The 57,671-nt window shown below is 45.4% G+C and carries 49 protein-coding genes, 1 pseudogene and 1 riboswitch (1 of these 51 cut by a window edge); of the genes and pseudogenes, 19 read left to right on the top strand and 31 right to left on the bottom strand.

Annotation, left to right across the window (positions count from 1 at the left end; genetic code table 11):
- Positions 1–47, bottom strand: the start of a protein-coding gene (locus QUA44_RS05760) for a calcium-binding protein (RefSeq protein WP_333252034.1). The gene continues 697 nt to the left of window position 1, outside the view; the window shows 47 of its 744 coding nt (coding positions 1–47); the start codon lies at positions 45–47; its stop codon lies off the left edge, out of view.
- Positions 48–87: 40 nt separating this feature from the next.
- Entirely contained in the window at positions 88–1,902 is a 1,815-nt protein-coding gene (gene atzF, locus QUA44_RS05755; RefSeq protein WP_333252033.1) for an allophanate hydrolase, read from the bottom strand.
- Positions 1,903–2,032: 130 nt separating this feature from the next.
- Here atzF and QUA44_RS05750 point away from each other — a divergent pair, with 130 nt between their 5' ends.
- From QUA44_RS05750 to QUA44_RS30640, 8 genes are all read left to right on the top strand, one after another.
- Positions 2,033–2,170, top strand: a complete 138-nt coding sequence (locus QUA44_RS05750) for a hypothetical protein (RefSeq protein WP_333252032.1) — start codon at positions 2,033–2,035, stop codon at positions 2,168–2,170.
- Between the two features lie 328 nt (positions 2,171–2,498).
- A riboswitch (guanidine-I (ykkC/yxkD leader) is annotated at positions 2,499–2,653 on the top strand.
- 144 nt (positions 2,654–2,797) lie between these two features.
- Positions 2,798–3,865: an ABC transporter substrate-binding protein gene (locus QUA44_RS05745; RefSeq protein ID WP_333252031.1), complete on the top strand. Its 1,068-nt coding sequence runs from the start codon at positions 2,798–2,800 to the stop codon at positions 3,863–3,865.
- Between the two features lie 108 nt (positions 3,866–3,973).
- Positions 3,974–4,825 carry an ABC transporter permease gene (locus QUA44_RS05740; protein WP_333252030.1) on the top strand — a complete coding sequence of 284 codons (852 nt, stop codon included), beginning with the start codon at positions 3,974–3,976 and terminating at the stop codon, positions 4,823–4,825.
- 59 nt (positions 4,826–4,884) lie between these two features.
- Positions 4,885–5,661, top strand: a complete 777-nt coding sequence (locus QUA44_RS05735; RefSeq protein WP_333252029.1) for an ABC transporter ATP-binding protein — start codon at positions 4,885–4,887, stop codon at positions 5,659–5,661.
- 293 nt (positions 5,662–5,954) lie between these two features.
- Entirely contained in the window at positions 5,955–6,686 is a 732-nt protein-coding gene (locus tag QUA44_RS05730; RefSeq protein WP_333252028.1) for an urea amidolyase associated protein UAAP1, read from the top strand.
- 78 nt (positions 6,687–6,764) lie between these two features.
- Positions 6,765–7,406 (top strand): urea amidolyase associated protein UAAP2, encoded by a 642-nt coding sequence (locus QUA44_RS05725; protein ID WP_333252027.1) that lies wholly within the window; start codon positions 6,765–6,767, stop codon positions 7,404–7,406.
- A gap of 144 nt (positions 7,407–7,550) precedes the next feature.
- Positions 7,551–11,168 carry an urea carboxylase gene (gene uca / locus QUA44_RS05720; RefSeq protein ID WP_333252026.1) on the top strand — a complete coding sequence of 1,206 codons (3,618 nt, stop codon included), beginning with the start codon at positions 7,551–7,553 and terminating at the stop codon, positions 11,166–11,168.
- 306 nt (positions 11,169–11,474) lie between these two features.
- Positions 11,475–11,636 carry a WG repeat-containing protein gene (locus QUA44_RS30640; protein WP_445243726.1) on the top strand — a complete coding sequence of 54 codons (162 nt, stop codon included), beginning with the start codon at positions 11,475–11,477 and terminating at the stop codon, positions 11,634–11,636.
- Positions 11,637–11,679: 43 nt separating this feature from the next.
- Here QUA44_RS30640 and QUA44_RS05715 read toward each other — a convergent pair whose 3' ends face one another.
- Positions 11,680–12,468, bottom strand: a complete 789-nt coding sequence (locus QUA44_RS05715; protein WP_333252025.1) for a class II glutamine amidotransferase — start codon at positions 12,466–12,468, stop codon at positions 11,680–11,682.
- Positions 12,469–12,821: 353 nt separating this feature from the next.
- Between QUA44_RS05715 and QUA44_RS05710 the strand changes: the two genes are divergently transcribed.
- A complete protein-coding gene (locus tag QUA44_RS05710; protein WP_333309558.1) occupies positions 12,822–12,998 on the top strand; it encodes a hypothetical protein in 177 nt (58 codons plus the stop codon).
- Between the two features lie 751 nt (positions 12,999–13,749).
- Positions 13,750–14,025, top strand: coding sequence for a hypothetical protein (locus QUA44_RS05705; protein WP_333309555.1), 276 nt, complete (start codon positions 13,750–13,752; stop codon positions 14,023–14,025).
- Between the two features lie 244 nt (positions 14,026–14,269).
- Here QUA44_RS05705 and QUA44_RS05700 read toward each other — a convergent pair whose 3' ends face one another.
- Both QUA44_RS05700 and QUA44_RS05695 read right to left on the bottom strand, forming a co-directional pair.
- A complete protein-coding gene (locus QUA44_RS05700; RefSeq protein WP_333252022.1) occupies positions 14,270–15,160 on the bottom strand; it encodes a thermonuclease family protein in 891 nt (296 codons plus the stop codon).
- Between the two features lie 68 nt (positions 15,161–15,228).
- The gene (locus tag QUA44_RS05695) at positions 15,229–15,834 is read right to left on the bottom strand and encodes an ACP phosphodiesterase (protein WP_333252021.1); all 606 of its coding nucleotides are present in this window, start codon (positions 15,832–15,834) and stop codon (positions 15,229–15,231) included.
- 43 nt (positions 15,835–15,877) lie between these two features.
- On the opposite strand from QUA44_RS05695, the gene QUA44_RS05690 reads away from it, so the two are divergent.
- The gene (locus tag QUA44_RS05690; RefSeq protein WP_333252020.1) at positions 15,878–16,165 is read left to right on the top strand and encodes a hypothetical protein; all 288 of its coding nucleotides are present in this window, start codon (positions 15,878–15,880) and stop codon (positions 16,163–16,165) included.
- Between the two features lie 134 nt (positions 16,166–16,299).
- Here the strand turns inward: QUA44_RS05690 and QUA44_RS05685 are convergent, their stop codons facing one another.
- From QUA44_RS05685 to QUA44_RS05665, 5 genes are all read right to left on the bottom strand, one after another.
- Entirely contained in the window at positions 16,300–17,160 is an 861-nt protein-coding gene (locus QUA44_RS05685; RefSeq protein ID WP_333252019.1) for a restriction endonuclease, read from the bottom strand.
- A gap of 119 nt (positions 17,161–17,279) precedes the next feature.
- On the bottom strand, positions 17,280–17,858 hold the full coding sequence (locus QUA44_RS05680) for a Uma2 family endonuclease (protein WP_333252018.1): 579 nt from the start codon (positions 17,856–17,858) through the stop codon (positions 17,280–17,282).
- Positions 17,859–17,992: 134 nt separating this feature from the next.
- Complete coding sequence (gene acs / locus QUA44_RS05675; RefSeq protein WP_333252017.1) at positions 17,993–19,963, bottom strand: acetate--CoA ligase; 1,971 nt, start codon at positions 19,961–19,963, stop codon at positions 17,993–17,995.
- Positions 19,964–20,084: 121 nt separating this feature from the next.
- Entirely contained in the window at positions 20,085–20,447 is a 363-nt protein-coding gene (locus tag QUA44_RS05670) for a DUF5615 family PIN-like protein (RefSeq protein WP_333252016.1), read from the bottom strand.
- Complete coding sequence (locus tag QUA44_RS05665) at positions 20,425–20,775, bottom strand: DUF433 domain-containing protein (protein ID WP_333252015.1); 351 nt, start codon at positions 20,773–20,775, stop codon at positions 20,425–20,427. The genes QUA44_RS05670 and QUA44_RS05665 overlap by 23 nt, the downstream gene beginning before the upstream one ends.
- 257 nt (positions 20,776–21,032) lie before the next feature.
- Between QUA44_RS05665 and QUA44_RS05660 the strand changes: the two genes are divergently transcribed.
- From QUA44_RS05660 to galT, 3 genes are all read left to right on the top strand, one after another.
- Complete coding sequence (locus tag QUA44_RS05660) at positions 21,033–22,109, top strand: hypothetical protein (RefSeq protein WP_333252014.1); 1,077 nt, start codon at positions 21,033–21,035, stop codon at positions 22,107–22,109.
- Positions 22,110–22,236: 127 nt separating this feature from the next.
- On the top strand, positions 22,237–22,896 hold the full coding sequence (locus QUA44_RS05655; protein ID WP_333252013.1) for a restriction endonuclease subunit R: 660 nt from the start codon (positions 22,237–22,239) through the stop codon (positions 22,894–22,896).
- A gap of 215 nt (positions 22,897–23,111) precedes the next feature.
- Positions 23,112–24,134, top strand: coding sequence for a galactose-1-phosphate uridylyltransferase (gene galT, locus QUA44_RS05650; RefSeq protein WP_333252012.1), 1,023 nt, complete (start codon positions 23,112–23,114; stop codon positions 24,132–24,134).
- A 246-nt stretch (positions 24,135–24,380) separates the two neighbouring features.
- Here the strand turns inward: galT and QUA44_RS05645 are convergent, their stop codons facing one another.
- The 4 genes from QUA44_RS05645 to QUA44_RS05630 form a co-directional block, all read right to left on the bottom strand.
- Positions 24,381–24,665, bottom strand: coding sequence for a hypothetical protein (locus QUA44_RS05645; RefSeq protein WP_333252011.1), 285 nt, complete (start codon positions 24,663–24,665; stop codon positions 24,381–24,383).
- Between the two features lie 156 nt (positions 24,666–24,821).
- Complete coding sequence (locus QUA44_RS05640) at positions 24,822–25,799, bottom strand: acetamidase/formamidase family protein (RefSeq protein WP_333252010.1); 978 nt, start codon at positions 25,797–25,799, stop codon at positions 24,822–24,824.
- A 561-nt stretch (positions 25,800–26,360) separates the two neighbouring features.
- Positions 26,361–27,566 (bottom strand): DUF4336 domain-containing protein, encoded by a 1,206-nt coding sequence (locus tag QUA44_RS05635; protein WP_333252009.1) that lies wholly within the window; start codon positions 27,564–27,566, stop codon positions 26,361–26,363.
- A gap of 476 nt (positions 27,567–28,042) precedes the next feature.
- Entirely contained in the window at positions 28,043–28,885 is an 843-nt protein-coding gene (locus tag QUA44_RS05630; protein ID WP_333252008.1) for a Uma2 family endonuclease, read from the bottom strand.
- Between the two features lie 243 nt (positions 28,886–29,128).
- Here QUA44_RS05630 and leuB point away from each other — a divergent pair, with 243 nt between their 5' ends.
- A complete protein-coding gene (gene leuB, locus QUA44_RS05625; protein ID WP_333252007.1) occupies positions 29,129–30,214 on the top strand; it encodes a 3-isopropylmalate dehydrogenase in 1,086 nt (361 codons plus the stop codon).
- Positions 30,215–30,744: 530 nt separating this feature from the next.
- Here the strand turns inward: leuB and QUA44_RS05620 are convergent.
- Positions 30,745–32,031, bottom strand: coding sequence for a Glu/Leu/Phe/Val dehydrogenase (locus QUA44_RS05620; RefSeq protein ID WP_333252006.1), 1,287 nt, complete (start codon positions 32,029–32,031; stop codon positions 30,745–30,747).
- 320 nt (positions 32,032–32,351) lie between these two features.
- Between QUA44_RS05620 and QUA44_RS05615 the strand changes: the two genes are divergently transcribed.
- Complete coding sequence (locus QUA44_RS05615) at positions 32,352–32,963, top strand: DUF4126 domain-containing protein (RefSeq protein ID WP_333252005.1); 612 nt, start codon at positions 32,352–32,354, stop codon at positions 32,961–32,963.
- 216 nt (positions 32,964–33,179) lie between these two features.
- Here the strand turns inward: QUA44_RS05615 and hemH are convergent, their stop codons facing one another.
- Positions 33,180–34,343 (bottom strand): ferrochelatase, encoded by a 1,164-nt coding sequence (hemH, locus tag QUA44_RS05610; RefSeq protein WP_333252004.1) that lies wholly within the window; start codon positions 34,341–34,343, stop codon positions 33,180–33,182.
- A 467-nt stretch (positions 34,344–34,810) separates the two neighbouring features.
- On the opposite strand from hemH, the pseudogene QUA44_RS05605 reads away from it, so the two are divergent.
- Positions 34,811–35,486, top strand: a pseudogene (locus QUA44_RS05605) (class I SAM-dependent methyltransferase).
- 153 nt (positions 35,487–35,639) lie between these two features.
- Here QUA44_RS05605 and QUA44_RS05600 read toward each other — a convergent pair.
- From QUA44_RS05600 to QUA44_RS05590, 3 genes are all read right to left on the bottom strand, one after another.
- The gene (locus tag QUA44_RS05600; protein ID WP_333252003.1) at positions 35,640–36,761 is read right to left on the bottom strand and encodes a hypothetical protein; all 1,122 of its coding nucleotides are present in this window, start codon (positions 36,759–36,761) and stop codon (positions 35,640–35,642) included.
- 367 nt (positions 36,762–37,128) lie between these two features.
- Entirely contained in the window at positions 37,129–37,845 is a 717-nt protein-coding gene (locus QUA44_RS05595) for a GDYXXLXY domain-containing protein (RefSeq protein ID WP_333252002.1), read from the bottom strand.
- 109 nt (positions 37,846–37,954) lie between these two features.
- Positions 37,955–39,355: a DUF2157 domain-containing protein gene (locus tag QUA44_RS05590; RefSeq protein ID WP_333252001.1), complete on the bottom strand. Its 1,401-nt coding sequence runs from the start codon at positions 39,353–39,355 to the stop codon at positions 37,955–37,957.
- Between the two features lie 191 nt (positions 39,356–39,546).
- Between QUA44_RS05590 and QUA44_RS05585 the strand changes: the two genes are divergently transcribed.
- Complete coding sequence (locus tag QUA44_RS05585; protein WP_333252000.1) at positions 39,547–40,140, top strand: Uma2 family endonuclease; 594 nt, start codon at positions 39,547–39,549, stop codon at positions 40,138–40,140.
- Between the two features lie 339 nt (positions 40,141–40,479).
- On the opposite strand, the gene QUA44_RS05580 is transcribed toward QUA44_RS05585, so the two are convergent.
- The 3 genes from QUA44_RS05580 to QUA44_RS05570 form a co-directional block, all read right to left on the bottom strand.
- A complete protein-coding gene (locus QUA44_RS05580) occupies positions 40,480–41,277 on the bottom strand; it encodes a tyrosine-type recombinase/integrase (protein WP_333251999.1) in 798 nt (265 codons plus the stop codon).
- Between the two features lie 320 nt (positions 41,278–41,597).
- Positions 41,598–42,308 carry a DUF547 domain-containing protein gene (locus QUA44_RS05575; RefSeq protein ID WP_333251998.1) on the bottom strand — a complete coding sequence of 237 codons (711 nt, stop codon included), beginning with the start codon at positions 42,306–42,308 and terminating at the stop codon, positions 41,598–41,600.
- Between the two features lie 236 nt (positions 42,309–42,544).
- Positions 42,545–42,697, bottom strand: coding sequence for a pentapeptide repeat-containing protein (locus tag QUA44_RS05570; RefSeq protein WP_445243695.1), 153 nt, complete (start codon positions 42,695–42,697; stop codon positions 42,545–42,547).
- A 255-nt stretch (positions 42,698–42,952) separates the two neighbouring features.
- Between QUA44_RS05570 and QUA44_RS05565 the strand changes: the two genes are divergently transcribed.
- Positions 42,953–44,431 carry a bifunctional orotidine-5'-phosphate decarboxylase/orotate phosphoribosyltransferase gene (locus QUA44_RS05565; protein WP_333251997.1) on the top strand — a complete coding sequence of 493 codons (1,479 nt, stop codon included), beginning with the start codon at positions 42,953–42,955 and terminating at the stop codon, positions 44,429–44,431.
- A 177-nt stretch (positions 44,432–44,608) separates the two neighbouring features.
- On the opposite strand, the gene nrdJ (QUA44_RS05560) is transcribed toward QUA44_RS05565, so the two are convergent.
- The 9 genes from nrdJ (QUA44_RS05560) to QUA44_RS05520 form a co-directional block, all read right to left on the bottom strand.
- Positions 44,609–45,673 (bottom strand): ribonucleoside-triphosphate reductase, adenosylcobalamin-dependent, encoded by a 1,065-nt coding sequence (nrdJ, locus tag QUA44_RS05560; RefSeq protein WP_333252054.1) that lies wholly within the window; start codon positions 45,671–45,673, stop codon positions 44,609–44,611.
- A 14-nt stretch (positions 45,674–45,687) separates the two neighbouring features.
- Entirely contained in the window at positions 45,688–46,722 is a 1,035-nt protein-coding gene (locus QUA44_RS05555; RefSeq protein ID WP_333251996.1) for an NUMOD3 domain-containing DNA-binding protein, read from the bottom strand.
- Positions 46,723–46,826: 104 nt separating this feature from the next.
- Complete coding sequence (gene nrdJ / locus QUA44_RS05550; protein WP_333251995.1) at positions 46,827–48,071, bottom strand: ribonucleoside-triphosphate reductase, adenosylcobalamin-dependent; 1,245 nt, start codon at positions 48,069–48,071, stop codon at positions 46,827–46,829.
- A 205-nt stretch (positions 48,072–48,276) separates the two neighbouring features.
- A complete protein-coding gene (locus QUA44_RS05545) occupies positions 48,277–48,564 on the bottom strand; it encodes a hypothetical protein (protein WP_265236994.1) in 288 nt (95 codons plus the stop codon).
- 174 nt (positions 48,565–48,738) lie between these two features.
- Positions 48,739–50,901 (bottom strand): DUF4394 domain-containing protein, encoded by a 2,163-nt coding sequence (locus tag QUA44_RS05540; RefSeq protein ID WP_333251994.1) that lies wholly within the window; start codon positions 50,899–50,901, stop codon positions 48,739–48,741.
- A 574-nt stretch (positions 50,902–51,475) separates the two neighbouring features.
- The gene (locus tag QUA44_RS05535; protein WP_333251993.1) at positions 51,476–53,167 is read right to left on the bottom strand and encodes a hypothetical protein; all 1,692 of its coding nucleotides are present in this window, start codon (positions 53,165–53,167) and stop codon (positions 51,476–51,478) included.
- Positions 53,168–53,318: 151 nt separating this feature from the next.
- Positions 53,319–54,269 (bottom strand): ABC transporter ATP-binding protein, encoded by a 951-nt coding sequence (locus QUA44_RS05530; protein WP_333251992.1) that lies wholly within the window; start codon positions 54,267–54,269, stop codon positions 53,319–53,321.
- A gap of 65 nt (positions 54,270–54,334) precedes the next feature.
- Positions 54,335–56,086, bottom strand: a complete 1,752-nt coding sequence (locus QUA44_RS05525; protein ID WP_333309552.1) for a hypothetical protein — start codon at positions 56,084–56,086, stop codon at positions 54,335–54,337.
- Between the two features lie 328 nt (positions 56,087–56,414).
- Positions 56,415–57,671 (bottom strand): leucine-rich repeat domain-containing protein (locus QUA44_RS05520; RefSeq protein WP_333309550.1); only part of this gene is annotated, 1,257 nt, incomplete at its 5' end.

The following is a 57,671-nucleotide window of genomic DNA, read 5'->3' as shown; positions in this document are numbered from 1 at the left end:
GTTGGGGTTGTGACGGGAATTGGTACAAGTGGCACTGCTGATGGCATGATTTTGAAGATGGGTAGAAATTTGCAATTCTAACTTAACTTAAAAGCGGAAGTTATAACCTCGCCAACCGCCGAGATGAGAAATATCGATCGCACCTGCGACAGCATAAGATTCGCACAAAAAGCCCTGCACCGTGGAGCCGTCCTCCAACACCAGCGTACCAATTCCCAGAGGCGGGGGAATTTGAGCGACAAATCCGCCGAAAGCCGCGATCGACAACTCCCAAACTTCCACCTCGATCGCACTACCGCCCTCTATCTGACGCACCAATCCCGGCTTGCCCAGAGCAGTACCCGTCAAAGCATAAAGCTTGTAAATCGGGCTGGTACGGCAGGCGCGAACCAAAACCCCTCCGAGTTCGATTAGTTGATAATTCAGTGGCTCACCGCTCAAATGAGCGCCAACCACGGCAAGTTTGACTCGTTCTTCTGACGAAGATTTTGGTGCGATTTCGAATTCCGGGACTGTTGGCAGCGCCTGGCCGGTTGCGCCCAAAGTTCCCCCCAAGCGATCGTGGAAAGCAGATCCCAGGCGGCAGAGCGATAAATCGTGCCACGCCTGAGCCATCAGTGTCAATCCTGCGGGCAATCCGCTGCTTTGAAACCCGCTGGGAACTGCGATCGCGCACAAATCGAGCAAATTTGCAAAGTTCGTGTAGCGTCCGAGATTGGTGTTGAGGGCGATCGGCTCGGCTGCAACTTCTGCGACAGTATAAATCGTACCTGTCGTCGGCACCGCCAAAACATCCATTGACTGCCACTGAATTTCTGCCAGCTGGCGGAGCTCGGCCAACCGGTACGACGCGCGGTAGGCTGATACTGCATCGTAGCGTTTGCCGCCGCTGATAATCTCGTACACGATCGGATCGAGATCCTCTGGGTGCGCGTCGAGGAAATCGCCGATCGCGGCCAACCTTTCTGCTACCCAAGGCCCGCCGTAGAGCAATTTGGCAGCCTCCGCAAAGGGTTTGAAGTCAATAGGTGCGATCGTGCAGCCCAAAGATTGCAAGCGCGCGATCGCTTCTCGGTAGCGCTGTTCGGCTTCTGCATTCCGGAAAAATTCAAGTTCGCCGTCTGCGGGAACTCCCACCCGTAAGCGGGATAAATCCGGCAAAACTTTCGTTTCAGGGTGGCGAGAAAACGCATCCTCAGCGTCAAAACCGCTGGCTACTTGCAGCACGGAGGCCGCATCCGCACAGGTGAGAGCGAACACAGAAACGCAATCGAGCGATCGCACTGCCGGCAACAGTCCGCGAGTGCTTACCAGCCCGCAACTTGGCTTCAGCCCGACAATGTTGGTAAAAGCAGCCGGAACCCGCCCCGATCCAGCGGTATCGGTACCCAGAGCAAAACTCACCAATCCGGCCGATACTGCTGCGGCGGAACCGGAACTCGATCCGCCTGGGATGTAGCGCCGATCGAACGGATTGCGGCAAACTCCATAGGGCGTGCGGGTTCCCACCAATCCCGTGGCAAATTGATCCATGTTTGTTTTGCCGATCGCGATCGCACCTGCGGCACACAAACGCTCTACAACTGCGGACGATCGCGCTGGAGTGCGAGCAAACGCAGGACATCCCGCCGTAGTCGGAACGCCCGCCCAATCGAGATTATCTTTGATCGCAAAAGGTATTCCGTAGAGTGGCAATTTTTGCGGGTCTTGGTTTTCCAAGGCTTTGGCGCGTTCGAGAGTTTCCGCCTGCGGTGCTAAATAAATCCATACTGCTGGATCTGCATAGCGTTCGATCCGATCGTACACGCTCGCGATCGCATCTGCAGGCGCGAGCGAGCCGGTGCGGTAGCGATCGAGCAGCGAATGAATGTCGAGACTGTTGCTGTAGTTAAATTTTTCCATAGTGCACCGTCAGTCGATTTTCGATTTTCGATTTTCGATTTTCGATTGAACAATTGGGTTTACAGGCTTTGCTGGGCGATCGATCGATTTTCGATTTTCGATTTTCGATTTTCGATTTTCGATTGAACAATTGGGTTTACAGGCTTTGCTGGGCGATCGATCGATTTTCGATTTTCGATTGAAGAAATTACTTCACAGGCTGTGTTTGGCGATCGTTATTACGAATAGGATGTTAGTTTACCGCATTGTCGATCGCCTCCGCATCTAGTCTAGGGCGATCGAAATATTTCTCAAAAAATCTTCAACCCTTGCCTTGCGGGTGCAAGTCTGTGTGCCCGTAAACTTCGCGATTTCCAACCGCCCGGTTTAATCTGCTAAAAACCTTAATTTGACAAATCAGAGAAAAACCATTTTTTGTAACATTTTACACATTTTATGTTCGAGTTTGCTGTTACCGTTTGAAACGTACCAATCTAGTAGGATTGCACCCTACAGTATGCTTACCTTTCAAAAAGCTAAGTGCATTGCTGTTACTGACAGTCTGGAATAACTCCTTGGGTTGCAAACAGGACTTATACAGGCAAAAACCGAAAAAATTTAACAGCTTCTAGGGTTCCGATTTGAATCAGTTTCTAACTCAGCTTAGAAAGTTCAAGTGCTGGTCCGAGAGAAGCAGACTGGTTGTCCCAATATTTTATTAATTTGAGGGAAACACTAGCCAGTTACACGGCGGGATAAAAGCCCGGGAGAAACGCGATCGGTCAGCAAGACTCGGTTCGTTAGCTCTCGGGCTTTATCCTTGTATATCAAGGGGGTTTGCGGAAGCTAAGGAAGCCAGCGAAGGTGCAAAAGCTCGATCGACATATTCACTTTTAACCAGCAACCAGAATATGCTATGAATATCCGATATTGCTCCCCAAAAATAATGCGATCGCCCTTGTGCTACTGCGCCCTATTTTTCATCACCTTGTTTTTCGCTGTCGGCTGTGTCAATCCGGCAATTTATATCAAAACCACGACTGAAAGCGAAGCAGCTTCTTCAGTAAGTGCTGATGCAGTTAGCCTCGGATTCAGCGCGTGGCCCGGCTGGTTTCCTTGGCAAATTGCCAAAGAACAAAAGATATTTGAAGCCAACAATGTTCCTGTAGACTTAAAATGGTTTGACGGCTACTTAGAATCGATCAGCACCCTCACAGCAGGACAGATAAATGCTAACAGCCAAACCCTCGGCGATACAGTAAACTCCATATCAGGTGGCGCCGACCAAGTAATTGTTTTAGTCAACGACAACTCGACGGGAAATGACAAAGTGATTGTCGCCGAAGGCATCAATTCTGTTGCCGATTTAAAAGGGAAAAAAGTTGCAGCCGAGGAAGGTACAGTCGATCACTTTTTATTGCTGTTGGGGCTGAGAAAAGCAGGTTTATCAGTGCAAGATATTCAATTTGTACCGCTGGAAACCGGCAAAGCTGCCGCAGCTTTCGTAGGAGGGCAAGTCGATGCGGTAGCAGTATTTGCGCCGTTTACCACGCAGGCATTAAAACGATCTAACAGCAAGGAACTGTTTAGTTCAAAAGATTTTCCGGGGGCGATTTCAGACCATTTGGTATTCACCCGAAAGTTTATCGGCGAACACCCCGATCGAGTGCAAGCCCTGGTCAATTCATGGTTTGCAACCTTGGAATACATGAAATCAAATAAAGAGAAATCTTACGAGATTCTAGCCAACCGCGCCGGAGTTAGCGTTGAGGAATACAAAGAATATGAAAACGGCACTAAGATATTTACGATCGAGGAAAACTTGAAAGCCTTTCAACCGGGAAACGACATGACATCATTGCAGTTTGCTGCGGCCGAAATGACTAAATTTCTCGTAGATGTAAATTTAGCAAAAACCCAACCCGATATCAGCACATTATTTGACGATCGCTTTATAAAAGCTTATGCCGAAGGTAAAAGCTAAAAGGAATAATTTACGATTGTGCAGACACAAAAAACCTAAAAAAACAATACTTTTTATAATCCCCAAAATCTACTCCCATTACTCGACAAACCGTTCCGCAATTAAATCATGCCACCAAATCCCGATCCGCGATCGATCCAATCCCACCTCAAGCAAAAAAACCTAAATCCCACCGTTTTCTGGCGGATTGCGGAAGAGATACCACAACCCCTCAATATTGGGTTAACGGTAACATCGATCGCACTGCCGCTGCTGCTGTGGTGGCTAGTAACAACCTTCGCCAACGTAGACCCCAAATTTTTGCCTTCCCCCGGCAAAGTTTTAGAGGCATTTGGGAGGCTTTGGAACACTCGCGAACTTTTGAAAGACACGGTAGCGAGTTTGTGGCGGGTGGGAGTGGGCTTTCTGTTCGCCTTGGTTTTTTCCATACCAATTGGCGTGCTGATGGGCAGTTTTGCCAGTATTCGCGCCTTGCTGGAACCAATGTTCGGCTTGATGCGATATATGCCCGCACCAGCATTTATTCCCCTATTAATTCTCTACTTGGGAATCGGCGAAGAACCCAAAATAATGCTGATATTTATCGGCGTCTTTTTCTTCAATTCGCTGATGGTGATGGATACAGTCAAGTTTGTTCCAAAAGACTTAATCGAATCTACTTATATGTTGGGCGGCAATCGCTGGGAAATCCTCACTCAAGTTATTTTCCCCCACGTTTTGCCGGGAATTCTTGATGCTAGCCGCATCAACCTAGCTGCGGCTTGGCAATTGGTAATCGTCTCGGAATTGATTGCGGCAACCGAAGGCTTAGGCCGCCGGATCAGTGTCGCAGGTCGATTTCTCCGAACCGATGAAATTTTTGTGGGGCTGATTGTCATTGGGGCGATCGGACTGACTTTTGACTTGCTTTTTCAATATCTGCTGCGGGTTTCTTGTAAATGGTCAAGTCAGAAACAGTAAGCAGATGTTAAAAGTCAGAATGGTGTCATTTTTTTACTTACAACACAGAGGATAAACTCATGTTTCTACAAATCAACAACCTACACAAAAACTTTGAAACGAAAAAGGGTAAATTAGTTGTCCTCAAGGACATCAATATGAGCATCAAGCAAGGCGAATTTATCTGCGCGGTAGGCGCATCCGGTTCGGGCAAATCTACTCTGTTGAGGCAGATTGCGGGATTGGACAAGCCGACAACAGGGGAAGTGAAAATTGATGGCAAAGAAGTTGTTGCGCCTGGGCCGGATCGAGGTATGGTATTTCAGCATTACACTCTTTATCCTTGGATGAACGTGCAGGAAAATGCCGAGTTTGGCCTCAAACTTCAAGGCGTTTCCAAGAAAAAGCGGCGCGAACAAGCGAGCTATTATTTGAGTGTGGTAGGATTGACGCAGTTTGCTTCATCGCTGCCGAAGGAATTGTCGGGCGGGATGAAACAGCGGGTGGCGATCGCCCGCGCCCTCGCTTCTGAACCTAAAGTGTTATTAATGGATGAACCTTTCGGCGCATTGGATATCCACACTAAAGAATCGATGCACGAATTCATGCTCGATTTGTGGCGCCGCACTCAGATTACAATCTTTATGATTACCCACGATGTCGAAGAAGCGGTTTTTCTTTCCAATCGGATTTATGCTTTGGGCGCCCGTCCCGGTACAGTGAGAAAGGAAATGTCGATTAATTTGCCCGATCGCACTCCCGGCATTAAACGCCACGCCAAATTCCACGATTATCGCGACGAACTCATGGATTTGATGCGGAAACACGGACAGGAAGCAGTTGCAATGGCTGCTTAAATAGAAATAGGTTTGTAGTTGCACTTTTTGCGGCTGTGCCAAGAGTTTAACTGCCAACCTAAGTAAGTGGAAACTTAACATCTTGCACCATTGTCAATTACCTATTTAGGAACGGGCAAGATGCCCGTTCCACAATAAAATTGAGTTTTGTGGAACGGGCATCTTGCCCGTTCTTGAGGATGGTGCAAAATATCAGTGGAAATAAATATTACTTTGGGAGAGGGTGGGTTTTGCCACTACAAAATACTATTATTTTGTTTCCCAGACCTACCCCAATACATCAAGAGGAACTTATGGTGCAACTATCATCCATCGACACAAACTCAGAAATTGATTCAAGCCTCGTATTAGTCGAAGAAACCGTACCGGGCGGCGCGTACTGGTCGGGAGTCATCAAGCGGGGAAACACCCTGCGAATCACCGATTTAGAAGGCTCTCGCGGCGTTTCCATGCTGTGCTACAACGCCGATAATGCGATCGAACGTTTCAACGCAGCAGACACCGCCAAAATTCAATTCAACGCCTTTCTCAAACAAGGCATGGTGATCCACACAGACATGGGACGCATCCTATTTTCCATCACCCAAGACACCTCCGGCTGTCACGATTTGCTAGGAGGATGCAGCAACGCCATTAGCAATGCCAAAAAATACGGCGAAGGAGACTGGAAAAACTCCCGCGACAACTTCCTAAAAGCCCTAAGTCGGTGGGGATTGGGCAAAAAAGATATCATGCCCAACCTCAACTTATTTACTCGCATTGCCGTCAAACCAGACGGCACGATGGAGTTTCGCGAAGGCTGCGAAAAACCGGGTAGTTTTATCGATTTGCGAGCCGAAATGAACGTATTGACCATTATCTCTAACTGCCCCCACATCCTGCATCCGGGTTCAACTTACGATCCAAAACCCATCCAAATTCAGATTGTGAAAACCCCCGCACCCGCACCAGACGACTTGTGCCGCACCGCCAACCCGGAAGCCGTGCGCGGCTTCATCAACACCGATGCTTTGTTCCTGCAATAAACCCGATTCCACAACTCAACTTTGTCCGCATCAATCTGCGGTAAAAAAGCTCTCCTATTACATCACATAAAGTGAACCATGACTGCAACTACTCAACAAATCCTCGCTCCAGAAACAGCAATTTATAACGAAGTCTTACCCGCCAGACATCCCTGGTCTCGTGTCATCAAAAAAGGACAGATTCTCCGCATTGTAGATTTAGGCGGCAATCAAGCAGTAGATTTTTTAGTTTACAATGCCGATGACCCTTCCGAACGCTACAGCGCCCCCGATACGATCGTCAATCAAGGCAACATCTTTGTCACTACAAACAGCCAGCTCATTTCCAACGAAGGGCGAGCCATGATGACCATAATTGCTGACTCCTGCGGGCGGCACGATACCTCCGGCGGTGCCTGTAGCTGCGAGAGCAATTCGGTGCGGTTTGGGCTAGATAAAAAATACCAGCACGCCTGTGTTGAAAATTTCCTTGCTGCAATTCTTCCCTACGGTTTGGGTAAGCGAGATTTAGTCAGCAATATCAATTTCTTTATGAATGTCCCGGTTAGCGAAGATGGCACGCTTGAAATTGTTGACGGCATCTCCGATCCGGGAAGTACAGTTGATTTGCGAGCCGAAATGAACGCGCTGGTTGCTATTTCTAACTGCCCGCAAATGAACAATCCTTGCAATGCTTACAATCCTACGCCGATTCAGTTGATTGTTTGGGATGCGGTATAGGTTGTAGCTGTATACCCGCCAGAAACCGCCAGGGGTTTAAACCCCTGGCTAATAGCTAAAGTCCTCTAAAGAGGACTGAATAATCGATTGCCCATTAGCAATTATCAATTAGCAATTACCAATTATCAATTACCAATTACCTAAATGTTTAACAAAGTTTTGATTGCAAATCGCGGTGAAATTGCCTGCCGAATTATCCGCACACTCGATCGCCTCGGAATTGCTTCGGTAGCAGTATATTCTGAAGCCGACGCCCGCGCCAAGCACGTTTTCGCCGCCAGCGAAGCCGTTTGTATCGGTGCAGCCGCCGCAGCCGAGAGTTATTTGCGGTTCGATCGCATTCTCGAAGTTGCGCGCCAAACAAAAGCTCAAGCTATCCATCCGGGTTACGGCTTTTTGAGCGAAAATGCTGAATTTGCCGAAGCTTGTGCAAACGAAAATATTGCATTTATCGGCCCGACTCCGAGTCAGTTGCGCTGCTTCGGATTGAAGCACACCGCGCGGGAAATAGCCGCTGCAAATCAAGTGCCGCTAACTCCCGGAAGCGAACTTTTAGGAAGTTTGGAGGATGCGGAAAAAGCGGCTGGGGCGATCGGCTATCCGGTGATGCTCAAAAGTACCGCAGGCGGCGGCGGCATCGGTTTGCAGGCTTGTTTTGGCGATCGAGATTTGGCAGAAGCATTTGAAAAAGTACAGCGTTTGAGTCAAAGCAATTTTAAACAAAGCGCAGTTTTTTTAGAGAAATACATTCAAACAGCTAGGCACATTGAAGTCCAAATCTTTGGAGATGGCAAAGGCAATGTCATAGCCTTGGGCGAGCGAGATTGTTCGGTGCAGAGGCGCAATCAAAAAGTAATAGAAGAAACCCCCGCCCCTGCTATTAGCGACGAACAGCGAAATCAGTTGTACAGTGCAGCCGTGCGGTTGGGAAAAGCGGTAAATTACCAGTCAGCCGGTACTGTTGAATTTGTATTTGATGTCGATGCGAAACAGTTTTATTTTTTGGAAGTCAACACGCGCTTGCAAGTCGAACACGGCGTTACTGAAGCTGTCAACAACATCGACCTCGTTGAGTGGATGGTAAAACAGGCTTCGGGAGATTTGTTTCCCCTGGAAGAGTACCGCTATCGGCCGCAGGGACACTCAATTGAGGTGCGAATTTATGCGGAAGATGCCGGCAAGAATTTTCAGCCGAGTTCCGGGTTGCTCAATCAAGTTGCGTTTCCCGAAAACGTCCGCTGCGACAGTTGGATAGAAACCGGCACGGAGGTTACTCCTTTTTACGATCCGCTGCTAGCCAAAGTAATCGTTTGCGGGGATAATCGAACGCAGGCGATCGCTCAACTCAAAGCTGCTTTAGATGCCAGTGAAATAGCGGGAATTGAAACTAATTTAGATTACCTCCGCCAGATTTTGGACGATTCCCGATTCAGCCGGGGCGAACTGAGCACGCGCTTTTTAAACTCTTTTGAATACGCACCTTTAACGATCGATGTATTGGATGGGGGAACCTACAGCAGCATCCAGGATTATCCGGGGCGGATTGGCTATTGGGATGTGGGCGTGCCGCCTTCTGGGCCGATGGATCATCTGGCATTTCGATCGGCAAATCGTTTAGTAGGAAATCCCGAATCGACAGCAGGATTGGAATTCACAGCTACAGGTCCAACTCTGCGCTTTAATGCCGATACAGTTATTAGTTTGACTGGTGCAATTATGAAGGGAACACTAAACGGTGAATCGGTGCCGTTTTGGACAGCAATTTCCGTAAAAGCTGGCAGCATTCTCAAGTTAAAAGCCATTCAAGGCGACGGCTACCGCACTTATTTAGCAGTCAAACACGGCTTTAATGTCCCCGATTATTTGGGCAGCAAATCAACTTTTGTACTGGGCAAATTTGGCGGACACGCGGGCCGCACGCTGCGTCCGGGAGATGTGCTTAAACTGCTTCAAACTGCCACTCTGGAAGCGGAAATATCTTTGCCTCCGGAACTAATTCCCACCTACAGCAATAATTGGGAAATCGGCGTTTTGTACGGGCCTCACGGCGCGCCGGATTTCTTTACTGAGTCAGACATCGAAATGTTTTTCTCTACAGAATGGCAGGTGCATTACAACTCGACGCGGACGGGCATTCGGCTGATCGGCCCGAAGCCCACCTGGGCGCGTCAAGACGGAGGAGAAGCGGGTTTGCACCCGTCTAACATTCACGATAATGCTTACGCGATCGGCACGATCGACTTTACGGGCGATATGCCTGTAATTCTCGGTCTTGACGGCCCGAGTTTGGGAGGTTTTGTGTGTCCTGCTACTATTGTGCAGTCGGAATTGTGGAAAATCGGGCAACTGAAACCGGGGGACAGCATTCGCTTTCACTGTTTGAGTTTTGCTGAAGCTTTGCAGCGGGAAATAGCACAAAATAGGCAACTTACTATTTTTTGCTTGCCTGTTTTTGGGGAAAATGCGGAGGAATTGCCCGCAGTTCCAGCTTCTCCTATTTTGCACGAAATTCCCGAATTTCCGGGACAGGTTGCTGTTACTTACCGTCAAGCTGGGGATAAATATATTCTAGTTGAATACGGCCCATTGGTGCTGGATTTAAACTTGCGTTTTCGGGCGCACGCCTTGATGGAACATTTGAAAGCAAATCCGTTACCGGGTGTTATCGAATTAGTGCCGGGAATGCGATCGCTCCAAATTCACTTTGAGGGCAGCCAGATTTCGCAACAGCAGCTAATGCAGGCGCTGATTGCGGCGGAGGCGGAACTTCCGGCGATCGAGGATTTGGAAGTGCCGGCGCGAATTGTGCACTTGCCTTTATCTTGGGAAGATGAATCGACGCTGTTGGCCATTGAAAAATATATGCAGTCTGTGCGATCGGATGCACCTTGGTGTCCCAGCAATATTGAGTTTATTCGGCGCATAAACGGGCTTGACAGCATCGAACAAGTCAGAGAAATTGTATTTAATGCTAGCTATTTAGTGATGGGTTTGGGAGACGTTTATTTAGGCGCGCCCGTCGCCACTCCCCTCGATCCGCGCCACCGTTTGGTTACTACTAAATACAATCCCGCCCGCACCTGGACTCCTGAAAATGCAGTTGGCATTGGCGGCGCGTATTTGTGCGTTTACGGGATGGAAGGGCCCGGAGGTTATCAATTTGTCGGCCGCACGGTGCAAATGTGGAATCGCTTCAAACAAACGGCGGATTTCCAGTCTGGTAAACCTTGGCTTTTGCGCTTTTTTGACCAAATCAGATTTTATCCGGTTTCCCATGAGGAATTGCACCGCTGTCGGGAAGCATTTATCGAAGGGAAGTTTAAATTAAAGGTTGAGGAAATCACTTTTAATTTGAGAGAATACAATGAGTTTTTGCATTCTATTGCTAACAGTGCGGCTGAGTTTAAAGCGCAGCAGCAGGCCGCATTTAATGCAGAGCGCGATCGCTGGGCCGCATCCGGGGAATTTGAAGCTGAATCTGCCGCAGAATCCTCGGCGGATGTGGCTTCTGAAACAGTGGCGGAGGTTACTTTGCCGATCGGTTGTGAGGCAGTTGTCGCCCACGTTTCGGCCAATGTTTGGCAGGTACTGGTTAATGTTGGAGATGTGGTTGCAGAGGGCGATCGCCTATTAATTTTGGAAGCGATGAAAATGGAAATTGCTATTACTGCTGATGTGGCCGGCACTGTTGCCGAGTTGTTTTGTGAAAAGGGGCAAACGGTGACAGCAGGACAAATTCTAGCGGCTGTTAAACCGAATTAATCCCTCTGTTGTCAGTTCGGGGACAGTAGAAAGCTAAGCAACAACTAAATCTGTAACTACTCGGCGTTGCATAATTGCGGGATGATTTTGATTGTTTTGTGCGATCAGTTCCTGAGATCGTCCGATGTATTTTCACCGCAGGCGGGACACCCACAATAATCATCCTCAAATTGTGCAACGCCCGCTCATTTAATGAAGGTTTAGCATCAGTTAGGAATGAGAATTAAATAACTTCCACAAGTTTGTGGGACGGGCGGGACGCCCATCCCACAATAACAATTAAAATTGTAAGTTATTTAATTCGCGATCCTTAGCGGTTCAAAAAGGTGGGGATACATCAATACAGCAAGCCAGTGGGCGATCGCCCCCCAATTTTCGGTGGCGGGCAGTCTTTCGGAAGGCTTAGCCGCTGTCAAGCGCGATGGCAAATTTGGCTTAATCAATCAAGCTGGAAAGCCAGTCATTTAGCTGGTTGGGGCTTTGTTTAGGCTTTAAATTTGTTTAAGTCTCGTTAACTTAACTCCAGCAGCCCAGAATTGACCGGCAAACCATCTTGAAATACCAGCAATTCTCCCGGCAGAATTTGCGTCCAAACTTCGTTATCTGTCAGCGGAAAAGTGGCAATAACAGCCACGCGATCGTCCTCGTTGGTCAATTCCCGAAAATCGACTGTTACATCTTCGTCGATCGAGTGTGCGCTAGCAAAAGGTGCTTGTCGCACAATATAATGCAGATTAGTAGAACAGTGGGTGAACAAGTGTTCTCCATCGGAAAGTAAATAATTAAAAATTCCGTGTTGTGCCAAAGTTTTAGTAATTTCCTCCAGTACCGGGTAAATTTCCGCTAAAGCAGGCTTACTTTGAGGAAAAGTAGAGCGCAGCTTTTCTAATATCAAACAGAATGCTTTTTCGCTGTCAGTTTTGCCAACCGGTTTGTAAACTCCGGCACATTCTGGATAAAAATTTTCGAGATTTCCGTTGTGAGCAAATACCCAATAACGTCCCCAAAGTTCCCGAATAAAAGGGTGGCAGTTTTCCAGGGCAATTTCGCCTTGCGTAGCTTTGCGGATGTGAGCAATGACGTTAGTTGAATGAATGGGATAGCGACGCACTACTTCTGCCACCGGAGAAGCAATCGCAGGTTTAGAGTCTATAAAAAGGCGACATCCCAAACCTTCAAAGAAAGCAATTCCCCAACCGTCTTGATGAACGTCCGTTTTGCCCCCCCTTGCAGAAAAACCCTCAAAAGAAAAGCAAATATCTGTCGGAACATTGCAGTTCATTCCCAGTAATTGGCACATAGCTTTTAAGTCTCTGGAGTGTGGATCGATCGCGCAGCTATTGGCAGCTACAGATTTGCGGTGATAATATTATAGTATTAACGGGTTAAATAAGTTAAATACACTTATACCAATTCACTATGAAGGTACACTAAATATAGGCTAAAGTAGAGGAGATCCAATATGGGCAACAAACAAATTTCAGGTAAAAATCCAAGAAACGGTTGAGGAACTAGAGCACGACTCGAACGGGCTATAACAGCAGTAAGTAAAGAAAAATTACTGCTGTTATACTGGATTGCCACCAAAAAAATCTAAACAAGAGAAGAATTAGCCACGAGGCTGAAGCGAGACAAATCAACAATATATCGTTGTTGAAAACATACAAACAAGGTGGAATTACCGAATTACTAACAGTAAAAAAAGCTCCCGGCACGACTCCACATATACCACCAGAAGTCAGAGAAAAATTAATCAAAAAACTGCCAGAATCAGAGGGAGACAAGTTATGGCAAATTACAGCTATGGCTAGAAAAAAAATGCGGGATTAAAGTGAGCTATAAAGTCGTACATAACCTAGTTAATTATAAATTAAAAGCTTACATCAAAGTCCCAATACCCCAAAGTAATAAAGTGAACGAAGTTGCACAGACAAACTTCAAAAAAAAACTGTGGGAGATTATCAAAGTAATGATTAAATATTTCGGAACCGGACAGCCTGTAAGGATATGCTGTCAGGACGAGAGTAGATTTGGATTGATTACTATGCAGGGCAAAATGATTACATTAAAGGGGGTAAAACCCGTCGACAAAAAGCAATGGAAGCGAGGCAATTTTTATGTTTATGGAGTCGTAGAGCCAGCAACCTCTGAACAATGTTATCAATAATTTGATTGCATCGATAGGAACTGTTTTCAAGAGTTTTTAAATGGATTTTTTCAAAAATAATCAGATTATTTCAATCTAATTATTATGGATGATGGTATTTTTTATAAAGCTCTCTTATTAGACTGGCACGACCATCTGATGCCAATATATTTGCCTGCCTATAGTCCTGAATTAAATCCGCTTTAAAGATTGTGGTTATCTGTAAAAAAAGAGTTCAAGTGGGAAAATTTTACCAACCTAGATCGACTAAAAGAACAGTTAGATATAATTATCAAATCTCTCACAAATGAAGAAGTTTTATCTCTCTGTGGTTGGGACTATATCCTGGAAGCTTTATTAAGTGCAACTTCATAATAAATTGGTATTAAATCAACGGGCTATCTTAGGTTTATAAGCTTTGCTGTAATTTCTGCTATGACTGCCTATCCGTGTCAGGCACAAACTACTGTAAAATCACAGACAAATGTAAATGCAACACAGGAGATTACAATTACCGAGTCACCAAATCTTGCTAACACTTCTGCCAGCCTTCTCTGGAAAAATCCTAACGTTTCTAAATCTTTTACCGTCTCAGGATTGAATAGCACATCTCCTAACTCTAGTCCTCCTATAACAACTTCTCAAAATCAATCTGCACGCACAAATCCATTAGGATGCAGATTTTTTGATATTCCTTCAATGCAGCAATAAATGTTCCTGCATCTTTTGATAAATAGAATATCATGGCTCAATAGAGAGCGCTCGTTTTTTAGCATCGCCCTCTATTTGCGCGATCGTACTTCCTAAGAAAATTATAAGCGGTTCTGCATTTAAATTGTCTGTCAAAAAAAAATCAAACTTTTGTGGGGTGTCCCGCCCGCCTCGAATATGCAATTTAAATGCGCGACAGCTTATGTAGCAAAAAGAATTGATGAAATTAACTCTAGTTTAAATATTATCGGGGAAAGTCTGAAAGTTGTTTGATATCCTTCAAAACTATTTGAGGCTTCCCTTTGTATTGTTCAACCTTCCCACTGACATACACATATCCCCGTCCCAGACCCGCATAACGCTTCTCGATTAGCCGCTTCAAGGGAGCTTTTTCATCAGTTTTAGCATCAGGTATCCACAAATCTAATCTGTGATACGATGAACCTGCATAAATTCGAGCATGACCGCCGATCCATTGATTAATTCCCGCCTGTAAATCGCAGAAAATAGTAATAGGCTTAGCTGTCTCAGAAGCTGCTAAGATTTTCGGGTAGTGCAACCTCACAGAAAGCGCTTCTGTAGTTGCTTCAGACAAGCGGAAATCTTCGACAATCGAGCCGCGCATCGACCACCAAGGCAGTAAAATAGTATAGTTTCGACAGGGGATTTTGGCATTGGTAATCGGATTCCAAATCATCAGGTTGTAAGCTTTGGCAGCCGATTCTGCTTCAGTCATTGGTCGGTGATACAATCGGGAGCGCCCGTATTTCACAAAGTAGGGACTCCAGCCTTGTTGAATCAGTTTGAGGTTGTAATTTTCTCCATCTTTATGTACGTAACAGAGCAGACGCCCGTAGTTGTCGCGGTATTTTTCCACCGCAATTTCTATTGGGTCATCTGTATCAAATTCTATGTCAACTCTAGCAAATCCGCCATCCGCTGTGGCGAAATATTTTTTAGCCATTTCTGAAGCTGCTTTCCCCGCCGCAGTTACAGGTTTGGAGCCTCCCGAATGACTTTCTTCTGTATCGACGCAAATCAGGCGCAGAGACTCGGTTTTGCCGTTGAGAGAAATTTTGATGCTGTCGCCGTCAACTACTTTAGTTATTTGCAGGTTCGGAATTCTGGTTGCCATATTTTGAACCCTGTTGCATTTGAGATTTCATGCAGGTATCGCTTGGATTATACACGAGTTCGTTATCACTAGCAACTGGAATTTTTGTTTTTTATATTAAAATTTCCAACAGTCGCGTATTTTATCAAATCTGGAAAAAAATCCCGAAAATCCGATTCTAAGCGCTGATAGTTAGCTGTCAAATCTTCTATGCCGCTTGCCAAGTTATTTGTCCGTTTGAGTCGCGCCGACATTCTTGTAAGAGTGATGCCGATTTCGGCAATTTCCTGATAAGATGAAAGCAAGTCGCGGGCAATTATTGTGGGCAGCACCCGCTGGAGAGAGTCAGGTAATATATCGCGGTTGTCTTGCAGGATTTTATAGACATCCTGAGAAAAATCCCGGAGCGGAATTTCTGAATATTCCAGCCAATTTTTAGCTAAGAAGTGGTCGTAAAACACGTCAATCAAAACTCCAGCAAACCTTCGTCTGTGGGAAGAAACAAGGCTTTTACTCGATCGCACTACTGCATGAGAATCCGTGTAGCTATCGACTTTTCGGTGCAAACTGATGCCCTTTCTAATTTCCTCGGAATAAAGATTGACTGCCGAACCTTTGACAAAATCGCCTAGAAGATTGCCAATCAGCGATTCTGGCGTGCCTTCTGATAAGAATAGATGAGCTAAATAATTCATTGCTACAGTAAAAAAATTTAAGATAGCATAGGGAGAAAGAGTAATGGCTGTTCTCGAATGTGTAAAACCGGGTGCTAAACTCGGTCAAATTATTCTTGCCGTCGATCTTACTGTTGCCGGTGCTGTCGATCGCATTTTAGCAAAAATTCAAGACTTGGGATATAACCCAGAAATTCGTCATGTCAACTATCCGTCTGGAGTTCACGTCTTGGCAATTCTCAAAGACGAACAGCACAAGCAAGCAGTCGATGATGACTACTTGCTGGAGGATTGGCTACAGGTAATGTCTGAAATTAACCCCGATGCGGTTCATCTGTGGCGCGGTAAATAAGCTGTTTTTGGTATATCCGTGAATCTTGGATAACAAAAGAGCGATCGTCTAAATGTAGTGTGCAGGCGATAGCAGCACCCACGCTCGAATATTGCGATCGATCGATTGATGCTCGATCGTTTCACAATAGATGCTTATATCTGTGTAAACCAATTAGCATCCACTTCCACAGACTCAATCATTTTTATCTTGACACCAAGCCCCAACTCTTTTAGTCGTTGAACTAACTGCTCACCATCAATCAAATCTATTGGGGGTGCGCCATCTCGTGTTGCTTCTTTGACAGCATCTCTGGTAAATGTCCCAGTTGTAATGAATAAACCTTTGTCGGTTCGTCCCTGCATTGCCCCACGGAAGTCTCTAATTTGACTTGCCGTAACAGAACCCTGATAGCGCTTGCACTGAAACAGAACATGAAAGCTCAAGAAACCACTAATACGGGCAATACCTACACCATCAATTCCACCATCGGCGGACTTACCTGTAACCTCTACTTGTATAAAGCCTGATTCACGTAGTAGACGCTGTGCCAAACGCTCAAATGCAGAAGGTTCTAGTGATAGCAGTATTTGATGAAGTTGTTGATGCCATGCAGCTTCTTCTAAAGTTTCAACTGCTCCAACATTTTTGTTTAAATTATCTGGCTGCCTCACATTTTTCTTGTCAGTATCTCGAACAACCTTAACAATTTCTTTTGCATCCAGAATATCAAAATCTATAGATGTTGAAACTAAAGACCACACGCCACGTGCCGAATTTTGTAACAGCCCGTATTTCTTCAAGTAAGTACGACTCCAACCAAGTCGATACTCAACCGCACTCTGGGATTTGTTGCCATGTGGGAGATCCAGCACCTCGTCAGGTAAGTTTAGAATCTGCGCTACTCGGTCATAAATCTCTGCCGTAGTTCCAGAGCCACCAAGCATTTGTAGAGCCTGAATTGTGGGCAAGAGCATTGAGTCAAATGTAGGGATTGAATGGGTAGATATGTTCATCTAAAAACTGTTGATATAATTTGCAAAACACTGCTTTTTTAATAATAAACTGAGCGGATCAAAATACTGACGGCTTCTTGGCTGCTACCGTCATACATAATTTGCTAAATTGCGATCGGCTACATCTCTCGACGGAACGCTCTAATAGCTTCCCCTGCATCAGTTTCGGCCATCAAAATACAGCGTTTCATCAAATCGAGATCGAGGTTGTTGAGTCCGGGTAGCTGACTGCGATCGCTCTTTTCATAGCTACCGTCATGGAGATGATATATCTTCAGTAATCCATCTTCCCAAAACCAAACCTCTGAAACACCCAAAGCTTTATAGCGCTCTAACTTACTGATTCCTCCACTGGTAAAGACAACTTCGATCGACAAATCAGGAATCGGTTTTACACTCTCAATGCAGTAGGATTCGTCTGCTTGCACAGAGACAACTCCCGATCTTTCCTGCGTCATTGCCCCTGTAGGCTTGAAGAAAATTCCCTGTTCGACGAGAAAAGTAGTCACTAAGTAACCGATAACATGAGCAAAAGTTTCGTGGTCTTCTCCAGGCATCAGAATCTCGATCGTCCCATCATAGTAAAATAGTCGCACTCTAGGGGAGCCTTCAAAGCCTTTTTGGATAAATTTAAACCGTTCCCACATTCCATGATGAACAATTCGCTGATCTGTGGTTTTGCTAAGTAGTGGAGGCATCGCGCTCAGATCCAGTCCAGAAGTTATCTTGATTGTAGCTCATATTTAACAATTAAACCGCAGATGAACGCAGATCAAATTATATCAGCGTTCATCTGTGTTAATCTGCCTAAATCTGCGGTTGCAAAAACTGCCTAGGAACCGCCGCGCAACTTATCCAAAACAGTCCGATCTTCCAAAGTAGAAGTATCCCCAGAAACCTCTTCTCCCGCGGCTAAAGAACGCAGCAACCGGCGCATGATTTTGCCGCTGCGCGTTTTCGGCAAAGCATCGGTAAATCGAATTTCTCCCGGACGGGCGATCGCCCCAATTTCTTTAACAACGTGCTGCTTCAATTCCTTAACTAATTCATCGCTAGGTTGCTGTGAGTTGTCCAGCGTGACAAAAGCCACAATTTCCTCACCTTTAATCTCATCCGGTTTACCAACAACCGCAGCTTCCGCCACCGCTGGATGCGATACCAAAGCTGATTCAACTTCCATCGTGCCGAGTCGGTGTCCGGCGACATTAATTACATCGTCAACGCGGCCCATTACCCAGAAATAACCGTCTTTGTCCTTGTGCGCGCCGTCTCCTGCAAAGTACACGAATTCGCCATCTTTCGGGTGCAAATATTCCCAATAAGTGCGGCGGAAGCGATCGGGATCGTTGTAAAGTGTCCGCATCATTCCCGGCCAAGGATGTTTTACCACTAAATAACCGCCGCTTTCGTTAGTTACTGGTTCGCCATCTTGGTCAACGATATCGGCCACAATTCCGGGGAACGGTAGGGTTGCAGAACCGGGTTTTGTAGGAATTGCACCGGGCAAAGCGGTAATCATAATTCCGCCGGTTTCTGTTTGCCACCAAGTATCGACGATCGGACAATTTGAGTTACCAATTACGCGCTGATACCACATCCAAGCTTCTGGATTTATCGGTTCGCCTACTGTTCCTAACAATCGTAAAGATGACAAATTGCGCGCGTTGGGCAAGTGTTCGCCCATTTTCATGAATGTTCTGATCGCAGTGGGTGCAGTGTAGAAAACGGTGACGCCGTATTTTTCGATCACATCCCAAAAACAGCCTGGGTTGGATGCGCGGGGCGCACCTTCGTACATGATTGTGGTAGCGCCGTTGGAAAGCGGGCCGTAGACTATGTAACTGTGGCCTGTAATCCAGCCTACGTCGGCGGTGCACCAGTAGACATCGGTATCTTGGAGGTCGAAGATCCACTTGGTTGTCATGTGGGTGTAAAGGTTGTAGCCACCTGTGGTGTGGACGACTCCTTTGGGTTTGCCGGTACTTCCCGAAGTGTAGAGTACGAACAGCATATCTTCGCTGTCCATCGGTTCGGCGGGGCAGTCGGCGGAGGCGTCTTTTTGCAAGTCGTGCCACCAATGATCGCGCCCTGGTTCCATGTCAATTTGCTGTTTGGTGCGCTGAACTACCAGAACGTTGGTAACGCTGGGTACGGCATCATTTGCTAATGCTTGATCGACTTGTGTTTTGAGGCCGACGGCGGTATCTTTGCGGAAGCCACCGTCAGCGGTGATGACGAGTTTTGCTTCGCCGTCGTTGAGCCGATCGCGCAAAGCTTCTGCACTAAAACCGCCAAAAACAACGCTGTGTACTGCACCGATTCTGGCACAGGCTAGCATGGCGATCGCAGCTTCGGGAATCATGGGCATATAAATGCCGACGCGATCGCCCTTTTGGACTCCCAATTCTTTGATGACGTTCGCCATTTGGCAGACTTCTCGGTGGAGTTGCGCGTAGGTGAGGGTACGGGAGTCTCCGGGTTCGCCTTCCCAAATTAGGGCGGCTTTATTTTTGCGCCAAGTGGTTAAATGGCGATCGAGACAATTGTAAGAAATGTTAATTTTGCCATTGACAAACCATTTAGCAAAAGGCGGCTGCCAGTCGAGCACGGTATCCCAGTTTTGGAACCAGTGCAATTCTTGGGTAGCGAGTTCGGCCCAGAAGGCTTGGGGGTCAGCTTTGGCTTTGTCGTAGAGGGCTTGGTACTCTTCTAGGCTTTTGATGTGAGCTTTTTGAGAGAATTCAGCGGGTGGCTGAAATAGGCGTTTTTCATGAAGAATTGATTCGATGGTATCTTGTGACATTGCTTTTAACTTTAACTTCGGTTAGTCTTTTTAACTATTCTTTGCATAAGTTGGGGCAAAAGTATGTTTATTTTCCTTAAGACTTTGGGGAATTTTGTAAATATTGGGACTGTATTAGAAATTATGGTAGCGGTAAATGCTCAATTTTATCTTGGTACTCATCATCAAACGATCCTTCACAAATCAAAATCAGTTCGTCAATATTTTGACCAATACTCAGCTTGGAATTTAGGATGAATATTCCTGGGATATGGCGATTTTGCTTTAGATGATCTGTTAAATGCACGGGCATAGAGCGGCGGTTGTTGGTAACAAGAATGAAATTGTGGATTTCGCACCAAATAAGAATTTCTGGATCGAGAGTGCCTTTGGAAGGTGCTGTTAGTTCTCCCACTGCTAGAACAACCATATCGGGATTGCGTCTGCGAATTTGATTGACATACGCAGGATCGACATTTTCATCAAAGAGATACTGGATTGCCATCAGCCTTTCTCCTTGCATCTCTTTCTGCTCTCAGTTTGCGGATTTTTTCATATACTGGACGAGGATTACGAGTTTGTTCTTCTCGCATTTTTTCGCCCCATTCCAGCCATTCGGTTATGTATTTACCGACTGCTTCTTTGTTGTGCAGGTAGTACAAAATGGTCGCATAAACTTGTTCTAGGGTGAGCGATGTATAAATGTTGGCGATTTCTTCGGGAGTTCGAGCGCGAAACAGGTATTCATAGAGAATGGTTTCGATGCCAATGCGGGAACCTTTGAGCCGAATATCATCGGGTCTGAGGAAGTTGAAATAGTCTTCAAGTTGCATTGCTTGGTGGTTCGGATAAGGATTGATAATATTATAATACCCGAACCGAAGATGGTTTGAACTGTTTTTTTTAAAGTTAATAAAAATAAATCAAACGGGCTTCACTCCTATGCTAACGGCTTTATAATATAGATAGTTTACTGGACGAGCCGATCGCACTAAAGCCATGACGCAAAATTTTGACAGATATTGACAAGTGCTGCAAATTAGAGGATGATTGACTGCTATTAATACAAACAACCACAAAAAAATTAATTATGCTGAGATATTTTAAAGGAAAGTTTTTATTCAAATCCGAAGCTTTGCTAGAAGAATTTACTTGGTTGCATCTAAAACCCTTGCTCAACTTAGAACCTATCAAAAGACAGCTCTCGATCAATAAGGGAAACCGCTCGGATATTTTAGGTGTAACAAATTTAGGTCAATTAGCTCTTGTTGAATTAAAGAAAGGAGGCGGCAAAGACAGTATCGACCAATTGATACGATATAGAAATAGCCTAATGAGCGAACGCCCTCAAAGTTCGGAATTTTCAAGTGTAGATTTTAATCAGGGCTTTCTGCTTGTGGCTGTGGCTTCCCACTTCTCTCTTACTGCTATCGATTATGCTAAAAGTAAGCTGCCAGGAGTTTTGCTGTTAACTTATGAAATCACTAAAGATTCAAGAGAAGACTATTATTTAACTTTCAATCAACTAAATACGAAAAAAATCTCACGAGTTAAAATTGATATCTTAGAGGATTCATTATTTGATTCACTTCCGTCGTTTATCCAAGGCTATTTATTAGGTAATGGCGAGAAGCGAAAACCTATTTTAAACATCATCCAAAAGATTCTAGGTTACAGTTCAACTATGAGTTTTAATATCCTAAGTGGCTACTATGCAAGTGGCCTGATAAAATCTCTAGAATTTGCCAAATATAACCAACAAGGTAAAATACTTGGCAACAAAATATGCGCTGCTTTGTTATACTCTCCGTCGGAAAATTTTCCTAAAGGAAAGCTGTCTCTGCAAGTGTACTTACCAACGGTTGATTTCAATCCACGCAAGCCGATCGCCAAACGTTGGACGAACGGAGTAGCGGGGATATTCGTAGAAACTGATGATTTTATCCATGCCCATGAAGTCTGGGATCTAAATACAAAATTATGTACACCAAATTCAGACTGGAGATTAGAATATCCTCTCAATACTCCTGAGATTAATGAGAGATTTTCCTGTTTTGAAGACTACTATATCAATTATCGCAAATATATGAAATCTCGCAAAAAATTAAGGCCTGTTACCCGTGCAGATTTTGCGACTGTAGAAGGAATGGTGCAAATGGCTTTATAGGATTGGTCTGTCAGATAGTCGAGTTTATTGGTAATTCGTAATTCGTAATTGGGTGCTGATTGGGGAGTACCTCACGAGCAAAGCCTCTATAATATAGTTTACTGGATAAGCCGATCGCACTAAAGCCATGACCCAAAATTTAGAAGCAAGCCAACTTTCGCTAAATGACGTTCGCCACCTTCTCAAACTGGAAGAGCGAGAAGGAGACGCCTTCACCGATTTTTTCTCTTTGGAACCGCTGTCAGAATTAGAACAGCAGGAAATATTAAAAATTAGAACTGACTTTCGACGCTACTTATCCGCAGGAAAAGTTTCAGAAGAACTCGTTAAATTTTTAGTGCTTTCACCGTTAATGAGATTAGCAGGATTTTTTGATATTCCGATCGTGCTGACAATGGAAGGTAGCATCCCGATCGAGGTTGAGGATGGGGATACTTTAATTAAAGGGCGCTTGGATATTTTAGCGGTAAATCAGCCGGATGCGGAACTCGCGGCGGCACAGTTTTGGATTTTGGTAGTCGAGGCGAAAAATAGTGCGATCGATCCTTGGGCCGGTTTGCCGCAATTGCTGACTTATGCTTATAAAAGTTTGCAGCAGCAATCGTCTGTTTGGGGATTGACGACGAATGGACGTAACTATCAGTTTGTGTATCTGACGCGGGGCAATCCTTGCACTTATCAGATTTTACCAGACTTGAGTTTGACTGACCCAGAGCGATCGCTCTTGTTGGCGCAAGTGTTGAAAGCGATTTGCAAGTTGCAGAATGTGCAGTTGCAGTTGGCTTAATCTCTGCGGTTATCCGTACTGCCTAGACAGACATTCTGTACCCGTTTAGTCATAATCGCCCTCTACCGTCGATCCCAACTGTTGTTAAATTCTGTTGGAAACTGCTGGGAAATTTAGAAATTAATATTTGTTAAAAAACGGCAAGAGCGAGTGACAAAATACAAATTGTTCTATACAATAATAAACGGTTAAACCCTGCAAATGAAGGTAAAAAAGTGTCTGAACTTAGACAAAATTTAATTACCAGAGATTGGGTAATCATCGCCACCGAACGGGCGACAAGACCAGATCAATTCGCTAACAAAAAAAAGTGGACAGCAGCAGTGCCACCGCACCGTGCCGATTGCCCGTTTTGTGTGGGAAATGAGGAAGACGGAACCTTAGAAACTTGCCGTTTGGGCGATCGCACCGGCTGGAAAGTCAGGGCAATTCACAACAAATATCCCGCCCTATCCCCGACAGCAGAATGGATGAGGATATCATCGGGAATTCACCGCACGATGGCGGGAATTGGAGTTCACGAAGTAATTGTCGAACACCCGCGACACGATTTAACGACAGCTTTGTTGAGCGTTGAAGAAGTTGCAAACATACTTTTAGTATACCGCCAGCGCTATGTAGAAATTAGAAAAAATCCCCACATTGAAACAATTATTATCTTCAAAAATCACGGGGAAAGTGCCGGAACTTCACTAGAACACCCCCACTCGCAGATAGCAGCCACGCCCGTTGTGCCCAGCCAATTTCGTAGCCGCATCGACGAAGCTATTAGATATTTTGATGACACGGGAGAATGTCTGTTTTGCCGCACTTTGGAAGATGAATTAGCGGCGGAGGAAAGAGTGATTTGTGAGAGTGAACATTTTGTGGCTTTTATCCCTTACGCTGCACTTTCACCGTTTCATACTTGGATTTTTCCGCGCCGGCATTCCTCTTCGTTTGATGAAATTACTGATGCGGAAATTACGGATCTTGCTGATACTTTGAAAACTGTACTGGCTAAGTTTTATTACGGATTGAACAATCCCGATTACAACTATAATATTCGATCGGTGCCGATCGCCCAACGGGCAACAAAATACTTTCACTGGTATATCGCAATTATTCCCAGAGTCACCAAGCAAGCTGGGTTTGAATTGGGCAGCGGGATGTTTATCAATACTGCTTTGCCGGAAGAAAGTGCAGCGTTTTTGCGATCTCTCGAAATTCCTAGCGACAGTAATTTCCCCCCCATCTAAAGTATCCTACATCACAATAGTCAAATTTACTTCAAATTGGGGTGGAAATGCACGCAGCCACTCTGAGTTGCGAGTCTGTGTTGGGGGAGGAAACTGATATTATTTGAGATTTGATATTAAAGAGGTGGGATTAACGAATGATCTAATGGTTTAGATCACCGGCCTAAAGTTAGATTCTTTTTTTAAACTGGTATAACTTACGCTCTCAAGTTATGAACGTACAAATACTTATGGATTTTACCAAACTCACAATAAATTTTCGACATACTGCCAGCCGTCGTCGCTAAAAGTAGCTCTCAACATATCTCTAATTTTGGCATCTATCGATAATAGCCCCTCGCCCGACTCACCATTCTCGCCGATTTCGCAACTGTCTTCAGACATATGTTCTTGGATGTGGGCCAGAGTATCGGCGAAATTAGCCAGAAAATAATGTTCGTGCACCCACGCTGTTGGATCTGGTATTGCTGCACTCCCAAAAGCTCGATCGACTAAATCTTTTTTTGCAACATCGTCAGTCTGGTTTTTCATGTTGAGTTCGATTTAGGTAGATTTCTTAACTTATCTCATTTTAAGCTTAATTGTCAACAGGAGCGCGATCCGGATCGACCACAGCAGTGACAAATTTGTGTAGTTTGTGCGATCGCGATCCTAATTTTTTTGTCGATCGCGTGTTACCATACTACCTCAAACTCGGTGACCAATAATTTTCACCTCCGGCAAAATACACTTGGGCATCATTCCGTGAACTCCTTTTTGGGGATTGTTGACAGCCTGCGTAATCCGAAAATTTACCGCGATGGAACACAAAACATAAGCATCTTCCTCTTTGAAACCTGCCAACTTTTGCAGCCAATAAACCGTCTGTTTTACCGCCATCTCAAACGCTTCATCTAATGTTCTACCGAATCCCATAATCACAATATGAGTGGGCGTTTCTGCAAACGGAAATGTCAGAATAAAATCCTTGCGTAAGATGATTTGAATAGTCCCGTTCATCGAAGTTTCTATAGCAGTACCGTCAACTTCACCGTCTCCTTGTGCCGAATGTCCGTCGCCGATGGACAGTAAACCGCCGCGCATAAAAACAGGTAAAAATAACCGCGTTCCTGCTTGGAGTTCCTGATTGTCCATATTGCCGCCGTAGCGCTCTGGAGGAATAGAAGAACGGTTAATTTCAGCATTGGCGACGCCGATAATTCCAAAAAAAGGATGCAGGGGAATCCCCAGGCGGCTACCTGCGGGAAAGTCCGCAGTTTTTTGCTCTAAATCTAGCGGAATAAACCGCAATTTAGGTTCGGAAAAATAGTCAGGTAATGCTCCCCATCCGGCGCGAATTGCATTAAATCCGACTGGTAAACTTGGGTAAACATCCTCAATGTGAATTTCTAAAACGTCTCCCGGTTCGGCATTGTTAACATAAATCGGGCCTGTCAGCAAGTGCGGCCCTGGGCCAACTTTGCGGTTGGGAGGCAAATTCTGACAAATATCTAAAAATTCCGGGGTGAGAAATTCCGGCGGCGCTTTGTCAGCAACATAATATCCTGAATAGGTTTCGATGTCGATGCGATCGCCCGAATCCACCCTTAAAGCAGGTTCGATATTCGGAGAGAAACCGCCCAAGTGTACGGTTTTGCAGTTAGCCTTGAGAAGGTGGCGAGTCATGGGATTTTAGATTTTAGATTTTAGATTTTAGATGGAAGGAAGGGTGTTAAGAATGTTATATCGCAAGTCTCAAGCATTTTTGAGAAAGATTTTTTTTAATGAACCGCAGAGGGCGCAGAGGGCGCTGAGAAAGAGAATTCAGAGATAAGAAAAGGTCAAAAAATGATTGAGGTTTATTATATCTGAGATAGTCTACTAATTTTTTAACTTTTTGATAACTTTGGTAGTTAAAAATTCAAAGTCTAGCATCTCAAATCGATCGCTGTTTTTTCTTCAGACTAATGATTGTTTCGTAATTCAGTTGGCGGGGGCGACTTTATCTGTATTTGGCTTGGCAGTTCTATTTTGCTGGTAAAACCTGGCCCTACATACTAATGACTTCTTCCTTCTATTGACACAAATGGGCATTGCCGTGTCCCTACAGATATCGGATTAAACTGAGATGTTGCACTATTCTCAATTACCTGTTTAGCAACGGGCAAGATGCCCGTTCCACAAAACTAAATTTTATTGTGGAACAGGCCGGAAAGCCTGTTCTTAACAATGGTGCAAGATGTAAGATTAAACCTTTTCTTTCGCAGGCGGAACCAAACCAGTTTTATTCAAACCGGCATCAATCTGCCTGAGCAATTTAAAATCGTCTTCGGGTAAGGAATTAACAGGTGAGTGTTTTTCCAGAAACGAGAATGCTTGCCGAAATTCACGGGGCCGGGAGTCGATCGCACTATCGAAGTGACAAGGTACAATCCTTTGAAAGTCCCAACTCGCCACTTTATCCACCCAATCGAGAGTTTCCCTGGGCGCGCGGTTGAGAATCAATGTCTGCAAAATCGGCGCGACAAACAACCGCCCTCCTCCCCGCAAAGCCTCAAACGATCGCACCCAATCTGTTTTCCACTTGAACGGATACAACCCGAAATAAGCTTTCCTAGAGCGTTCTGGCGCTTTGAGTGCGCTGGCTAACACCCCCGACCACGGCGGCACTTCCAGCACGCTAGGGCTAAAATACATGGCAAATAAGGCGATTCTTTGCCACCCTTTGCGCCGATTTTCGTGGGTGTCTGCCACCGTGTCCGAGGCGCTTTCTTTGGCGTGAAATAGCAGCGGGTAGGAGTCGAGTTGGACGATCGCGGGCGGGTTTTCGGGAATGGAAACCACGCAATCTGTTAACATCAGTGTGCGCGATCGCCTGTGAAATAAGGCAACTTCGGCAAATTTGCCCAAACCAAGGTCGATCGGGCCGAGAATTGCCCAGTCAAATTCATCTGCTAAAGGCGTGTTGCTGCTGTCAAAGGGCAAAACAGACGTGCGTTTGGCGGGCAAACCCAGCCAACTCAGCGGCAAATTCAGCGGAAAACTCCACTGCTGTGGCGCGACAAACACCTGCGCTTCGGGAAAACTCCTCGCAAAGGGGCCGACAAAAACTTTGTGTTCGATGCCCGAAACCGTTGTCAGCAAAATATACTTAACTTCGCCGTGCTCTGCGACTAACTCGTTTACCAAGCGGATGCACTCAGGAGTCGGTGCAACGGGGGCGTAGACGAGAAGGCCTTCGGGTTCTAGTTTAATTACTGTCATCCGAATCGGCACGACTACGTAGAAAATGCCTTGTAGCTGGTCAAAAGTCCAGATTGTGTCCTTGACTATTTCTTTGCGGATGGTGTGCCGCTTGCTGTAGGGATAGAGGGGGACAACTGGCCAAAAAGCCCATGAATAGTCCCGATTGTCAATCTGTGCTGATGTTGGTGTGCCTTCGCCCTCTGCCACTGCGCGACTCCTTGCCGATTTTTTTGTACGTGCGTGCGATCGAACTGTTTTTATCTTATTTCACTCCTGTTGCGTGGATTCGAGGAGTTGAAAAGGGGTTATGGGCGATCGGGCTTTTGGAATACTCAAGCAAGAATTATGGATGGGGGCTAGAAACCCGGTTTCTACGAGTTTTGGGACGAGTCACGAGAAATAGAAGGAAGAAACCGGCTTTCACCAGGCCTGGGTGCGAGAACTATTAGACCTCTTGCAAAAATAACTAGGACGGGCTCTTCGGCCCATCCCACAAGAGTTATTTTTTCTTGTGGGATGGGCCGAAGAGCCCGTCCAATAAATTTATGAAAAGGACTTTTGCAAGAGGTCTATAGCAATCCGATCTGAGTCTCACAACACAACGCCATCTTTTCTTCCTAGACTTCTTGTATAGCAAGAGTTTCAGATTTTCCATATCTAGAAAATCACTTAGGATTGCTATATTAAACCAACTGTTCAGGATCGATGCCTAACTCCCGCAACCGCGCCGCTAGTCTTTCCTCTCGCTGTTGAGATTCTGTCAGTTGCTGTTGAGATTCTGTCAGTTGCTGTTGAGCTTCAATTACTTGCTGTTGATATTCTATCAGTTGCCGTTCCGCCGCCGTTGCCCTTTCACCCGGACTCAAAATCAATCCTCCTTGGGCCGTAAACCACCGCAGCCACAAACGATTCATACTCTTATAAGTGCCTTGCCACCAACCTAAACTCAACTGCAACTCAGGAATAAATAACCGCCCATAAATTAATTCTGCAGGTTCATAGTGGCCTCCTACAAAATGAAAAGCTCGCAATTCATCCGTGTAGCGACTGAACACAAAATAGTAAGGAATCCGCAAAATTTGTTCATAAACTTGCCACTTAGTCGGCGGTTCCCCAGCTTGCTGAACAGTCCGCCCTAAATCTTCATCTTCAGTTCCCGGCGATAGCAATTCCACCACCACAAACGGATTTACCCGTTCTTGCCAAACTACATAATTCAAACGCATATCGCGCCCTTGATAAAGCCTTGGCACACCCACCGCAGCAAACCAATCCGGGCGTTTATGCCAGCGCGGTTGTGTTGCATCGTAATACAAATTTAGGTCGCTGGCTGTAAAGACTTGTTCCGCATCCCATCCCGGCGGCAAAAACGTGAATTCCAAAAGTTGCGGCTGATCTAAATGAAATGTATCTAGCAAACCGGGTTCCTTTGGGTCTTCGCTAGGTAAATCATACATTGTTGGCAAACTCTGCTGGGGGTCTAGAGGCGGTTCAGCTTGAGCAGGCGGGTAAGTCGGGAATGTCATAATGAATTCTGAGGTTGCTTATCCTGATATGATTATAGCCTTGTGAGAATGTCTGGCATTGCTCAGTAGGTGGTTACAAATAAACATGAGGGAGGGAGCAGGTTTTGCACTTTTTCACTCGCTTGTACCAGAGGTTGTTAGCTAAACCCGCCCCTACAAGATACTATGTTTTTTGGTACTTACCTACTTAAATAATTCCCGTCAACTCAATCTCAAATCTCAAATCAAAACTCCTAAATCGATATGACTCAAAACTACCGCATCACTCTTTTACCAGGAGACGGCATCGGCCCTGAAATTATCGCTGTAGCGGTAGATGTCCTGAAACTTGTCGGTCAACAATTGGACATCGGCTTTGAATTTCAAGAAGCTTTAATGGGCGGCGCGGCTATTGACGCAACAGGCAATCCGCTACCCGAAGAAACACTGGAAAAATGCCGCAACTGCGATGCAGTATTGTTAGCAGCTATTGGCGGTTACAAGTGGGATAATTTGCCCCGCGAACAGCGCCCGGAAACGGGATTATTAGGACTGCGCGCCGGATTGGGATTGTTTGCAAATTTGCGTCCTGCGACTATTTTACCGCAATTGGTTGATGCTTCTAGTTTGAAACGGGAAGTTGTCGAAGGCGTGGATATTATGGTCATCCGCGAACTCACAGGCGGCATTTATTTTGGCAAACCCAAAGGCATTTTTGAGACGGAAACAGGCGAAAAACGCGGCGTCAATACAATGGCTTACACCGAGTCGGAAATTGACAGAATCGGGCGAGTCGCTTTTGAGACGGCCTCTAAGCGGGGCAAAAGGCTGTGTTCCGTTGATAAAGCGAATGTTTTGGACGTTTCGCAACTGTGGCGCGATCGTATTATTGCCCTTTCTTCAGAATACCCTGATGTCGAACTTTCTCACCTCTACGTTGACAACGCCGCCATGCAGTTAATTCGCTGGCCGAAACAGTTCGATACAATTGTCACCGGCAATTTATTCGGCGACATTCTTTCGGATGCGGCGGCGATGTTAACTGGTAGTATTGGAATGCTGCCTTCTGCTAGTTTGGGAGCAACCGGGCCGGGAGTTTTTGAACCCGTGCACGGTTCCGCACCCGACATCGCCGGACAAGATAAAGCAAATCCCATTGCCCAAGTTTTAAGCGCGGCAATGATGTTACGTTACGCCTTAAATCAGCCGGAAGCTGCTAATAAAATCGAGCAAGCAGTTGTCGAAGTTTTGGATCGAGGTTATCGCACTGGTGATATCATGTCGGAAGGCATGAAACTCGTTGGCTGTCGGGCGATGGGCGATGCTTTAATTGAATTTTTGCAAGGTTGATCTATTTATTTTGTAGATACTTTCTTGACCTGTCAAGGGGTAGCGTTCAAATAATTTGGCTCGAAAGGCTTTTGGGATTTTAAAATCCCAAAAGCCAAATGCAGCAACTTCCGATATCATTGCATCAGGTGGTTGTCCATACATCATAACTGCGGGTCTTGTACCATGAAGTAGTTCGTAGAAATTAACACATTTCTCTCTATGTAAAATCTCTATGTAAAATCTCTATTTAAAAACATCTTTCGTCTTTGGTAGCACCAAAGTGGCGGTTAAATAAACTGCTGCGTGGATGCCTAAAATTCGCCAATAATTCAAAGCTAAGGATCGTGAATTAAATAATTTGCATAAGCCTGTGGGATGGGCGTCTCGCCCGTCCCTTATAGACGGGCGAGACGCCCATCCCACAAGAAAATAGCATTGCAGGTTATTTAATTCTGATTCCTAAGTTTTGCCAAGTCGGTTCGTAGACTGAACTCTTCTCGAATAGCTGCGGTAAGATTGTACGATCGGGCAATCTTACCGCACTTCCCTCAACCGTTCACATAATAATCCCGCGTTCCCTTCGCATTCATCGCTTCTCCGAGTCGATTTAACCCGTACACATAAGCAGCAGTTCTCATGGAAACTGACAATTCCTGAGATTTTTTCCAAATTGCCTCAGTTTCTTCGACCATTTTATGCTTCAACCGCTGGTTGACTTCCTCCAGCGTCCAATAAAGTCCGCTGCGATTTTGCACCCACTCAAAATAACTAACCGTTACGCCTCCGGCATTGACTAAAATATCAGGGATTACCTGAATTCCCCTCGCTTCTAAAATCAAATCAGCAGCCGAATCAATCGGCCCGTTAGCTACTTCAAAAATAAACTTAGCCTTAACATCATTAACATTCGCTTCAGTGATTTGATTCTCCAAAGCTGCTGGAACTAGCACGTCTACATCTAATTCTAAAAGCTGTTCATTTGTCAATATTTCGTGTTCGATAATATTGCAAACCGAACCTTCGCAGTAGAGAGCTTTGATACCTTTGTTAGAGTTTTTAAAGCCTCGAATACTGGGGATATCCAGCCCTTGTTTAGCATAAATTCCCCCTTGGGAATCGCTGACCGCAACAACTTTGTAACCTGCTTTCCAGAGCAGTTCTGCTATTTCTGCACCGGCATTACCAAAACCTTGTACTGCTACAGTTGTATCTTGAGGATTTAGCTCAAATTTGGGTAAAATAGTTTGTACTACAAAAAAAGCACCCATTGCTGTTGCCGTATCTCTACCCAAACTGCCACCAATTGTCACTGGTTTTCCAGTCACAACCGCTGGAGAAAGCTGCCGCTTAATAATATTGTATTGATCCATCATCCAACCCATAATCATGGGGTTGGTGTAGACATCCGGCGCAGGAATATCGACATCGGGGCCGATGAAATCTGCGATCGCATCAACATAGCCCCGGCTCAACCGTTCCAATTCCAGTTTGGACAATTCCTTGGGATTGAGAGTAATTCCGCCCTTGGCTCCTCCAAAGGGCAAGTTCAAAACTGCACATTTAAAAGTCATCCAAAATGCTAAGGATTGCACTTCATCAAGGGATACTCCCGGATGATAGCGCACTCCTCCTTTAGACGGGCCTCTGGTATTGTCGTAGCGCACCCGATAACCTTGGAAAATTCGCAGGGAACCGTCGTCCATCCGCACAGGAATCGATACTATTAAACTGGATTTGGGATATTTTAGCCGTTCGATCGTATCCTCGGAAAGGGACACATATTTTAAGGCTCGTTCTAATCGGCGACTGGCATCGGCAAATAATGAATCAGACATAAGAAGTTAGTTGACTGTTGACTGTTAACTGTTGACTGTTGTCAGAGAGAAGAAGGCTTCGAGTGCTTAAGCTAATTTAATCACAATCCAGGTTGAATTCTGTCAACTGTCAGCGGTCAACTGTCCACAAACTACCTTGTGTCGATCGACAATATCGCACTCCCAAGCAGAGATTAAGCAAATACACTTAAAATAGAGGGATATATTTAAGCTCAAGGAGTAATTTGAGTTCGTGAGCTCAAATCACAGCCAGCCATCAGGGGAATTAAATTCTGAAATAGATCGAGGCTTTAGCTGACGTTAGAAACTGAATTATTATTATGGTTGGACTCCTAGCCGCACTCTCTGCGTCTGCGGCAGGGGGTATGAGAATTGCCATGCCCCTGCTGTTAATTGGTTTGTTGCGGATTGACAAACTTTGGTCGGAAATACCTCTATTATCGGGGGTTCCCCCCCAGGTGGCTATCACCATCTTGGTGAGTTGGTCGCTGTTAGAGTTATTTGCTTCTAAAACCTTTGTAGGACAGCGGGTACTGCAAATTGTGCAAATTATTTTCAGCCCCATTGTAGGAGCAATTATGGGAATTGCGATCGCTCAAGTAAGTTCGATCGAGGAAATTATTGCTCACCCTTGGATGCTGTGGATAATTGGTATTGTCGGAGGTTTGTTGGCTTTAGTGCTGCAACTGGTACAAGCTGGATGGTTTTATCGGCTGCGGGGTTTGCCGATTTGGGTGATTTTCCTGCAAGATGTTCTGTGCATTTCCTTGGTTTTGTTTGCCTTTGACGCGCCGCGGCAGGGAGGGTTAGTTGCTATGATCCTGCTGTGGCTGGCAATTCGCAGTTCTAAAGAGTGGTATCGCTGGTACAAAAGTCAGGGAATACCGGGCGATAGGGGAAATCCCCGCCGCCGCAAGCGCGATCCTGATTAATTATTGATTAGTTATTGGTGATTAGTTATTGGTGATTAGTCATATTGTTTGCGGTTGTTTCGGAATGATTTAACCGCAGAGACCGCAGAGGGCGCTGAGTCTCCAGAAGAGAGTGATGAATAATTCCGATACCAACGGATTTGATATCATTAGTCATTTGTAATAATAGTCAACTGTCAACTGTCAACAGTCAACAGTCAACTGTCAACAGTCAATTTAAAGCAATCCGATCGAATGTAGCGGGCCCTGACCCGTAATTAATTCCAGCAATAGTGCCACAAAACCAATCATCGCCACACGACCGTTCCAGACTTCCGCCCCCGTGGTCAAACCCCACTCCCACTGCTCTTGAGGGTACATTTTCACTGTCTTGGAAGGGCGTATCACATCCGAGAATTTAACGCTGGGAGATTCGATCGACTCGATGACTAAATCGGCCAAGGCCTCAATAAACACCGGATGAGTATTCAGTGCCGGCACTCGGTAGAAATTTTCAATCCCCGACTCTTCTGCTAATTCTCGATACTCCATGTCAATTTCTTGCAGAGTCTCGATGTGCTCGGAAACAAAACTAATCGGAACTACCAACAAATCTTGGACTCCATTTTCTGCCAATTCAGTAATCGCGTCTTCGGTGTAAGGCTTGAGCCATTCCACCGGGCCAACCCGACTTTGATAAGCGAGAGTGTGTTCGTTCGATCGGTTCAAATGTTCCATAATCAGACGAGTGCAATCTTCAATCTCGCGCTGATAGGGGTCTCCAGCCTCTTCTACGTAGCTGAGGGGGACGCCGTGGGCGCTGAAAAAGATGTGAACTCGATCGGGATTTGGATTGTGGTCTAGTTGTTGGGCTATCAGTTCCGACATTGCCTGAATGTAGCCTGGCCGCTGATACCAAGAAGGAATAGCCGTATATTCGATATCGTTGAGGGCAGGATCTTTGCCCCACATTTCTTCTAGCTGCCGGAAGCTAGAACCGCTGGTGCTGATGGAAAACTGAGGATACAGCGGCAAAATGGTCAAATGTTCAATGCGATCGCGCTTAATTTTGGCGATCGCCTCTTCGGTAAAAGGATGCCAATAGCGCATCCCCACGTACACTCGAGCATCCTGTCCCTTGGACTGCAAGAGTTCTTGCAACGCTAGGGCTTGTTCCTCCGTAATCCGCCGCAAAGGAGAGCCGCCCCCGATTTGGCGGTAGTTTTCCTGAGATTTCTGAAAACGCAGAGTCGAAATCAACCAGGCGAGCGGTTTTTGCATCCACGGAAACGGAATGCGAATGATTTCCGGGTCAGCAAACAAGTTGAACAGGAAAGGACGGACATCCTCGATTTGATCTGGCCCGCCCAAGTTTAATAGCAATACTCCCACACGGCCCATAGCAGTTACAGCTCTCCCATCGTCTCAGTTCTGTTACTTATTTTAACAATATAGCCTCTTGACATCCACCCCGACCGTCGCGGACGGGGATTCCCAAACCTCGCGATTTGAATTTCTGCTTCTTCGCAACTGCCTCCACCCTCAAAGAGATTTGGTCTTATGTTCGCTCCACAGACTAACCCCGCAAGCCCTGCGGTTTTTACGTGTCGAATACCAAACGGAATTCTTCGTAGTTTTGATTCTAGGGTTGGACTGCCCATTGCCCTGTCCTCTTTTCCCGGTCTACCTATTTTTCTTTCCCGTTGCGGTTGTCGCAAACTTATTAATTAGGGTTTATGTTCACATAGTCGCGGGTGGGTCATTGACAAATTATATTGTAACACAAAGCCGTCCTAAAAGGACGGGGTTTCTACCCAATTTCTCGGATGATATCTTAAGTCGATAACAAGGTATACATAATTTTGACTGTGGCAACAATTTTTAGAGATTTAAGTTATCGGTATCAGCGTCTCTACGATGCGATCGCGCGTCTGGCTGCTTTGAGCGTAGGCGGCAATGCTCGTTTGGGTCAACTAGCCTGGGCAAATTTGACCATCAGCGCCGAAACTAAAATTTTAGACCTTTGTTGCGGTAGCGGTCAAACTACGCAATTTCTGGTGCAATATTTCCAGGATGTCACAGGAATCGACGCTTCGCCATTGTCGCTGGAACGGGCAAAAAAAAATGTGCAATCAGCCAATTATGTAGAAGCTTTTGCCGAGTCCATGCCTTTTGGCGACTGTCATTTTGATTGGGTACACAGCAGTGTTGCGATGCACGAAATGCGATCGGGCACAATTGCGACAAATCTTTGAGGAAGTATACCGCGTACTCAAGCCCGGTGGTCTATTCATTTTGGTAGATTTTCACTCGCCCACAAATCAGGTATTTTGGCCAGGGTTGGCTGTTTTTTTGTGCTTGTTTGAGACAGAAACAGCTTGGAATTTGCTCGAAACAGACTTGGGGAATTTGTTGGCAGAAGTGGGATGGCGATCGTACAATTCCAAAGAAGCTCAACAACCCAAAATTTGTGCTGGCGGCAGCATTCAAGTAATCCAACTTCAAAAGTCAGTTGACAATTGTCAGTTGACAGTTGACAGTTGACAGTTGACAGTTGTCATTAGTGAGTGCGCGGGTAAGAAACCTGGTTTCTACGAATTTTGGGTTGAGTGACGATAAATCTCGGAAGAAACCCGGTTTCTGAGGTCGGCGCGCGCATCTTACTATACTTGTCAACTAATGACTAATAACTAACAACTAAGAAAACTTTTTCGCTGCTGCCAAAGCAGCCTCAAACTTAAGCAATACATCCTTTTCTGTGTGAATAACTTTCTCTTGTTCCAGCAGCGGACGGCCAAAGCGAAAAATGCCGTCCTGTTCTACGTGGTCTACATAAGGCAGCGTTTCTGGATGCGGCAAAAATTTTCTGCCGATGGTATACGGCGTGTGGAAAGAAAAACTAAAATCGGGAAACTTGTCGCTCTTGATTTCCAGGTAGTAAAGCGAGTAATAATCTTTGGTTTCGGAGTACACGCATTCGCGGCATCTATTTACCAGCTTGCGGTTCTGATAGAAAAAATCCCACTTATCCCAATAGTAGTCATCTTTCATCATTTCCTGGTGGTCGTCGCACAATTCGAGATATAATTTGTCAGAATCTGCCGGACGGTAGAAGTAAAGCATGGCGTAAGGCATTTCAATTAGTAACTTGACTGCTTGATTTTTTCGCTGGTACCATTCCTGCTGGTGAGCTTCGTAGACTTCCTTATATTTAATTGCTTTAAAGCTGTTGAGCTGATTTTCTTTGGCCCAGCGCGACGCCCAAACTGTCCAGTAAGCTAGCTGGAAGGTTGCTGAAATTTCCGCCGAACCTTGTTCTTTCCAGTCGGCAATGATTTTTTCCCAAGCTGAACTAAAAGCTACTCGTGATTGTTCGTTTTCTTCAGGCTTTTCTGTATTGATTGGGGTGGGTATTTGGCGATTATTTTTAATCTGCCCTTTGGGTTCTTTGCGCCAGTTATTAATATCGGTTGGCGTTAGACTTAAGATGAATCTTCTGTCGTGAACGGGATATTCGAGATGGATTCCTGATTTGCGGAAAGAGCGGTATTCTAGAATAGGGAGTTTGTCTTGTTCAATCCACTGCTGGCGTTCTGCTGGCGAACACTTGAGTATTGTTTCTAATTCTACCGGATCGACGGCTAATTCACTTTTGAATGTCTCCCAAAATCTTTCTTGTTCGGCTGGATTTGCTTCCAGCAGGGATACAATTCGGTTGACGAGATGATCGGTTTGGTCTTGGCAATTTTCGGGAAGTCCTAAGAAGTCGAGGAGTTTGGTCTTGAGTATTCGTCTGGCAGAGATTAGCTCGGCTAACATGAGAAGCTCCAGTAGATTCATGACTTGCGCCCTTGAACTGGCAAGATTTTTGCAAGTCTTATATATCTTAATAGATTCTCCTGGGTTGTCGGCAATTGAAATGTCCGCGCGAGCGAAGCTATCCCGATCGCGCCTGGGAGTCCGTTGCGGTAGGGAATCGCCGAACCTAGGCCCCCTCCCTAAGCCAAAATACTCAAAACAAGGGCAAAAGACCGATCGACCTTTTGGCTAAATTGGCTAAAACTCATATGTTGCAACATTCTCAATTACTTGTTTAGGAACAGGCTTTTCGGCCTGTTCCACAAGAAAATTTATATTTTGTGGAACAGGCATCTTGCCTGTTGCTGACAATGGTACAAGATATCAGCTAAAATCGATAATTGCGATCGCGCACCCACAAACTCACAGGCACAGCATGGCCTGTTTTGTCAACCTTTACTTCTACCAAAAAAGATTGTCGCTGCTTCCTTTGAGCTTCGCTAATGTCCTGATTGACTTTTTCCCTTTCATCCTCTGGCATATAATAAGTTTCTAAGCCGTATTCCATCTGCCAACCGTTATATTTGCCCTTAATTGCGATTTGGTTGGCGGGCAAATTGGCGGGATTTTCTAGGCTGACGCGGACGGGTTTCCAAGCTTGGGGGCGGCCGGGATTAGTCGCGGTTTTTGGCGCTTCTAATATTACATAAAAACTGGTTGGCGGCTTGACATTCTGTGTATTTTGTGGACAAGCAACCCCGGGCGGACAAGGTGTTTTTTCGGCAGGTAAATCTTTCCAGCCGGGGAGTTTTTGCAGATTTGTGCGATCGGAAATATCATAGCTCAAAACTTGGTAATATCCGCGCAAAAAGTCGTAAGGATCTACTGGTGCTGTTTGCAGGACAACTGTTTTGCCAGTAATAAAAGTGTAAACTGCGGGAGCTGGTACGGCGGCAATTAGTCCGATTTGCAGCAGCAAAGGAACCCACAGCCGCCACGCGGGAAGGCGTTGCGCTGCGGGGGGAAGGGTGAATGATGGGGGATTAGCGCTGGTATCTGCTATTTCGGAACTTTGATCTGTTGAATCTGGATTTTCGGTGTTCATATGGGGAATTGGGAATTGGTTCGCAGAATAATATCGTTGAGCTTTGAATCGGCATAATCATCTTCCGAGTGCAGTGCAAGGGGGACGATCGCACTATAGTAGAATGCTCCTATTCATCGGGAATTTTTGCGAAGTGGCGCTCGAACCACAAACCCGCTGCAATTACGCCAATTCCGCATAAAACAAAGACAAAAGATTTGAGTAACAATCCTGTGTCATATTCAAAGACTCTGCTGATGATTTGCAGGGTGATTAATACCATACCTCCCCAAAATGTCTGGCGGTTTCCTAAAGCTAAACCTTCTCGGATTAAGCCGACAGCGAGCAAAAATGATAAAACATTGAACAGAAAAGTTGCTAATTGAGGAAGGGGAGTAAAATTGAAGTGAATAAGCGGTATTAAGGCGCTGGCGAGAATTAAAATGCCGATCGCACCTGTACTCAAATCCACACCATTTTGTTTCGGCCGCCGCAGTTCCAAACGTCCCAAACGCAGCCACTCAAACACCGTGAAACCGCCCAAAACAGCCACATTTGCCAGCAAAACCCAATCCGACTCCGTTGGCGCAGGATTCGGCAAATCTTGCCAAAACCAGTGGAAAGAAAGAATATAAAAAACACAAGCGAGAAACACGAGTGCTAAACTGCGGGCGGTAGGTTGAAACAGCTTGCTGCGTACCTTCGGCCAGATTGCATCGTCGTATCCCCACAGCAAAGCGGGCGGTAGGGCACAAAAAATTGCTGTGCCCCAGGTTTGATTTAACCCTTGGACGATAGAAACTTGTAGGGAAAAAATTATCGCGATCGCACCTATGGCAAAAATAGCACGCGATCGACACCAATAAGCCAGTGGCACAAACATTATACTGGCTGCGATCGGCATTTGCCGCACCAAAACTTCCAGCCAAGAAAACTCGACTTTGGAAGACCAATCTAACACCGCAAGCCAATAGCCCAAACCGATCAAAAGTGCTGACAAAACACCCAAGGAAGTCAACCGCAAACTGTAAGCCATTCCGAGCACGCCGATTCCCCAAGCAAGGAAAAGTCCGTAGGAAGAACCGCCAATGTGGAACATTTGCGCCATCAATGCCATATTTGCTCCTAAAATCAGAGCTCCTAATAGCAACAATCCTTCACCTAGGAGTTTGTTTCGCCCTTTTGTTGCGGGCATATTGGGATTGGAGTTTTTGCTTCGGGATGGGGGAATTCGCCACAGATAGAAACCTGCTGCATTGACTGCTACGAAAAGACTTAGCAGCAGCGCAACTCTCACTTCGCGCGACCAAACTTGCCAGTTGGCGGCTACAAAGGTGATGACTCCTATACCGAGGAGAATGCCGCCGAGACTGATGAGAATGCTGAGGAATCGGTTGCGGGAGGCGGTTTCGAGTGTGTTGAATTGGTAGCGTTCGGAAAGTTGTTGATAGAATGAAGTGTCGATGAGTCCTTCTGCTTGCCAGAGTTTGGCTTGTTCTCGCAACTCGCGCCGAAATTTATCTGAAATCATTGTTTATATTCCAGAGGATTTGAACTGTGATAGTTTTTAATATGTCACTTGTGGGGCGATTGTCGATGGAGGCTGGGACACCTGTTTAACTTGCACAGCAGATTTGATTGAGATCGTTGGGCAGTTGAAGCCGTTTCTAGATAAACAAACTCCCAGCAGCAAGGGACGAATAAATTAAGGAATGTAACTTTATGGTACAAGCTCAATCTAAAAAATTAACTTTTGATGAGTACCTTAATTACTCAAATGAGACGGATCAACGCTATGAGTTAATTGATGGGGAGTTAATCGCTTTGCCGCCAGAATCTGAACCTAATAATTTCATTGCTAACTATCTATTTTTCTATCTTGCTAGCAGCGGGCTAGTGCCACTCAGGCTGATTAAAACGCATAATTGCGAGGTTCAAGTTGCCGTTTTGCGATCGGGAGATGCGGCCAACCGCTACCCCGATTTGATAATTCTGGAACCTGAACACATTCCGCTGACAGCAACCAGGCTAACTATCACCTTCGATATGTTGCCTCCTCGGTTTGTTGTGGAGGTAGTCAGTCCGGGTAGACTGGGCAGGGATCGGGATTACGAGCGCAAACGAGCTCAGTACGCAGCGCGGGGCATTGCAGAGTATTGGGTTATCGATCCAATTGAACAAGTTGTGACGGTTTTGCGGCTTCTGGATGGGCAATATGTTGAGGTTGGGGTATTTCGGGATGGAGAGGCGATCGTATCTCCGATGTTTCCACAGCTAAGTTTGACGGTTCAACAGATTTTGAGTGGAGAGGTTTAATGGCGGATCAATAGCTAATTGGTTAGCATTCATCTAACCACCTACCGATTAGTGAAAATCTCCACCCTCCAGTTGATTGAGGCCATGTTTCAATCCCTGATAGGGATTTAGGTTGATTGCAACTTGAATCCGTTCAATGCTCTATGAGAGAATTTGGGGTATTTCCCCGCCTAGAGCCTGTAACTATTGAAACCAGATCAGGATAGCTAGATTTTCTGATTTAGAGCCTCAAATACCTATAAATAAAGCTAATCAGACCCTACCTCTAAATACCGCTGCCATTGTTTAAGGTTGTGGTGGCTGCTGATTTCTTAGATTACCCGAAGGGGGATACCCGCATTACTCATCAATATTAGGTATTAGGCTTGTTCGCCTCAAGCTGTGGATGCTAGCATCGGTGATATTTGCCTGTTGTAAGGCATTTAAAAAAATTTCTGATGCCGATTCCAGGTTGATGCTTTTAGAGCCTTCAAGAGCTGGGAACAGGTAAATATCATCGGTTGGTTGATAGGCAGCCAGTATCAGCCTTAGCTCTTCAATTATTGGGATGGTGCGGGTTACAAATTTTTTGTTGGTGGGGATAAGAACCTCTGGCAGAACGGAACCATCAAGAGCGTAATAGTCTCTCACTCGCAAGGTACAAGCGTCCTTAATTCGTGTCGGCGTGAAGAGACAGATGCCGAATAGGGCGCGATCACGCGGTGTCTGCAAGCCTTCGGAAAATAGCAACTTGATTTCCTCTTGGCTCAATGCTCTAGGGTCATCTATCCTTTTAATATGTGCTAGTATACCTAATATCAAATCTACGCTTGACTTAGAGTAGTTTTCAAGCAATTTACCATTGCTATCAAATACCTTGGACAACTGCCCGTAAAGAAATTTCGGGAGAAGAGTATTGGGATACAAAGAGACAACTTCTCTGAGTCCGTATGACGGAACAAACTGTTTTGTATTGAGTCCATCAACTACATCATTGTAGTAACAGATGAAAGCATAGGAAATTGTTATTAGTTCATCCAATCCTCTTTTTTCAATGGATTTTATGATTTTATTAACTCTTTCCACATCATGTCGATTTAATAAACCAGCGTCGTAAGCAGTAGATACAGAAACCAAGAGGGAGTCTAGACCTGTCATCCTTTATCCTCCAATATGGGAAGTAGTCGTGAACCACTATAGTAGGCTGACAAAGCCGACAGTAGTATTGATTTAAGGTAGTCAAAAAAGAAAATAATTACAACTTTACCTTTTATCGCGACGCCGATGCGTTTTTCTCGCAGTCAATGGCACTCTCTAAGAACTTCTTGACTAGGATGAGTTGGATTGTGACAGTTGCTCCGGGGGTAACGGCACAGCAGACAATTCATCCTGTACGTTGGGGAATGGCAATTTGAAGGGGTAACGACAGACTAAAAAAATTACCCCCTCAAAAAAACACCTACCCACAGGCGCAAATTTTATCCCTCAACCCGATTCAAATTCCAGTCGTAAGGCAAAAAAACGATCGCCCATCCATCACCCACAGCCGCCTCCGGCCCCAAATAACCGCCCACATACTCAGCCACCGAACCCGCCGCCTTTACAAAATCCTCGCCGTACCACTTAAAAATCTTGCTCAAATAAAGCGTCTTTTTCTCGGCATCATATCGCACCTTATCAGGATTGTGAATAAAACGGCTGGCATCCGCTTCTAGTTGAGTCCGTACCGACTCCTGGAAATAAGCCCCCCGGCGCAGCAGCGGGCACCCGACTGAAGCGCAAACTAATGCAAAATGGATGCGCGGTTCGGCAAATTCCGGCCGCAAAATTGCGTGTTCGATTTGATTGAGACTGTACTTTTTGCCGCCAATAATCGAATTTGAACGAGTGAAAAAATCCAAAAAACTCAGCCAGTTGGGAATTCCCAAAACTTTGGGACGGATGGACGCGATCGGATATACTTCCAGAACTTGAGAAATTGCGATCGCATTATACGCATTCAGCCACAACGCCAGCCGCGCATCCGCATCAGTACCATGCGCCAAATCGACATCGGCCAAACTTTCCAGCCACGCCCTCAAAACATCAGCCCCCTCAGCTTTCCAGCGCCGATAATTGACGCGGCCGAAATCGTCAACGTAGCGTTGCAGCAACTCGTCCCAAATCGTAAAGTCGATCGTACCGATCATTTATTACTACCCCTACTATAAGGCGGGCATTGCTTTAGATTCTGGTTCTATTTAATACTACCGTCAATCGATTTTAGATTTTAGATTTTAGATTTTAGATTGACTCCACGGATAAATGCGGGGGCTTGAGGATTTTCGATTTTCGATTTTCGATTGATTCCACGGATAAATGCGGGGGCTTGTACCATGAAGAAATTCTTGGTCAACCAAAATAATACCTCCAACGGTAGGATTTTTTAGATTAGATCCATCAAACGGGCTCTGGTTAAATTAGCTTGAGTAAAATTAGCGCCTTGTAAATTAGCTTGCCGCCAAGCAACCCCGCTCAAATTTGCTCCTCTCAAATCTGCATTTGCTAAACTCGCGTGCCGCAGGAGAATGCCGCTCAAATCGCCACCCGGACACTGGTTACTTTACCACAATTAATTGACTTGCTGCGGGTTAGGTGAAATCACTGGCGTAGCCAACCCGAAAATCATTCCCCATGAAACTGCTCCCAAAGTTACAGATTTCCTGCTCTTTACCTTCTACAATTTTAAAAGATTCTTAATTTCAATTTCAACGGGGATCGGTTTCTTCCGGCACAACACCCCTCCCACTTTGAGCTGCAATTTTTTAAATTCCCCTTACCTCCATAACACACTATGACGGATCGAACCAACTTTTTCGATAAACTGTTAGCGGCTGTTGAAACCAATCAAAGTTTGCTCTATTTAGCCCTCGACCCCGACCCGGAAACCTTGCCCGCGCTAGTTTCAATGACTGGGGAGGAAACTCAAAGTTTTGTAACTGATTTGTTGTCAAAGCTAAAAAGTGCGATCGACCAAACAGCCGATTTAATTTGTGCCTGCAAAATCACCCTCGGTTTTTACCAATCTCTCGGTATTCCCGGCTGGGCATTGCTGCAAGAAATTTTAACAATTATTCCCCCTCACCTGCCAGTAATTTTAGATGCCAAACACTGCGATTTAAATACCAGCACAGTGTTTGCCAAAATTGTATTTCAAGACTGGCGAGTTGACGCTATTACTTTAAGTCCCTATCCCGGATTCGACCAAGTAGCGCCATTTTTGTTATACGCTGGAAAAACTGTTTTTGTCCTCTGTGCCACCGCCAACCCGTCAGCGGCGGCTGTGCAAGAATACCCGACGCCAAACAACCCTTTTTACTTGCAATTAGTCCGACTCTCTCAAACTTGGGGAACTCCCGAAAAAGTCGGTTTAGAAGTAGGAGTAATGCCGGATATGTTAGCCCGCATCCGCAAAGAAGCTCCTGAACGCCTAATTTTAGTCGAAGGAGACATCGCCGAAGAAAATGACTTCACAGAAGAAAACGACCTCGCACAACTGCTAGCGGCCGGTTTAAGCAAGAATGGTGAAGATTTGCTGCTGCCAGTCCCCCCAAGTTTATTAGCGCGGAAAGAGCCGCGCCGAGAAATTGAGAAATTGCGGGATAGTATTAATAAACAGAGGCTGCGGGCGATCGAAGGTAGTCCCACTTGCGAACTGTGGCTGCCTGATGTTTGCTTTTTGCAACCGGAACCCAACCGCGATTTAATCTTGCAACTTTATGACATCGGCTGCGTAGTTTTTGGCGACCACGTACAAGCATCGGGTGCCGTATTTCCATATTACATCGATTTGCGGAAAATTATCTCAATTCCGCAGATTTTCCATCAAATTGTCAGCGCTTATGCAGACATTCTCAAGGATTTAAAATTCGATCGCATTGCGGGAATTCCCTACGGTTCTTTACCCACAGCAACGGGTTTAGCATTGCGGATGGAACGCCCGATGATTTTCCCGCGCAAGGAGGTGAAAACTTACGGTGCGGGCAAATTAATTGAGGGGCATTTTAATGCAGGAGAAACGATTGTCGTAGTCGATGATATTTTGATTAGTGGCAAAAGCGTGATGGAAGGCGCAGGCAAGTTAAAATCGGCTGGGTTGAATGTGGAAGATATCGTGGTATTAATCGACCACGAACAGGGAGTTAAAGATAAATTGCAGACCAACGGTTATCGCGCCCATTCTGTGTTAGCGCTTTCGGAAATAGCTGAAGTTTTGTATCGAGCAAGTCGCATTGATACCGAGCAATTCAATCTTTTGACAGCGGAACATTAAACCCCAATTCCTGTAGGGCCGGGTTTTACCAACGATAATCTAATACGGTTTACTTAAGAGAGCGGGTTTTGCCCTCTTAAGTAAACCGTATTGGGTCAAGACAGTATCTACGATTTTATGTTTATCTGCAATTAAACATAAAAAAATCCCCCGTTTGGGGGATTTCTTTCAAGGCTATTACATAGCCTTAGTTTCCGGCATCAAACACTTATCAGAATCGCAGCCCGCCGGCCCAGAATCCATCATTTCACCCAAATCATAACGGCTCAAAGCTACGTGAAAAACTTCAGTTTCGCGGCGCGATAAAGCCTCTGCTACCATTTTGGTGTAAGTTTCCTTATTTATCGGTTCAAAGGGCAAACGCGGGAAAGTTTCCAGAGCATCAAACCGAGCCAAAAGTGCTGCGGAAATGTAGCCTTCGTCATCGCGAATCGCTTCGTAAATCCGAGTACCCAAACTTTCTACTTCATTTTCCCGCAACTCAATCGTCGCCGAAGTGTTGTGTCTGACATAGAACTTTTGCACCTGCATATAAAAGTCCATTTGTGCGGCAGCCGAGAACTTGTTAATGTCAATTTCATCAGCACCGGGCAAGTCAGCCCAACTTACCGCAACTGGTATTTCTACCAGCCATTCTGTACAGCGTTCATCGAAGGGATTGTTCAGCAAATTGCCGTTTTCATCTTTGTCAGATTGAGACGGAATCACGTTGTATCCGTAGTCGATGCAGGCGAGGGCTACAGGGTCGTTTTTGCCGAAAGTGATTCTGCGAATAAAACGCTGGGCTTTGGGCGGATGCCACCCCGGAGAAGCGCCTGTGAGCAGAGATTTAGTACCGGATGGTTGTACGGTTGTGCAGCGATTGGGGCGTTTTAAGGAATGGCGATCGCAATAATCCCATACTACCCGATTCACAATCTCCCGCCAACCAGTCAAATACTCTTCTTCCCGCTGTTTAAACGCGATTCCTTGCGAAGTTTGCGGGCGGCCTTCCACCCACCAGCGCAGCCACTCAACGCCGAAAGCATGAACGAAGAAATCGAACAATCCAGTAAAAGATACACCGACGATCGGGTCTAATTCGCGGCTGTATTGATAGCGCGGTTCGAGGAATTTGTGATTGAGAAGTACCGCGACAGATAAACCTGCAGCAGTGAAAGCTTCCTCCTGTTCTTTGAAATTGTAAGGATCAATTTGATTGAGGTGAACCTCAGAAAGATTACAGTGGAAGTTAGAGCCGATGATTTCCAGTTATGTTACCCTAAAGGCTTTTTATCCTCTAGTTCTACTGCTTGATTTTTCGCAGTAGCTCCGCGTACCTTTTGCGCGTATTCCCTCAAATAATAGAGGAGTTCCTTTCTGCTACATGGCTTACCTGTAACAATCTGAGATATTGTTCTGATATCCAGAATGTTATTTTCTTTTTGTATTGAGTCATGTAAAGGTTGAAAAAGCTCTTTGAGGTTATTCAACTTTACAGATAAGAGGGCTTCATAATTATCCAAGGCAAAAGTATGAGCTAATGTTTGAATATCAGAATTAGTTGTTGAAGTTTTTCCATGCTGCGATTGGACAGAGCAATTTTTTGAACAAAAACGACGCTTGGATACTTTGTGTTGTATAACTTCAAAACTGTTCTGACAAAATTCACAAGTAAGAATAAATCTAGGTACTAACGCACCTGTTTTCTTTCCCTTGCGTGACTCATGGTATGCTTTTCGCTTGGGACTATTGAGAAACTTCTCTTTGAAACTAGGGTCGGCAAATCTTGCATTCGCCTTAGCTTTGATTTTGGCTTTGGTACTTTCAGATTGAGTAACACCATACATAGGGTTTTTCTTTCCGAAATTATCCATGCCTCTTACCTTAGCATGAGATTTCCATTCCTGTTTCAAATGCTCAAATACAAAAGGAGTATCCTTGATGAGTTGTCTTAAGCCCTTTTCTTGAATAATCGTAACTTTTGCGTTGTACTCAGACTCAAAACGCTGAATTTTTGGCAAGTCACTTTGATAATTAAAAGTGCCTTTAATTTCGACATACTCACCATTTTCAAGAAGGAAGTCTGGTTTGTACCGAACTTCATTCGAGAGTAAATAAGTTTTATGTTCGTATGTCCAGCCAATTTTCATGTAGTCCAGGTATTTCGCGTAAATGTACTCAAGGCTTGACCTTAAACAATGCTCACCGTAGAAACCTGAGTAGCCATAGAAGGTGCTTGTCATACGCGCCCCCACACTCTTGGAGAGATTATATTCTAGATTGCTTTTTTCATTGTAATCTAGTTTCACTCTCTACGCTGTACGGTGTCAAAAGCTTTTTATTTCTTCTGATTACCACGGGATTAGCATTTCAGCTTTCCCCGTATTTGCGAGGTTTTTAACGTGAGGCAAAATTACTTACCACACGGGTTTAAGCCCAAACGGACTGACCGATGCTCTAATTCTTCCGCAGTCATATTAGGATGACGTTCCTGCAACCACTGTTTAGCTTTTCCTTCATCGTAAGCTTTCAAAAATTCAAGTTTAAGACTTGGTGTTGAAAGTAAATCAACGTTAGATCGAGCTACAGCTTCACCGGCCCATTGAATCGCACCTTCGCCGCTATAATACTGTTGGCGAACGGCATCAATACATTCTTCCCGCGTTGGTTTATGATGAAAAACGCGAGAGTGGTTTGCCATTCTCAAAGCATCTCGCTCTGGGTCAATTTTCCAGTTGCCACTTTCATCTTGCTGCCACAGATTGTTTTTAGCATTTGCCCCCAGTTGATCACTAGAATCAAACTGACGAATTCCCGCGCTCCTTCTAATATTGCCAGCGACGATTGTGACCGCCGCTTCGTCAATCAATACGCAGCATTCTACTGAATTTAACTGCCGCCCTTGAGCCTTATTCAAAATTGTGGCGCACCGCTGATAAAGGTCGGGCAATTTCACCGGATTTGCTACTCCGCCAAAGCCTTTTAAAGGTTCTCCCACCGGGCGAACGTCGCTCAAATCGATGTAAATTTGAGCTGTTCCTGCAAACCTTTCATCTGTGGATAATTCCAGCAAAGCTTGATAGGATTTTACCCAACCTTGGCGGGAATCTCCGACATAAATAGTGGCGGTTTTTTCGTCTATTTTTACTTCGGTTTCTTGGCGGCGCTCTAAAGCGGGTGTAGAACCGATCGCACCTTGGACTGTCACGGTTAAGCGGTTGCGGATCGGGGGCAGTTGGTTGATGTATTGTGGTTCCAAGACTGCACCTGTGCCGCAGCCCATCATTGCCAAATCCATCAATAAACCAAAGGCCCGCCAGTCGATAATATTTGTTGACGAACAGTTATATGCGCCGGAAAAGTTCTCTGGCTGTTCGATCCATTTGCTGCCGCCTACCCACAGCCAGCGGCCTGAAGCGAGGGTTTTGAGCTCGTTTTGCATCCGGTGCAGCAGTTGTGTTTCTTCGGGGGTGAGGTTTCCGAGCTTTTGGAGCCCCTTGACTGTTCGATCGCACACTTCGGCCCAAGTCTCCCGCCCTGTCTCGGTACGGCGGCTGTACGTCCTAAAAAATACTGGATTGGCTGCGGGTGCTGTTTCGGGAAAATCGGACTGGTTGCGTTTCTCGCGGGCACTCGATCGCTCTAATTCTCGAACCATAGGTTGTGTACTGACGTGTCGGAATATATCAAACTACGAATATACAACAGGATTCAGATTTAGGGTAAAAGGTTAATATATTTGACAATTTGCACTAGATATGGGGCACGGAAGTTGACAAGCTCGATCGCGCGATCGGCCAAAAACTTCACCAAAAAACCCGATCTCTTCCAGAAACCGGGTTAAACACAAATGTTGTTAATTGTCAATTCTTTGTCAATAAAAACTCAATATTCGGCAGCAGCGGGTCTTGAACAACCCCCACACCGTTAAATCCCCAACGTTCGAGTAGCTTTTTTACCTGAGAACCGGAAATCGATTCTACTCCGAATCGATCGGCAACATCAGCAGCGTGGGCGTTGAGATAGCTCAAAGCGTCATAGTCTTCGCGAAACATCAGCAGGTAACTCACCGCCGAATCTGGATTGGGACAAGCGCTGATATATTTGCCGTCAGCACGAGAACGTAGCAAGTAAAAAACTTGAGATAACATCTTATCTAGGTTGTCAAAATAATATGTTACCTCAAATTGGGAATTGGGAATTGCCCAAAGGATTTTAGACTGACAATTTCCGATGGTATAAAAGTTGATTTTTTTTCAACTTTATACCTAAAAAGTACATAATTGATGCCTAAAATCAATCTAAAATCGATGAGAATTTAGCAGTTAAATCAAAGTCAGTGCTAAGCCTTTAAATCCCCTGCCATCGCCAATTTGACCGACAATCGAAGCTTGACCGGTCGTCAAATTGATATTGTACAGGCTGGAAACTCCGCCAACCTCGATCGCAGCCAAAGCCCTCTCGTTACCGCCAACACTCCTGACATCAAAGCCGAGAACGGTACCAGCATCAATTCCCAAAGATCCGATCGTATTCAACACTCCATTATTCGGCGGATCTTGCCGCACCAAAACGTCTAAATTGGTGTCAATTGCAAATAATGTCGTCGAAGCTGCCCCTGCAAAGTTATTCAGATACGCAGACCCCCCAGCCGCGCCGGCATTGCCAAAATTGCGATCGCCCGCAGCATAAGCCAAATTCCCGTCGAGTTGAATTCCCCCCGTCAGCGTGTCAGTATCGACAATTGCCCCAGTATCAGGGTTGAGGCGGGCGTTTTGACCGGCTTGATTGACAAACCGAATTCGATCGACTGTGGGATTGAAATCAAAACCCGCAGACCCCGGAGTTAGGGGAACAGCAAACTGCCCGCTACCGACTTGACTTGCAGCCCCAGTCACCGGATTGATGGCGTACAAGCGATTGCTAGAACCAACACCGTAAAGTTGGCCGTTAGCGGGGCGAAAATCTATTCCCAGCAAACTTTCTCCCGGCTGCAATCCGGTAACTGCTGCGTCGCTGAGAATCGCCCGCGGTGCCGCCTCGTTAAAACCGACAATTGTTTCAGCGCCATTTCTGACAGTTAAGGCGTAAGCTGTAGGCAAAGGCAAAGCCAAACCGTTAATCTGTCTTCCGTCGGCAATTTGACCGACAAAGGAAGCTTGACCGCTACCTAAATTGATATTGTACAACCCGGAAATGCCCCCAACTTCCAGCGCCGCCACTGCTACCTCGCGGCCACCAATACTCCTGACATCAAAGCCGAGAACGTTAGTAGCATCAACTCCCAAAGATCCGATCGTATTCAAGACTCCATTATTCGGCGGATCTTGTCGCACCAAAACATCAAAATCGCTGTCAATTGCAAATAGTGTGGTCGAAGTTGCCCCTGCAAAGTTATTCACATAGGCAGCCCCTGCAGCAGCCGGAGAACTTCCAAAATTGCGATCGCCCGCAACATAAGCCAAATTCCCGTCGAGTTGAACTCCCCCCGCCAGCGTGTCAAAATCCACAGTTGCCCCGGTATCTGGGTTGAGGCGGGCGTTTTGATCGGCTTGATTGACAAACCGAATTCGATCGACTGTCGGATTGAAATCAAAACCCGCAGCCCCCGGAGTGAGAGGAACAGCAAACTGCCCGTTACCCACTGGACTTGCTTCCCCAGTCATCGGATTGACAGTATACAAGCGATTGCTAGAACCCACACCATAAAGCACACCGTTAGCGGGGCGATAATCAATTCCCAGCAAACTTTCTCCCGCTTGCAATCCAGTCACGGGCAAATCTGAGATCACACTTCCCGGATTGGAAAGACTAAAACCGACAATCCGATTAGCAGGAGTTAAAGCATAAGCCGTTGTCCGCGCGGCAGGCGGGGGGGTGGGAACAACGCTGCCAATATTATTAGTGAAACTTGCCTGGTTAATCGCACTTTGTCTCACCCCTTGGAGAGTAGCGAGAAATTCTCCTGTTACGCGGTCTTGAATAACAGTATTGTTTCCTGCTTCCAGAATATTTAAGTCGCTAAAACTGACACCTTCGCCCAAACCGATTAAATCTGTACCTGGTACAAAATCGGCGATCGCGTCCGCGTTTCCCAAATTAACACCGCCGCTGGTACGGAAAGGCTCAGCCTCAGCGTAGCGCCTCAAAACAAATACGTCTGCCCCGTCTCCGCCTATCAGGATATCAGTATCTCGATCGCCCGACAAAACATCATTCCCGGAGTTGCCCGATATGGAATCGCTGCCTTTTCCGCCCACTAAAAAATCGTTACCTTCTCCGCCGTTAATAGTGTCGTTATCTAAATCTCCAAAAAGCGAATCTTGACCAGAATTGCCCTCAATAAAATCGCTTTGTTTACCTCCATAAATGCTGTCATTACCAGAGTTTCCGGCAACGGTGTCATTGCCCATCAAACCAAAAATTAGGTCATCTTCTGGAGTTCCGGCTACCAAGTCTGCTTGTGAGGTACCTCTAATTTCTGCCATGCTGTAATCACCCTCTAATTTTGATAGTTCTGTGGCCTAACGGCCGCGGTATTCTCAGTCAAAATATCACAAATTCGCACTTTTAGGATAGTTTTTCTTATTTTCGGCTGTAGGGGTTGGTTGCCATAAAAGTATTACACGCAGCTAAAATGATATATAAACCAGCCCCCCGATTCAAATAAACCCACTCCTAAATACAGAGCACTTAGCCATATTTTATAGTTGGCTGTGTAGCCAAGGGCGATCGCAGCTCAACTGCAAACAGGCAAGCTGAAATTTTTAGCGGTGCGAACCCATGAAATTTTGTACTGCGTTCATGAGTAATATACGCTGAATCTATAATTTTGGATCTGTCCAGTCAGAAATTATTTTTCAACTTTAATCTTAAAGCCTCCGAAGGTGGGCTTTGTGTGTGTAGCCGTGACAACCATCGCTCAATATAAAGTGGATTATCAATGCGGAATTGGCATAATAAGTTAGTTTAACAGTCGTTTTCAGACGACTTAAGCTTTCAGGCAGGGGTTTAAACCCTGCCTGAATCGGAGTTTCACATTTGATCCCTTCCCCTGCTTTCTCAAGCTTTCAGCAGTGCTTTAGAAGCTGATTGCCCTGCGAGTCTCAGTTGCGATCGCAATTTGAAATTCAACAACACCAAGACAGTCCACTGACTGAGTATGGAGAAGAGCAAAATCGTATTTTCTGAGGAGGCTGGCCGATACGGCCAAAACCCCATCCCAAATGTTGAAGGCCACCCCAAAAAAAGACACAAAACATAAGGAGCTTTTTCTGGGGTAAGCAAGAGCATAGATAAGATCACAGGTGGCAACAAGATAGCGCTGCCGACTGTCCCGACGGCCCAAATTTCCTGATTTCGGGTTTTTGTAAATAGGAATAGTTGGGTGATGGCTGCGTAAATTAGGATGAGATTCAGACAGCCAATTACACCACAAAATCCGTTTATCTCAGGTTTTTCCAACAGCGCCCAAGGTGTTAAAATTATTACTGAGCTGAGGAAATTAATCGCGATCGCAACTCCAGCCGGACTTTTATCGCTCCAAATTAAATCGAGTAGTGGGTAGCGTCGCCACAGCTTCTGATTGCTGGGAACGATTTGTTTCCGATACCTCGCCCAATCGTACAATGATTGTCTGTCAGATGTTAAAGCTGCAATTAAAGCTAAGAACATCACCAAATTCAAGATAAGTAAACAGCCGAAATTATAGGCTCCGGGATCTGATTGAAGTGCAAACCCTAAAAATATTACTTGACTGCAGATAACTAGCAAATAACTTTGCCGCTTGCTCAACACTGTAGCACTGGGATTGGGAAAGCGGCGCTGCCATCCCTGCCACATCCAGTAGGTTCCTGTACCACAAACGAAGAGAGACAAAGCAAGACCACTCGCAATATTTGTACCCACTGGCGAGTAAAACCATTGCAACTTGTCTAAATCTGCAACTAACCAATGGAAAGCATGATTTTTATTAACAACCACTCCAAAAAGCAGATATCTCAGGATAGGAATGGGAGACAAAAATGTGAGCAAATCCCAAGCACTTCGCGTTAACGGGATCACAGACATCCCAAACACAACAAAAACCGTAGCGCTAGCCAACCAAGGTTGAAATCCTCCCAACCAACTGGTTGTCAATCCAAATAGCATCGCAGCGCTGTAAAATAAAGCACAGCTAGCTGCAACTGCTATGTAGAAACATAAAATTCCATTCAGGGGTATTTGAGTAGATAATCCAGCGTACAGATGCAGCGGTACGGCCAGAATTGTTGCTAAATAAAGTAAAATTGGTACGCCAAGAATTTTGCCCAAAAAAATTGTTTTGGCAGACTGGGGACTGAGGCGAATAAAGTTGAGCGTGCCACGGCGTTCCTCCTTGTCTAAGTCGCTGACAAGCAGATAAGTCCCTGCTACTAATAAAGCTAAGACGCTCAATATGCTCAGCCAAAAGAATATCTCTAGCCACCACTCCCGCCAGTTAATGACAAAGTTGCCCAAGGCATCTCTGACGCAGCTTTTTTCATAGGGAGCGGCGTCCTCTAAATTGCAAAATCTGTGATAGATGGGGTTAGTGTACTCCCCATTAGGAGGGGGAACGGGTATCTGGGCGCTGGAATACATAAACAGCAGCAGTTGAGCGCTTACGGAAAGGGCCGAGGCGATCGCAATATTTCCCATTTTCAAGCGGCCTTTGATTTCTCGAAATAACTGGGGATTCCAGTTGCCGATTGGGTCGAGTAAATTGAGTGTCATAGGTTATTACTGATTAGTTGTTGGTAATTCTCTGTCTTCTCTTCCTCTGCGTTCTCTGCGCTCTCTGCGGTTAAATAATTCCGATCCAAGCGTAAAAAATATAAGTCAGCTATGACTTACTCTTCATTCAGGTAAAGAGGAAACGAGCAAATTAAGATGCTTGCTGGTGTCCCATTTTGAGGAAAATGGTTTCTAAGTCTTCTTGAGTGCAGTGAAATTCAGTTAGCGGAATGTTAGCAGCTACGAGTTTGCGCAATAAAATTGCAGCATCTTTTCGGCTTCCTGAAAAGTGAGCGCGTACTCGATCGGTTTCCGGCACTATTTCCCAACTTTCTATACAAGGAAAGTTGTTTAACTTGGATGTTAGTGCTTCTATGTTACCCAAAACAGACATGAAAATTAACTGTTTGCTCAGGCGTTTGTAAAGTTCTTGTAACGGTGCGCTTTCGACCAGATATCCGAGTTCCATGATGCCTACCCAGGTACAAAGTTCGGCTAAGTCGCTGAGGACGTGAGATGATATGACTACGGTCATGCCGGCTTCTTGCAAAACTTTGATAATTTCGCGGAACTGCATTCGGGCGATCGGATCTAAGCCAGAAACGGGTTCGTCTAACAACAACAATAGCGGTTCGTGGATGATAGTTCTCCCCAAACTCAGGCGCTGTTTCATTCCCCGCGAAAGGGTGGAAATTAAGCTGTTGCGCTTGTTGGTTAGTTGCACGAGTTCTAACACGGAGTTGATTCGCTCTCGGCGACGCGGTTGCTGGAGGTTGTAGAGTCGGGCAAAATAGTCTAAATAATCCCAAACCGTCAAGTCGTCGTAGAGGGGAAAGTCATCGGGAAGAAAGCCGATGCGCTGTTTGAGAATTGGGTGCGATCGATCGCGTAATAACCTATCCCCATTGATGTAAATTTCCCCTATAGTCGGTTCCTCAGCCGCCGCCAACATCCGCAGCAAAGTAGTTTTGCCGGCACCGTTGGGGCCGATGAGTCCGCATACTTCGCCTGCTGCTACTTGCAAATCGATGTCATTGACGGCTATATGGCGATCGAATTGTTTCGTCAGCCCGCGGGTTTCTATTGCTAGTTGTTTTGCCATGTTTGGAGCGATGATATAAATTTGATTGGGTGGATTTCTGGCAGAAAGAGGAGTTAGATCGAGTTCTATCGATCTTTAAAAAATGCTTTAGAAGCTGATTGTCCGGCGATTTTTAGGTGCGATCGTAATTTCAGATTCAACAAGGCTAAGATAGTCCACTGACTGAGTATCGCAAACAAAACCGTATTTCCTGATGCTGTGAGATACTCAGAAGACCAAAAACTAGCAAATGTTGAAGATAACCACCAGAAAGGAGCTTTTTCAGGAGTCAGCAAAAGCATGGATAAAATTATAGGTGGCAACAAGATAGCGCTGCCCACAGTGCCTACCGCCCAAATTTCCCGGTTGCGATTTTTTGTAAATAGGCATAGTTGAGTGATACTTGCGTAAATTAGGATCAGATTCAGGGAACAGATTGGAAACCCAAATACCTGTACCACAAAATATTGAAGCTCGCTTCCGTCCAAATACCTCAAAATCCCAAACGTAAAAATTCTTGAGGATAGTAAAACAATTGGTGAGCTACTTAGGAGATTAATCCCGATCGCCACTATGGCCGGACTTTTTTCACTCCAAATTAGATCGAGTAACGGATAGCGCCGCCACAATTTATGACGGCTGGAAACGATTTCCTGACGATATCTTGCCCAATCGTACAAAGATTGTTTTTCTGGTGTTAAAGCTGCAATTAAAGCCAAGAACATCAGCAAATTCAAGATGAGTAAACCGCTGATAGAATTATTGAATGGGTCTCCATCTTGGAATGCAAATCCTAAAATTATTATCTGACACCAGATGACCAGCAAATAACTTTGTCTCTTGCTCAAAACTGTAGCACTTGGATTGGGAAAGCGACGCTGCCATCCCTGCCACATCCAATAGGTTCCCATACCGCAAATTAAGAGAGACAAAGCAAGGCCGATCGCAATATTTGTACCGACTGGCAAGTAAAACCATTTCAACTCGTCTAAATGTGAACCTAATGAATCAATTCCTAAAACTAGATATCTTAGGATACCAGCGGCAGACAAAAATGTTCCTAAATCCACAACACTTTTTGTTAGGTCGATACAAGAAATCCCGAACACAACTAAAGCTATAGTGCTAGCCAACCAAGGTTGAAACCCTCCCAACCAACTGGTTGTCAATCCAAATACCATTGCCGCACTGTAAAACAAAGCACAGCTAGCTACGATCGCCGTATCAAAACATAAAATTTTATACAACGGTATTTGACCTGCTAACCCACTGTACAAATGCAGCGGTACTGCCAGAATTGCTGCTAGATAAAGTAGAACTGGAACGCCGAGAATTTTGCCCAGAAAAATTGTTTTGGCAGACTGGGGACTGAGGCGAATAAAGTTGAGCGTGCCGCGTCGTTCCTCTTTGTCTAAGTTGCTGACGAGCATATAAGTCCCTGCTACTAATAAAGCTAACACGCTCCACATGCTCAGATCGATGAACATCTCTGCCCACCACCGCGGCCAGTTAATAGCAAAGTTGCCCAAGGCACCTCTGACGCACTGTTTCTCATAGTCAGAGTAAACAGCTCCCGTGCAAAAATCGCGATTGATGGGGTAATCGTACTGCCCATAAGGAGGAGCAACTATCTGCGCCTTATAATACATGAATAGCAGCAGTTGAGCGCTGAGAGAAATGGCAGATGCGATCGCAATATTACCAATCTTCAAGCGGCCTTTGATTTCTCGAAATAATTGGGGATTCCAATTGCCGATGCGATCGAATAAGTTGAGTATCATAAGTAATTGGGAATTGGTAATGGGTAATATCATGTGCGATCGATCGCACAATCTCATAAACCTTCCCCGCCCGATGACAAATCGCTAATCTACGGAACGCGATATTCCGCATCAACTTCAAAGAAATCGGGTTTTTGTTGCTTTTAGGGGCTATAAATTGAGTATTCCCAAAAAAACTGGTTTGCGATCGCCCGCGCGTAAGTCTTCATAAAAATATAAGTTTTTATCTAGCCAAACCCGTGCCGATCCCAAATTCGGGTTTACCATATCGCTTAAATCCTTTAGAACTTACGAACAAATCGTCAGCAACCGGGTTTCTTTGTGTATTTTTCGGACAGAATCTGAGATTTTTCCAAGAAACAGGGTTTCTTTGCATAAGTCCCGTTCAAGTCTGCACGGAAAATTCGTCTGGATCGATATCCCAATTTACCCAGCGAATTGCCTCCCTAGCAGATGTCAGATTAAACGGCACTCTCAAAACGTGAATGAATCCCGTACTTGGACAAGTCATTTTTAACAAACAAATCGGCTCGACATCGGCATTATCTATTTTTAATAGTGCATATTCCTGCCAACTATCTATTTCTTTTGCTTCTAATTCTTGACAAATGCGCTCGTAGCCAATTTCTTGAATTAACACTCGCCTCAGCTCGGCATTCTCTTCTGTTAAAAACCATTGGGATTGCCATTGATTTGGGTGGACTTTGCCGTATTCTTCAGGCAATCTGACGCCGTGATAATAGTAAATTTTCCATCCATCCGCAAACTCGATCGCAGGTTCTACTTCCGCGTGCAAGCGGTTTTGACTGTCAAAGCTTATGTGGCGGGGGCGATCGCACACATAACAAATTTTTTCAAAGGGAAATATCAAACCGCAATCCTCAAAAAGCAGCTTTTGGCAGCGAAGTATTTCTTGTGCCTTTTGGGAAATATTGACGCCTAATGAAGAGATATACCATTCAGTCAAATAGATTGCCTTAAACAAATTCGTGGGAGTTTCAGGGCATTTCAGGTGTGACAAATAAATCGATGGGGACAATGATGTCGTGAGGATTTCATGGGATTCTAGGTAGGGCAAAAAATTATCATTATCAAAATTATCAAGATCATCAAGATCATCAAAATAATCCCCCATAGTTGGTTCCGAGCGCGCATATTCGTTAACCAATTCTCTGATTAGGGAACTCAGTGTGCTGTCCACTTCGGAGTCGATCGTCATGCTATCGAGCTCATACTTCCACACCGCCGGACTTGCAAATTCTCCCACAGGGGCCATCCATTTCTGGTCTAGATTTTTCCCCAATCTATTGCTGTATTCGTCTGAGCAGTTTTGTGAATGGTCGCGTTTGAGCAAGTTGAAGATTTGGAGACAAACGTCGCGGGGACTGCTGCAAATAATAATAACTTCTGGTTCTTCTATGCCAATAGCGGCATAAGCAACTTTGATGGCTTCTGTGGCTTTTTGAGCATCAATTGGCGTAGTTGAGAGAGTAAGACGTTTCTGTGCGAGTTCGCCTAACACGCACAGATCGGTAATTTGATTGTTGTAGAGAGTCAGTCTTGTTAGATTGGTGAGCGATCGCAAGGCGCTGATGTCGTTAATTCGATCGCAGTTGAGAGTCAGTCTTGTTAGATTGGTGAG

Source organism: Microcoleus sp. N9_A2, from assembly GCF_036701775.1.
Lineage (GTDB): Bacteria > Cyanobacteriota > Cyanobacteriia > Cyanobacteriales > Microcoleaceae > Microcoleus.
Note: the sequence above shows the minus strand (reverse complement) of the source record. Positions and strands in the feature narration are given on the sequence as shown.

What these genes read in the sequence shown, in the direction of transcription:
- QUA44_RS05630 (WP_333252008.1), bottom strand. Translation starts at nt 28,885, where the DNA reads ATGACATTCCCGACTTACCCGCCTGCTCAAGCTGAACCGCCTCTAGAC.
- nrdJ (WP_333251995.1), bottom strand. Translation starts at nt 48,071, where the DNA reads ATGGTTCGAGAATTAGAGCGATCGAGTGCCCGCGAGAAACGCAACCAG.
- QUA44_RS05740 (WP_333252030.1), top strand. Translation starts at nt 3,974, where the DNA reads ATGCCACCAAATCCCGATCCGCGATCGATCCAATCCCACCTCAAGCAA.
- QUA44_RS05600 (WP_333252003.1), bottom strand. Translation starts at nt 36,761, where the DNA reads ATGTTAGCCGAGCTAATCTCTGCCAGACGAATACTCAAGACCAAACTC.
- QUA44_RS05580 (WP_333251999.1), bottom strand. Translation starts at nt 41,277, where the DNA reads ATGACAGGTCTAGACTCCCTCTTGGTTTCTGTATCTACTGCTTACGAC.
- QUA44_RS05530 (WP_333251992.1), bottom strand. Translation starts at nt 54,269, where the DNA reads ATGGCAAAACAACTAGCAATAGAAACCCGCGGGCTGACGAAACAATTC.
- QUA44_RS05590 (WP_333252001.1), bottom strand. Translation starts at nt 39,355, where the DNA reads ATGATTTCAGATAAATTTCGGCGCGAGTTGCGAGAACAAGCCAAACTC.
- QUA44_RS05680 (WP_333252018.1), bottom strand. Translation starts at nt 17,858, where the DNA reads ATGCCTCCACTACTTAGCAAAACCACAGATCAGCGAATTGTTCATCAT.
- QUA44_RS05685 (WP_333252019.1), bottom strand. Translation starts at nt 17,160, where the DNA reads ATGAACATATCTACCCATTCAATCCCTACATTTGACTCAATGCTCTTG.
- QUA44_RS05535 (WP_333251993.1), bottom strand. Translation starts at nt 53,167, where the DNA reads ATGACACTCAATTTACTCGACCCAATCGGCAACTGGAATCCCCAGTTA.
- QUA44_RS05620 (WP_333252006.1), bottom strand. Translation starts at nt 32,031, where the DNA reads ATGTCTGATTCATTATTTGCCGATGCCAGTCGCCGATTAGAACGAGCC.
- uca (WP_333252026.1), top strand. Translation starts at nt 7,551, where the DNA reads ATGTTTAACAAAGTTTTGATTGCAAATCGCGGTGAAATTGCCTGCCGA.
- QUA44_RS05565 (WP_333251997.1), top strand. Translation starts at nt 42,953, where the DNA reads ATGACGGATCGAACCAACTTTTTCGATAAACTGTTAGCGGCTGTTGAA.
- QUA44_RS05665 (WP_333252015.1), bottom strand. Translation starts at nt 20,775, where the DNA reads ATGCAACTTGAAGACTATTTCAACTTCCTCAGACCCGATGATATTCGG.
- QUA44_RS05640 (WP_333252010.1), bottom strand. Translation starts at nt 25,799, where the DNA reads ATGACTCGCCACCTTCTCAAGGCTAACTGCAAAACCGTACACTTGGGC.
- leuB (WP_333252007.1), top strand. Translation starts at nt 29,129, where the DNA reads ATGACTCAAAACTACCGCATCACTCTTTTACCAGGAGACGGCATCGGC.
- QUA44_RS05660 (WP_333252014.1), top strand. Translation starts at nt 21,033, where the DNA reads ATGCTGAGATATTTTAAAGGAAAGTTTTTATTCAAATCCGAAGCTTTG.
- QUA44_RS05745 (WP_333252031.1), top strand. Translation starts at nt 2,798, where the DNA reads ATGAATATCCGATATTGCTCCCCAAAAATAATGCGATCGCCCTTGTGC.
- QUA44_RS05725 (WP_333252027.1), top strand. Translation starts at nt 6,765, where the DNA reads ATGACTGCAACTACTCAACAAATCCTCGCTCCAGAAACAGCAATTTAT.
- QUA44_RS05615 (WP_333252005.1), top strand. Translation starts at nt 32,352, where the DNA reads ATGGTTGGACTCCTAGCCGCACTCTCTGCGTCTGCGGCAGGGGGTATG.
- QUA44_RS05670 (WP_333252016.1), bottom strand. Translation starts at nt 20,447, where the DNA reads ATGGCAATCCAGTATCTCTTTGATGAAAATGTCGATCCTGCGTATGTC.
- atzF (WP_333252033.1), bottom strand. Translation starts at nt 1,902, where the DNA reads ATGGAAAAATTTAACTACAGCAACAGTCTCGACATTCATTCGCTGCTC.
- QUA44_RS05545 (WP_265236994.1), bottom strand. Translation starts at nt 48,564, where the DNA reads ATGTTATCTCAAGTTTTTTACTTGCTACGTTCTCGTGCTGACGGCAAA.
- QUA44_RS05645 (WP_333252011.1), bottom strand. Translation starts at nt 24,665, where the DNA reads ATGAAAAACCAGACTGACGATGTTGCAAAAAAAGATTTAGTCGATCGA.
- QUA44_RS05655 (WP_333252013.1), top strand. Translation starts at nt 22,237, where the DNA reads ATGACCCAAAATTTAGAAGCAAGCCAACTTTCGCTAAATGACGTTCGC.
- acs (WP_333252017.1), bottom strand. Translation starts at nt 19,963, where the DNA reads ATGTCACAAGATACCATCGAATCAATTCTTCATGAAAAACGCCTATTT.
- QUA44_RS05700 (WP_333252022.1), bottom strand. Translation starts at nt 15,160, where the DNA reads ATGGCAACCAGAATTCCGAACCTGCAAATAACTAAAGTAGTTGACGGC.
- QUA44_RS05540 (WP_333251994.1), bottom strand. Translation starts at nt 50,901, where the DNA reads ATGGCAGAAATTAGAGGTACCTCACAAGCAGACTTGGTAGCCGGAACT.
- QUA44_RS05705 (WP_333309555.1), top strand. Translation starts at nt 13,750, where the DNA reads ATGACTGCCTATCCGTGTCAGGCACAAACTACTGTAAAATCACAGACA.
- hemH (WP_333252004.1), bottom strand. Translation starts at nt 34,343, where the DNA reads ATGGGCCGTGTGGGAGTATTGCTATTAAACTTGGGCGGGCCAGATCAA.
- QUA44_RS05735 (WP_333252029.1), top strand. Translation starts at nt 4,885, where the DNA reads ATGTTTCTACAAATCAACAACCTACACAAAAACTTTGAAACGAAAAAG.
- QUA44_RS05690 (WP_333252020.1), top strand. Translation starts at nt 15,878, where the DNA reads ATGGCTGTTCTCGAATGTGTAAAACCGGGTGCTAAACTCGGTCAAATT.
- QUA44_RS05715 (WP_333252025.1), bottom strand. Translation starts at nt 12,468, where the DNA reads ATGTGCCAATTACTGGGAATGAACTGCAATGTTCCGACAGATATTTGC.
- QUA44_RS05525 (WP_333309552.1), bottom strand. Translation starts at nt 56,086, where the DNA reads ATGAGATTGTGCGATCGATCGCACATGATATTACCCATTACCAATTCC.
- QUA44_RS05730 (WP_333252028.1), top strand. Translation starts at nt 5,955, where the DNA reads ATGGTGCAACTATCATCCATCGACACAAACTCAGAAATTGATTCAAGC.
- QUA44_RS05595 (WP_333252002.1), bottom strand. Translation starts at nt 37,845, where the DNA reads ATGAACACCGAAAATCCAGATTCAACAGATCAAAGTTCCGAAATAGCA.
- QUA44_RS05575 (WP_333251998.1), bottom strand. Translation starts at nt 42,308, where the DNA reads ATGATCGGTACGATCGACTTTACGATTTGGGACGAGTTGCTGCAACGC.
- QUA44_RS05585 (WP_333252000.1), top strand. Translation starts at nt 39,547, where the DNA reads ATGGTACAAGCTCAATCTAAAAAATTAACTTTTGATGAGTACCTTAAT.
- QUA44_RS05695 (WP_333252021.1), bottom strand. Translation starts at nt 15,834, where the DNA reads ATGAATTATTTAGCTCATCTATTCTTATCAGAAGGCACGCCAGAATCG.